The organism is Providencia vermicola, from assembly GCF_020381325.1.
Taxonomy (GTDB): domain Bacteria; phylum Pseudomonadota; class Gammaproteobacteria; order Enterobacterales; family Enterobacteriaceae; genus Providencia; species Providencia vermicola.
In genome coordinates this window covers 1-47774 of the sequence record NZ_JAGSPI010000012.1, presented here as the reverse complement: position 1 = coordinate 47774, position 47774 = coordinate 1, and the positions used below count along the sequence as shown (strand labels likewise).

Sequence of the window (47774 nt, the reverse complement as noted above, 5' to 3'; positions counted from 1 at the left end):
TGGGTGAGTGCAGCCAACAACGCGACAGCGCGAAGTATAACGGGGAAATTCCCCTAAATAATTCGGACTATAGGTAGGCGGCAAGTGAGGATATCTTGGGGAGCATACATCAGTATGTGACTAGGGTTGGTGAGTGCAGCCAACAACGCGACAGCGCGAAGTATAACGGGGAAATTCCCCTAAATAATTCGGACTATAGGTAGGCGGCAAGTGAGGATATCTTGGGGAGCATACACAAGTATGTGACCCAAGTAGCCGAAAGCAGCTAACACCCCTATAGTTCGAAGTATGACGGGGAATCGAGGAACAATTAGATACTCTCGCCTATGAGTAAAGAAAACCCCACGTCAAAATGCGTTCCCGCGAGCTTCTTCCCCGTCATCCGCGCCAAGAGAACCTCTGCCGCTTTGCGCCCCATTTGGTCTCTTGGCGTAAGAATACTGGCCAATTTCGGTGTCATAACTTGCCCCACGTCATGCCCATGGAAACCTGAAATAGCTAGCTCAGTTGGAATTTGAATACCTAAACGCTGACATTCAAAAATGGCACCAATCGCCAAGTCATCATTGGTACAAAACAACCCATCTGTCTCGGGGTACTTCTCTAAACAATCATGCAATAACTTCGCCCCTAGCGAATAAGATGAGCTCTCTTGTGTCATCACATTACGCGGTTCAAGGTTAGCATCTAACATCGCTTGCTCGTAGCCTTTTAAGCGGATAAACGTTCGCTCATCATGCCTCGCCCCGATATACACCACTTTGTGACAGCCTCGTTCTATCATCGCATGTGTCATTTGGCGAGAAGCTTCAAAGTTATCAATCCCCACGGCAACATCTAAGCAAGGTGAAACACTGTCCATAATCTCAACAACAGGGATGCCTGCGGTTTTTAGCATGCGTAAAGTACGCTCAGTATGCGTCCTTTCTGCCAAAATCACGCCATCAATGTTATAAGAGAGCAATGAGGTTAGCCTTTCTTCTTCTTTTTCAGGTAAATAACCGTAGTGAGCTAACATGGTTTGATAGCCATGACAATCAGTGACCGCTTCTATCCCTCGGATCACTTCCGCAAAGACTTGGTTAGTTAATGAAGGAAGCAAAACACCAATCGCGTGGCTAGTCGAATTTGACAAAATATCAGGGGCTTTATTGGGAATATAGCCCAAACTTTCGAGCGCTTCGGCAATTTTCTCGCGCAAAGGCTCTGAAACTTGCTCTGGATTACGTAAAAAACGGCTCACCGTCATTTTCGTGATGCCGACTTGATCTGCTACATCCTGCAGTGAGGGTCTTTTCTTCTTCATAAGTCCAAAGTGATATTCATTAAATTAACGTTCTCTATGTTCAGCTATCTTTTTATTGATAGCAATGTTTGTTACTGATTTACATCACACAAATGTCGAGTTTTTCTAACAACTCGACTTTTCAGGTTGACTCTCTACTATGACTCCGCTAATTTTCGCGCTATATAACTATTATCATAACGAGCGTATTCATATTTATTATGGCAATCAATCGTAGACAATTTCTTCAATCCAGTGCCTTACTTGCGGCTTTCTACAGTTTGCCTAGTTTCGCTAAAGGCCAGCGCTTTGTCGAAGAAGCACTCTTTGGCGAACTTCCTCTTGCAAGCCATATTCAGCGCGTTATCAGCTCGGGGCCACCCTCTGACTTACTGATGTTTGCTCTTGCCCCAGAAAAAATGGTGGGGTTTTCTTCGATTTCATTAAACAAAGGCCATAGTGGGCTTTTCGCACAACAATGGCGCAATTTGCCCGTTTACGGCCGCTTAGCGGGTCGAGGCAGTACGCTATCATTAGAACAACTTTTGTCCTATAACCCTGACTTAATTATAGACACTGGCAATATTGATGATACTTATCGCTCACAAGCAGAGAAAGTGGCGAAACAGACCAATATTCCCTATTTATTGATTGCAGGTGGATTAAAAGACTCCCCCCAACAACTCACTCAGCTTGGTGAAACTCTCGGTGTTGAACCCCAAGCACAAAAACTCAGCCAACTCGCCCTGCGTTATCTGAATGATGCGGTTGCCTTTGCCAATAACCCCCAACAAAAACCATTAAGTTTTTACCTGGCTCGTGGGGCAAAAGGGCTAGAAACAGGCGCTAAAGGCTCGATTCATACCGAAGCCATAGAAATGCTCGGTTTACGTAACGTTGTGGATATTCCTAATTTTCGCGGGCTCACCACCATTTCCATGGAGCAACTTTATCAATGGAACCCTGATATTATTATAACGCAATATGATGAAGCCATTGAATTTATGACGTCCTCACCACTGTGGAAAGGGCTAGGTGCTATCGCCAATCAGCAGTTGCTTGTCTTTACGGGCATGCCATTTGGCTGGTTAGATGGCCCTCCTGGCGTTAACCGCCTTCTTGGCATGCGCCGTTTACAAAGCCACTTTGATGGCCATGTTGCCGCGACGATAAAGCAAGATATCGCTGAATTCTTTGATCTTTTCTATCATTCACCATTAACCTCTGAGCAGGTTGATCTACTGATGGAAAAATCATGAGTGGAATGACGAACAAAGGGGTTAAACCCTTATTATTAATTCTTATTTTATTCGCTAGCTTAGTGATTGCTTTAACGAGTGGTAAGTATTCACTTACCCTCGATGAACTGTATCGGCTATTTGCCAGTTTATTTTCTTCTCAAGTTGATGTTAGTGACCCACGTAATGAAACCGTCTTTTGGCAAATACGTTTCCCTCGCACATTAGCTGCAATTATTATTGGCGGAGCACTATCCATTGCAGGTGCGGCTTACCAAGGTATGTTTCGCAATCCACTGGTTTCCCCCGATATTTTAGGGGTCTCAGCAGGTGCTGGCGTTGGCGCTGTTGTTGGCATTTTCTTTGGGCAATCATTGATTTATATTCAGTTAGCCGCCTTTATTGGGGGCTTAATCACCGTGGCCGTCGTGTGTTTTATTGCACGCCTTGCACGCCAACATGACCCAATTTTATCGCTAGTCCTTGTCGGTGTCGCCATCAGCGCCATTTGTGGCTCTGCCATTTCTTTGATGAAAATTTTGGCAGACCCTTACACCCAATTACCGTCGATTACATTTTGGTTACTCGGCGGGTTATCATCCATTACGCAAGAAGACCTTTTGTCCGTCTTGCCATTAATGATAATCGGCACCATTCCCCTGCTATTATTACGATGGCGAATGAATTTACTGAGCTTATCCGATGAAGAAGCCAAAAGCCTTGGTATTAATGTGAGTTTAATGCGTGCTATCTTTATCGTCTGCGCCACGTTACTCACGGCGAGTGCCGTATCCATTGCGGGGATTATTGGTTGGGTAGGGTTGATTATACCCCATATCACTCGGATGATAGTGGGTGCTAACTTTCGTTACCAGCTCCCTGCATCACTGGCGATTGGGGCAATTATGCTGCTGATCACGGATACCCTCGCTCGTACAATTGCCGCCATTGAACTCCCGTTAGGGATCCTCACTTCTGCGGTGGGTGCACCGTTCTTTTTGGCTATTTTATTGCAAACAAGGCGAGCCAAATGACGATAATGACCCTTAATAACGTTGCTATTGGCTACCACAACACCGCAATCATTGATGGCATCAATCTTTCCTTACCTGAAAAGGAAATTACTTGCCTGCTAGGTGCAAATGGTTGCGGAAAAACCACCTTAATGAAAACGTTATTAGGTTTGTTACCCGCAATCCATGGCGAAATTTCGCTCAACAATCAGTCCATAAAAACGCTAAAACAGCGGGATATCGCAAGAGTGATTGCTTACGTACCACAAGCCCACGATACGCCTTTTACCTTTACTGTGTTAGATATGGTAATGATGGGCTTAACCCCTCATATTTCTTTATTTTCTGTCCCTGGTGATAGCGAAAAAAACCAAGCACTTCAACAACTCGAACGGCTGAACATCCCTCACCTTGCGACTCGCCTTTACAGCACACTCAGTGGCGGCGAAAAACAATTAGTCCTAATCGCCCGCGCGTTAATACAAAAACCCTTGCTACTGATTATGGATGAACCTGCCGCTAGCCTCGATTTTGGTAACCAAATTCGCCTACTTGAGCAAATTGAGAAATTGAAAGCTCATGGCATGACCGTGTTGATGTCGACCCACCACCCACAACACGCTGCCGCCATCGCTGACAACGTCATTTTGCTAGACAAACACCAAAAAGCGCGACAAGGTTTATCAAAAAGTATGTTAACACTTACTAACTTGGCAGCACTTTATAATGTGGATGAGCGCAGTATTCAAGCCCACTTCCAGCTTCCATCAACGTTTTCTTATTAAGGTCAGGGATCATGTTAATCAACCAAATTGATTTTTCTAAAATGTACCAAGAACATATGCAGCAAGCGCATAGAACCCGCAAAGAACCCGAACATTGGGATAAAAAAGCCCAGCAAATGGCACAAAATTGTGCCAATCCTAATGACCCCTATTTAGTGCGCTTTCGTGAACTGATGGATTTTACAGGCGCACATACTTTACTGGATGTGGGCTGTGGCCCAGGTTCGATTAGCCTGTGTCTGGCCAATGAATTTAAAGAGGTTATTGGTATTGATTACAGCGGTGGCATGCTAGAAATGGCACGGCTTCGCGCTAAAGAACTGGGTATTCCCAATGCCCACTTTGAGCAACTCGCATGGGAAGACAGTTGGGCAACTCTGCCTAAAGTGGATATATCCGTCGCTTCCCGCTCAACGTTAGTCGATGATTTAAAAACGGCGCTACTTAAGCTCAATCGCCAAACAAAACTGCGCGTTTACACCACGCATACCATCAACCCAGCCTTTATTGATGAAAATATTATTCGAGAGATTGGCCGTGAAGTCATTCGGTTACCAACCTATATTTATGCGGTGAACATCCTGCATCAAATGGGTATCAATGCCCGTGTCGATTTCATTAAAAGCCCAAATAAAGGTGGCTTTGATAGCTTTGAAGCCTTTGTGGATAGCGTCAATTGGTCACTCAAAAATATCACACCAGAAGAAACGGATATTCTTCGCCGCTATTACGATGTTCAAACGGCATCAGGAAAGAAAATATCTTATCCATCAAGGGACTGGGCAATGGTCTCGTGGGATGTCGTGGATGAATCGGAACTGACATTATGATTTATCTACCTGATGCATTCATTGACCAGCTGCTGTTAGACGACATTCAATATGGCGACTTAACCACCCGCGCCTTGGGGCTGCACTCACAACTTGGCGTAATCACATTTGCCTCCAAGCAAGGGGGCTGCGTCAGTGGTATTCACATTGCAAAACGCATGCTAGAGAAGCTCGGGGTTACCTGTGAATGCCATTTTCATGATGGGCAGATTGTCGAACCTCAAAGCATTTTAATTCGTGCCACAGGGCCGATTGAAGCGTTACATCAAGGCTGGAAAGCGGTGCAAAACGTCCTTGAATGGTGCGGGGGAGTTAGCCACTACACCCAGCAAATGGTCTCTATTTTGCGCCAGTATCAGCCTAATGGGCAACTCGCTTGTACGCGAAAAACCATCCCAAACACTAAGCCTCTTGCCTTAACTGCGATTTTGGCAGGGGGCGCCATTATTCACCGAACAGGCAGCGCAGAAAGTATTTTGCTGTTTACTAACCATCGCCAGTGCCTTGAAAATCCAGATGATTGGAATGCGCATGTGCAAGCTTTACGCCAAAATGCACCCGAAAAGCTAATCATTGTAGAAGCCGACGATTATCAACAAGCTGAACTTGCCATCAAAGCCCAAGCAGATATTGTGCAACTCGATAAATTACCAACGAACCAAATTCAGCAATTACAGCAGCTGGCTAGCGTACAAAAGCGACCTTGCCAGTTATCGTTGGCAGGTGGAATCAATTTAAAAACCATTGAAGAATTCGCCCAAACAGGCGTGCCATTGTTAGTGACTTCCGCACCATATTATGCGGCTCCTCGAGATATAAAAGTGAAGATTTTTAAGCAGTAACCTAAGAAGTCTGCGTTAAAAAGCCATTCGCTAAAACAGCCTACTCCCGTAGGCTGTACTGACTTATGGTTAATGACGCACATCGTTATATAAAAAAAAATATATCGTAATTAATGAAACTGGAAAGACATAATGAAAATAAAACAAATAACCTATTTAGTTGGGATGGCTTTATTCGCAGCACAAGGGCACGCCGCATCTGCCCCTAAAGCAGAGAACAATGCTGACGTGATGTCTGTTTGGAGTACACCACTCGCAGCGGATGCCAATGTCATCACTGAAGAACAAATGAAGCAATTGAATAAAACCAACGTAGCGCAAGCATTGAGCACCCTACCGGGGGTTTCTATTCAAAAATCAGGTAACCGTAATGAAACACAGGTGAATGTGCGTGGTTTTGATAGCCGCCAAGTACCTATCTTCTTTGACGGTATCCCAACCTACGTGCCCTATGATGGTACGTTAGACTTAGGCCGCTTTATGACCAGCGAATTGGCAAGTGTTGAGCTGTCTACTGGCTATACCTCGTTACTGCAAGGGCCAAACTTAATGGGCGGTGCGATTAACTTAACTACCGCAACCCCAAAAAAGCCGTTTGAAGCTAATATCAGCTTAAACCAAGGTTTTGCCCGTGGCGCAGATAATGCCCACAATATTAGCGCACGATTAGGTGGCCGCAATGACTTAGGGTTTATTCAAGTCAGTGGTAGCCAGTATAAACAGCGTTTTATGGGGATCCCTAATTCCGAGAACGACAACCCATTAGCGGGAAGCAATGGACGCCGCCCTAACTCTGCGACAGATGACAAACGGATGATGGTCAAGGTGGGTTGGACACCGCGCGAAGCCGATGAATATGTTGTGACCTATCTTAAACAAGATGGTGACAAAAACAGCGCACCGAGTGTCACGAATAAGAAACAACAATACTGGCAATGGCCCGCTTACGATAAAGAAAGCATCTATTTTAATGGAACAACCCAAGTCACTGATGGCATAGCCCTACAGAGTCGTTTCTACCACGACACCTTTAAAAATACCCTACACCAATACAAATCTGTCAAAGATTACGAAAAAGGGATTTATAACTACAGCCGTTACGATGACTACAGCAATGGTGCCGATATGCGTGTTGATTTCACTGTGCGTGAACTCGATATGTTGTCATTCGCTGCACACTGGAAAGAAGACGTACACCGTGCCCGTGCAAGAAAAGATGTGCCCTTCGACCGCTATAAAGACAATACCTATTCTATTGCCACAGAATATCAATGGGTTGCCTCTGATAACTTAGATATTATCGGTGGTATTGGTTATGACTGGCGCAAAAGTGCCGATGGTAAACGTTATAATTACGATACAGCAAACTTCGAAAAATACGATGGTAATAGTCAGCATGCCTTCAATTGGGAAGCCATGGCGCGTTACCACTTAGCAAATGAAGATACAGTACAATTCTCTATTTCTGAAAGAAGCCGTTTCCCAACGCAAAAAGAGCGTTATACCAAAGAAAAAATGAAAACACCTGTCACTTTTGTTATTAACCCACATCTAGATGCAGAACGTGCGCTAACTTACGATTTAACTTACAAAGGCCATGTTTCACCTCTTTGGTCATATACCTCCAGTATTTATTACAACCATGTCTCGGATGCTATTATGGCACATCATGTCGGCACTGATAAAAATGGAAATCCTTTATTAGAAAACCGCAATAGTGGAAAAGTCGACTACTTTGGTATTGATTTAGGCACGACTGGCCAAATTACCGATTGGATGGAAGCAGGTTTAAGCTACGGATATATTCATGCCGATCCAAAACACTACAGCGTCAAACACGTGGCTGAATTGCCAACCCATAAAGCCTTTGCTTGGGTGAAATTTACCCCTTATGAGCCGTTTAGCATTACAGTGACAGAGGAAGCCAGAAGCTGGGCATTTAACTATGTGGATGATGAAAGTAAAGTGCGCGGATTTGCTAAAACTGACCTACGTTTAGATTATGACTTAGGCCAAGGCATTTCCGCCAATACCTCAGTGAATAACTTATTTGATAAGTCTTATGAATACACTAATGGCTATATTGAAGAAGGTCGTAACTATTGGTTAGGTATCGAATATAAATACTAACCCATAATATATTAGGCAGAGATTTAATTCTTTGCCTAATATTTACTATTGCATCCATAAAATGCCAGTATTTATTATTAATAAATAAAAAAACAATTGTACGTAAGTGCACCTAGGAATTATCCTATAGAATAGGATTACTCCTATGAATGACAAGTTCATAGTTTTTTATATTTTTTTAACAATGAATAAGATTACCAGATAATATAAAAATCTAAAATTATTAATAATGCAGTTTTAAATAACACCAAGGCTATCAAATCAATAATTTTGCTAATTAATAACAAAATTGCTCACCCCACAATACTTGCAGTTAATTGATTCACTAATTAGACTATAACAATAATAAAAATAAAGTTTATCTAAAATTAATTTTATTTAGCTGCATTCTTTTGCGGCTTTGCTATTTTCATTTAATTTAGAGAGAGCAAACAGCATTCTATGAATGAATTACATGACTATATCATTGATGAAAGATATATTTTCGAGCAAAAAACAAGTTTAATTTACTTAAAACTTGATCACAGTCAAAATATTGAGTTATCCAAACCTGCTACTAGATTATTTAATGAAATCATATCATTGAATCTAAAAAAAGGTATCGCTACACGAGATGAACTTCTTACTAACGTTTGGGAGGAGTATGGTCTTGTGGGCTCAAATAATAATTTAAACACCTATATTAGTGAAATAAGAAAAAAGCTTGAGTTAATCGGAATTGACCCGCAATCTATTGTTACCATACCCAAAAAGGGCTTTCGCCTTGAGACCCCAACATCCATTCATAAACTTGAAGATTTAACGCAAAAAAATCAATATGACGAAAATATTTATTATCATCATAAAAAGCATGATGATGTTGAAAATATTAAACAAAATTTGAAAATACCAGAAAATCCAAATCCAGATAATAACGCTATAATATTAATCACAGAGCCACCTTCAAACATTATCATTGAAAACAACAAAAATAATACCTTAAAAAACAACTTAATAGCAATAGAAAGCAAAAATGAAAAAGCAAAAACCATTGCGAGAAAAAAAACAAAGCTAATATTATTAGCAATTTCAACACTAGCTGTTTGTTATTTAATTTATTTATTGGTGTACAACTTCTCACCAAGTAAAAATGATACGAGTAATTACCTTACCATTAGTACACGAGATAGTTGCGTTATACAGACCCCTATTGAGATGGTAGGTAAAATCTCAAATGATAATATTACCTTTATAAACACTAAGTTAGATAGATATAATATCTCTTGTGATACACCAAAGAGAGTTTTTGTCTTATCTGATTTAAACAAAACCTATTCACTTGATAAAAATGTGGCTATTAGTATCTGCAAAGAAAGAAATAAAAAATATGATTGTGTTTCAATTAACGATCAGAGAATTTAAATGAAAAAGTATATTATCACCTCATTAGTTTTAGTGACATTAGTTACCATTACATCTTATGCTGTTAAAAAAGAAAATAACGATATGAAGGTTTGCTATTCAGAGAATATCTGGATTAAAGACAATGGAACACAAGATGGATTGAATTTAAGATCTAAAGTGACTATTCAGCTTGCTGACGATAACCATGGTAGAATGAATATGTTTGGCTATATCAAGAGCAATGAATTAACTTACCGATTAGATAGAGCCATCTATTTTGATTACCAATCCATTGACTACAAAGGCAATTATGTTATTAATTTCACATCATTTTCTATTACATCATCCGATAATATCCCCGAAGAAATTTTTTCTAACTTTATTCAATTAGAGCAAGATAAAATTAAATACTATGTCAACATTATTAAAATAGATGACAATATTTATCTATTAAAAGATGAAAGCTATTCTTCCTTTACCTGTAACGTTAAATAAAAAAAAAGCCTACTAAATAGTAGGCAAAACCGTCAACATGGGAAAATGACGAATACAAAACATAGTTTAATTCATGGAATAGTCAAAACTAAAGTAATACGACCACTAAACTTACCTGGCTCAACAGTACCATTTGTTTTTAAAGTTGATTCAACGCGTACTGGCCATACTTGATTTTCTCTCACTGATTGTACAATGCCGACCGCGGCAGAATGGTTATTTAATGTAACGTGTGATTTTAATGAGCCATCTGGCCTTAAATTTACATCATCATTTTGCAAGTTTGATGAAACTTTGACACTCATATCTTGGTTACAAATTATATAAAACAAACTTGTTTGCATATCGCCATTTAATTCATTGGCATTTAATGCACCATGATTAAGTTCAAGTGTACTTCCATTGCCGTCAGGAGAGGTAAAGTAGCATTTTCCTGCTGGTGGCGGAGCAATACCACAGATCCCCCCAGGTAAAATTGTTGCATAGCTTTTTTTCGCAGTTTCCCCCACAAAAATCCCAACACACTCGTCTGTTGTGATCCCACCACTATGTCGACTTTCTCCCTTACGAGGGAATGTTAATCCACATTGCGATTGTGAAGCTTCAATAATCGAAGCCATCGTAGGATAATTAGCAAAATTAATCCCACATGACCAATCCGCACGAGAAGCAATTCCCCCCGTAGATTTTCCTGAATGTAAATGGTTTATGCTGAAATAACAGTTTTTTGCCCCTTTACTCCCTAATACAGCAACACAAGGATTTGGCTCCATCGGCGAGCTAGCTTTCCAATAATCCATTTGATAGTAATAGGTATACCCGCTTCCTTTAACAATATCTTCTACATATGAAAAGTAGGTTGAGCTATAGCATACAGATGCAATAAAAAAGAGTGGTATCATTAATAACTGTTGTATTCGTTTTCCCATTTTAATTCTCTTTATATTTAATTTAGACTTTACCTATATCAAAGTAGATACCTGAAAATAAAGTTACTCATACTCGAATAAAAACGTCGCGATTGCTGAAATATGCCCAGTTTTAATTTGCTGATCTGCAATAGAATCTGGGGTCACTTTTAGAAAAGTCTCAAACTTCAGCTCATTGGTTCCTGCTTGAGTAATAGGCATTAAAGATGAAACCTGATTTATTTTAATTTCCTCGCCACTGGAAAGCTCAAAGCCGATACCTAAACCAGGGTTAGATTCTGCTCCACTCAAGGCTAAAAAGCCTGGCATTTGCCCATGTTCAGCGCCAGAAATTTTGACTTTCATTCTTTTTGCAATACTGAGATCGCAATTAGACAAAGCTAGTGTCATTTCTCGCCGTGGTAACTGATATGTTGGATCATAAATATCCAACAAACGAATATCACCAAAATCGACTTCAACATTCTTATTTTCAGGCAAAACAACACAAGGTGAGTTGACCAATGTTCCCTTTATTTTGACATTGTTTGTTGCGGCTTCAGTAGTATAACTTCCCATAAGACTCAAAAAACCGATTAATAATATCTGGTTGATTTTTTTCATCATTCGTACTCCACAACCATCGTTGCGTTGGCAACAAAATCACCTGTATTTATTTCATTACTTCCATTACGCACTAAGACTGCCCATAAAATTCCAGGGTTATTCGGGTCAATTAAATATTTTTTCCCAAGTTCTAAATCTTGCTCTGCAAGTTGAAATTTAACCGCTAGGTTATCTACTCCAGTACTTAATCCATTAAGATCAAAAGCGCTTTTGGGGCCGTTTAACTTTAAATACATCGCCCAGTTGTTTTTATTTTCTCCACATTGAATTTGGTAATTAACCTGCTTTTTCTGGTCATTACCTTGTATCGATTTAACCGATACATTCTCGAAATCTACCTCTATCTCTTTACCATCATCAATGTGGCATGGTGGTGGTGTAATTAAATTGCCTTTAATACTAATTTCAGTCTCATAGTCTTTCGCACTTGAAGTAAAGGGCAACATAAGCATCAATAAGACTACACTCGTAATTGTTTTTACATTCAACATGTTTCAACCCTTATTGATATTCAACTTTCAATGTTGCTGTCGCTGTAAAACTCTTTGCGGGGAGATCTGAGCCGCTTTTTTTAACTAATACTGCATCGAGCTTTGCAGGATTGGCAAAATTAAAAGAACGTTTACTTCTGAGTGGAAATTCAGTTGAATCAGCCTTAAAAAGCACTGCTAAATTATCGATACTTGTTTTTAATAATCGCTGATCAAATGAAGATGAGATCCCATCAATGAATATATTTAATTTAGGCTTAACTCCATCCTTACAACTTACCGTATACTCGATTGGCTCTTTATAAACTTCGTCTTGAACACGCGTCGTCATGACATCGCCAAAATCTATTTCGATGGTTTGTCCATTATTAATTGTACAAGGCTTGGATAACACCTCCCCTTTAATATCAATATATAAAAATCCCGAGAACCCATACATACTTGGTATATTAAAGGCAATTAAAAAAGCAAATATCCTCATTACTTTTTTGGGAGATATCATAGAATTAATGGACATAATCATCAGCCTTATTTTCTTGGTACTACAGAGCATTCAGTTGTTTGGCAGCTAAATTTCAAATCAACCGTACCCCCAAAATCATTCAGATAAACTAAGGTTGGCATAGCCCCTAAACTCCCAGAAATTTTTCCTAAACTGGACTCACTAAAAGGAGCGATCATGACAGGTTCAAAGTTCGAAACTTCTGTATTTCCTTTTTTTGTTTTAGTAATAGACAAAAAATAAGGAGATGGATTTTTTACTAAATAATCAGTACCACGCTTAACTATTTTTATATTATTTTCTTGTGGAATAAATTCCATACGCTCTTTGATCATAATCGCCGCTGGGCGATAAAAAAGCTTAATTTTTGTTTGTAATGCTATCTGTAAAACATTCGCTTTGTCACTACGTGGTGGAATTTCTCTTACATTCAAATAATAGATACTTTCTCTGTCCTTTGGCAATTGAGCAATTGCAGGCACTGATTGAATTTTAATCTGACTTTTAGAGTTTGCCTCTATTCGATGGACAGGCGGAGTCACAATAAAAGGTGATGTAACTTTCTCATCTCTATCATTTTCTATCCAAGCCTGAGCCAAATATGGACTTGTTAAGTGCTCATTTGTAAGTCCCATACTCACTGATTTATCATTTTCATTATAAATAACACGAGTTCTATCGAGTGCAATAGCTGCATAAGCTGATTGCATTAATAAAAATAGACTCATCGCTGTCGCTATTTTAGCATTTATACTAATATTCATACTTTCACCGTTGACGTTAATGCATATTTATAATTATTTGCATGGAAGTAATATTGTTTTTTCCATGCCACCTTCTATTTTTTCAGGTATTTGAATATGGCATGAAGATTTATCTCCCCACTTCACTTCAAGAATATCTGATGGATTAATACCCGCTAAATAAATAAACCCATTATCTGATACAATACCAACTTCAATATGTTTAGCATTGATAACGGATGCCCCAAATGGAGGATAGCTATTATTTTCTAAGCTAATAGTTCCCAGAATTTTTTCACCTTTAATCACATTGAACTTACGATAACCAATTGCACCTTCCGTGAGTGTTGCAAATTGGTTTGAATCCAACGCCTCGACATTATCTGGTATACTATTTATATCAATTCGCAGATTATTACGGTTAAAATCCATAACACTCGTAATAACAGCCTTACCATAACGATTTGTTTTAATTGGCGTTATCCCAGTACGAACTGGAATACCTTCAATACCATTCGTATCGATTAAGACTCTTGAGCCTCCATTGATTGAGGTATTACGATGCAGTGCGCCACCTTCTTGGGTGAGTGTTACCCCACCCTTTAATTGCATAGATAATGCAGTTTGATTGTCTTGAATATACGTTCCATTAATATTAAGTTGTGCAGCATCCCCATCATAATTATACATACCTGATGTTGTTACTTTATCTTTATCCCACGTTCCCGCAGAAACGGAATAGGTACTTCGCTCATCAATACGGTCATAATAATTCGCACTATGGCTATTATTATGACGGGAAAATGAGCCTGAATAACTGACGCTTGCCTGATTATCATTTAAAGGCACATTTAGATTTAAATATACACCATTATCATCACTTTGGTGCGACTTAGTTTTATATGCTGTTAAGCTAAGACTTAAATTTTTTATTTTACCTAAATCAAAATAATTAGAAACCGTCAAATTATATTGGTCAGTTGAAGAACGATTCCAATAAGTTTGATGCGAGTAATTTAAATACATATTTGTATTATATTCAGGGAATGCCGTACCAAATATAATGGTATATAATTCTTTACCGCTATCCATCGTACTGTCATTGTAACGTCGGTCAATAAATTGACTCATATTCATATAGTTTCTTTCTGAGAATCGATAGCCCGCAAAAGTAATTTGGCTGTTGATATCATCAAACTGCTTTGAATACGTTAGATTATAGGAATTCCCTGTCAGAGTTTGATTATTATCCGCTCTTCCCATTTCCGCTCTTGATATACTAATATTACCTGACAGTACCCCAAATGGAGCGAAGTCACGCCCTAAACCCAGCGCGATATTTTGATATTCGGAAGAACCTAAAACGCCACCATAAATAGTTGTGTTATTTGTTGCTCCCCATGATAAAGAGCCTAAACTAAACACAGGGCCCTGAGTACTATGCTCATTTTTACTTGGTTTACCCAAAACAAATTTATAAACAAGCTGACCTGGGCGCGTCAATGTACCGAGTCTGGAAGTTTCAACTTTATAATTTGTTACACTACCATCTTGCTCTTGGACAGAAACATCTAACGTCCCTCCGCCAAAAGAGTTAACATCTTGAATTCTAAATGGACCTGGACTCACTTCCGTTTGGTAAATAATTCGTCCATCTTGTTTAACAATCACCGTTGCATTCGATTTTGCGACCCCTGCAATTTCAGGTGCATACCCTTGTAAACGAGGTGGGAGCATCGATTCATTAGTTTCTAAGCTCGTCCCTATATAACGTATACTGTCGAATAATTCAGAAGATAAATATTGCTCACCAAAGGTTAAACGTGAATTTAACGCACGAATTGCTCGATACAGATACAGTTGATTCCAAGACCATGATTGCCCACCTTTATTTAGCTCACCTTTTTGGGTTTGCCAGTCTGCTCTCATACGCCAGGCACCGATATTTGTTCCCATGGTTCCAGTCGCAGTAATGCCAGACTCTGTACCTTTATCACCTGTGCGTTTGTTAACAATACGCCCTGTTGCATTGTAATCGATGAAAGCACCTAAAATACCATCATCCCAGCGAGAAGGTGGATCCCAGTTAGGATCTTGGTACTCCATAAATGCTTGTGGAATATTTATTTCAACGTTGTTTTTTGCTAAATCCCCTTGAATACTCATATCGGGAATAGAACGGATATCTAAACATTGATCATTTAATAACCACGTTACTTTTTTACTCCAATCCCTTTGCAATCCAAGTTGCTCATAAAGCTCAGGTGTAATACATGCTAGGGAGGATTTATCGTCGTAGTCAGGTGTGAAAAAAACAATGGGTTGTTCCATAGAAATTTTAACTCTATTAACTGATACCGTTAATAAGTAATTTCCAGGAGGAATATAGTTTGCATGAGAGAACTTGCTGAAATCGACATTTTCAGTACTATCTGCTTCAAGAAATTCAGTATTAAAATCAATTGCTTCTTCAGAAAATGCAAGCATTGGCGTTAATATTAAAAGCATTAATTTTGTAATTAAATTTAGTTTCATGCTTTTCATTTAATTATGCGCCTATCAAACAAAGTAAAAAGGTAAAGGTGTAGAAACATATGGCGTTCACACGCCACATGTTTTTACTTATCTAACTCAAATAAGTCTTATTGGTAGATGATTTTGAAGTTAGCAACAGTGTTAAAGCTACCGGTTGTTGCTTTAGCAGTTGCATCTTCGTTACCTTTAACATATGCAGCAAAGTGCAGAGTTGTTTCTTTACCATCACCTGAATTTAACGCATAGCCATCACCAGTACCTGGGAACGCTTTACCAAACTCAACAACTTTGTCCGCACCGTTAGTGATCACGATACCTGCATTTTTAACTTTTCCACCTAAACCAAGTAATTCACCAGTGAAACCTTGGAATCCTGAAATTGTTGGGCCAGTAAAAGTGATTTTTGCGTTTTTGTAAGTTTCAGTTGAACAGTTTTTCAATACGATATCGAAATCTTTGCTGTCTGAACGATATTGGTTAGATGTCAGTTCGTGTAATGCAATTTCACCAAACTCAACCAGTTGTTTCAGGTTATTAGCATCAATTGAACATGGAACATCATTAATGAAACCAGTAAAACGAATTTCACCTTGTGAGCTTTCTACTGTTTTTACTGGATCATCAGCTAATGCCACACCAGAAAAACCAACACCTAAACCAAGAGCTAGAGTTAATGCTAATTTATTCAGTTTCATAAACATTTCCTTAAATGAGTAGGAAGGGTCCCTCTTTCTAATTTTTATTGATAACTAGCCAACTTTATTTGGTATTTATCAGTGAAGTTTTTCAGCACTCCAGCTTTATTAGCTTCGTTCAGATTAGAGGGTTATATATAAATAAGATCCTTCTCATTTATCATTTTTTTAAAAACAAAAACTCATTAAGCTAACTTTCCTGCTTTCAAATTAACTATTCAGTTTCCCTCATAATTTTTTGAAAATTGATATAGAAGACTAAATGAGTTTTTTATGCACCGCTTTGATACTTTCTGATGTCAATTCTACAATCACAACATTTGTTGTCAAAAAATACTCACCCAATGTGTTTGTATAGATTTTTATTTCATTTAAATTGGAAAATTAGAACTAAAAAACCAAAAAAGTTAAAAAATACATAAATCAAATATGCTATTTAGAAAAACTTATATAAACCTTTCATCTTTCATTGGTAATAATTTCAATATATTTCAAAAAAACACCGCACACCCGTTGAAATATAAATCTATACGCAGTGATTTATTTGATATTTTAACTCTTAAAATTTAATTTAATTATATTTAAAACTAAAAAAACAACTTTTCTTATTCACTTAAAGGGAAAGAAGGATCTAAGATAAGATTAATCTCAATTAAAAATTACATCAAAAAGTAACAGTTTATTTCTTACAATTGTTCAAATTTAGTTATATCTTCAAGCTCTTAACGTTTTATTTTTGTTACGCATTCATTAACAAGAGATAAATAAAATATATTCATTGTTTTCTCCATTTATTATTTCTTTTATTCTTCATTTTTATCTAACAAAACTCAGTTGAGTACATGCCCTTCTACTTTCTCTTTTCAAGCTATTTCAGTCAGAAAACTATGATAAACTTGTTCCTATAGTCGATACTTAGTTTCCGAAGTTGGAGTCAAAAATGAAAAAAATGAGTGAAGATAAGATACTTGTGATGGCAGAGCGTATCTGCCAATCAAGAGGCGTTAGATTGACTCCACAGCGAGAAACCGTGTTACGTCTTATTGCACAACAACACGGTGCTATCAGTGCCTACGATTTATTGGATTTACTGCGTGAAGTTGAACCACAAGCAAAACCCCCCACTGTTTACCGTGGGCTTGAGTTTTTAATGGAGCAAGGCTTTATTCATAAAATAGAGTCAACCAACAGCTACGTTGTTTGCCATCACTTTGATAACCCAAGTCATATCTCAGTGATGCTCATTTGTGATCATTGCGGTAGTGTGACTGAAAGTGATTGCGCAACAATAGAAGCCGCCATCATTAGCTTAGCGGAAACTAATCAGTTCCGTTTACGCCATACTGTGGTTGAAAACCATGGTTTATGTAAAAACTGTGATGAAATCGATAGCTGCCAAGACCACGCACACTGTAGCCATGACCATGAACAACCGATCACTGCAAAGAAAAGTAGCAAATAACGTTGTAGAATTCACGACACTACTTATATAAGAAAAGAATACGAGAAGTAATATAAAGAAGGGATATAAAAGAAAGGAAGTAAAGCAGGCAGATCTCTATACATCAATGTGAAATCTGCCAGCAATAATGGAAAAATCAAACAAGCAGCACGCCGCTACATACCTGATAATCTAAGAATTAATACCAATCACTATTACGGATCACTCCAACTGCTAAACCTTCAATAGTGAAGCTTTGCTCGCGTAAATCGACAACAATCGGTGCAAACTCAGGATTTTCAGCGATTAATTCAACACGGTTACCTTGTTGTTTAAAACGTTTAACAGTCACTTCATCATCAATGCGCGCAACAATCACTTGGCCATTATGCGCATTTTGTGTTTTATGAACGGCTAATAAGTCACCGTCCATAATACCGATGTCTTTCATCGACATACCATTCACGCGTAATAGGAAATCTGCGTGAGGTTTGAAGAGTTCAGGATCAACCTGATAATGACTTTCAATATGTTCTTGTGCCAATAAAGGTTCGCCAGCGGCAACGCGCCCAATCAAAGGTAACCCTTGATCTTCAGCCTCTTCTTCAAGAAGTAGGCGGATGCCTCGTGATGCCCCAGAAACAATTTCAATTACACCCTTGCGAGCCAAGGCTTTTAAATGTTCTTCTGCCGCATTAGGCGAACGAAAACCAAGACTTGCTGCTATTTCAGCACGTGTAGGAGGCATACCTGTTTGCGAAATGTGGTCACGCACCAGATCATAAACCTGCTGTTGTCGAGCCGTCAGTGCTTTCATTCCGTTCCCCTGTTTGTTTATACAGTCAGACTGTGAGTATATACAGGTAAATGAAGATTTGAAACAGTTAAATTGCTGAATTTAGGCATTTGTTATCGATTGGCACTCTTTTCTCGACTCTAAACAACTTTTATTAGCTAGGCAGAAAAATAACGCTGCCATAAAATCAGTGCCCATATAAATAATGCTAAACCAATACTGATAAATACAGCCGCTGACCCAATATCTTTAGCGCGCCCTGAAAGTTCATGATATTCACTACCAATACGGTCAACAACAGCTTCTATTGCACTATTTAGTAACTCGACGATAGCCACCAGCACAACGGAACTGATCAGCAATATTCTATCCACATAACTGATATCTAAGCAAAAGGCGATAATAATCGCAATGACTGCGGCAACAGACTCCTGCCTAAATGCTGCTTCATTTATCCAAGCCGCTTTTAACCCCTTAAGGGAGTACCCTGCTGCTTTAATCACGCGGGTAAAACCCTTAGTTTGACTTGCCATATTTATTCCTTAAAAAATTCAAACAATAATCGATTTTTACAGTCAAAGTGAATCGTCAGTAACAGATCTACCAGTGGATTTCTGGTATGATTGCGCAGCATTGTTAACAAGAGGCTATAATCATTTATGTCACTATGGCGTAAAATATATTACAACACGTTGAATTTACCACTTAAATTATTGGTAAAAAGTAAACTAATTCCATCGGACCCAATTACAGAGCTGCAGCTTGATACCAACAGGCCAACGCTGTATGTATTGCCTTATCACTCTAAGTCCGACCTCCTAACGCTACGGCATCAATGCTTGGCTATCGGTCTGCCTGACCCTTTGGTTGATAACGACATCAATGGAACAAAGCTTCCTGCTTATGTATTTATCGATGATGGCCCACGCGTATTTCGTTATTACTCACCAGATCCGCGTAAAGATTCCGTCAAAACATTCCATGCGTATTTAGATTTGCATAAAAATAATCCGAATCTGGATATTCAAATGCTCCCCGCATCGGTTATGTTTGGGCGCTCTCCAGGTCGTGAAGGACATACCCCTGCACCACCACTGAAGCTATTAAACGGGGTGCAAAAATTCTTTGCTGTCCTGTGGTTAGGTCGTGATAGCTTTGTTCGCCTATCGCCCCCTGTTTCTATCGGGAAAATGGCGCAAGACCACGGCACAGATACCATTATTGCGAATAAATTAGCCCGTGTCGCCCGTATTCACTATTCCCGCCAACGCCTTGCGGCTGTCGGCCCGAAATTGCCTGCACGCTATGAACTATTCAATAAGCTTTTGACCTCAAAAGCGATTGAAAAAGCAGTCGAGGATGAAGCACGCAGTAAAAAAATTCCACTGAAAAAAGCACAGCAAAATGCGGTGAACATGATGGAAGAAATTGCAGCGAACTTCTCCTATGAAGCCGTGCGTTTAACTGACCGTGTACTGAGCTGGACATGGAACCGCCTCTATCAAGGCATTAATGTGCAGCATGCTGAGCGCGTTCGCCAATTAGCGCAAGATGGCCATGAAATTGTGTATGTGCCTTCCCACCGAAGCCACATGGACTACCTATTGCTGTCTTATGTTCTTTATCATCAAGGCTTAGTCCCGCCGCATATCGCCGCAGGGATCAACTTGAACTTTTGGCCTGCTGGCCCAATTTTCCGTCGCCTTGGTGCCTTCTTTATCCGCCGCACCTTTAAAGGAAACAAGCTCTATTCCACGGTTTTCCGTGAGTATTTAAGTGAGTTATTTGCTCGCGGTTACTCTATTGAGTATTTTGTTGAAGGTGGACGTTCCCGAACTGGCCGTTTATTACAGCCAAAAACGGGGACGCTATCAATGACACTGCAAGCTATGCTACGTGGTGATTCACGCCCTATCACTATCGTACCTATCTATATTGGTTATGAACATGTGATGGAAGTAGGCACTTACGCAAAAGAGCTGCGCGGTGCAGAAAAAGAGAAAGAAGGTTTATTTTCAATGATCCGCGGCTTGCGCAAGCTGCGTAACTTAGGTCAAGGGTATGTGAACTTTGGCCAGCCAATTTCCCTTTCTCATTACCTTAACCAACGCGTGCCAGATTGGCGTGATTCGATTGACCCTATTGAGCCACAGCGCCCAACTTGGTTAAACCCAACGGTTAGCTCATTAGCAGATAGCATCATGGTGAATATCAATAACGCTGCCGCAGCTAACGCTATCAACTTGTGCGCAACGGCTTTACTGGCCTCACGTCAACGTTCATTAACCCGTGAGCAGTTAATTGAGCAAGTGGAATGTTATCTACAATTATTACGCAATGTGCCATACACCGCCGATGCAACTACGCCAAATAAAACGGCTGAACAACTGCTCGAACACGCGTTGCAAATGGATAAATTCGAGGTAGAAAAAGACAGCATGGGGGATATTATTATCCTTCCCCGTGAAAATGCTGTATTAATGACCTACTACCGTAATAATATCCACCACTTACTGGTGTTACCATCACTGATCACCAGTATTGTGTTGCACCATGAGCGTATCAGTCGTCAAGAAATTCACCATCAAGTCAGCCAAATCTATCCGTTCTTAAAAGCTGAACTGTTTATGCGTTATAATGACGAACAGCTGCGTGAAACCGTCGATACTCTGATTGATGAGCTAAATAATCAAAAACTTATCTGTCTAAGAGACGACGAAATGGTGGTATTGAACCCACGCCGTATTCGTCCATTACAACTCTTAGCCGCTGGTGTCCGTGAAACATTACAACGCTACGCAATCACGCTGTCATTACTCAATGCCAGCCCTGAAATAAGCCGTAATACGTTGGAAAAAGAAAGCCGTATTCTTGCACAACGTCTCTCTGTACTTCACGGTATTAATGCCCCTGAGTTCTTTGATAAAGCAGTATTCTCAACGCTCGTTGATACACTTAGAGAAGAAGGCTATATCGATAACAATGAAAATGATATCTTCACCACTAACGCTAAAAAACTGTATGCGGTTCTTGCGCGGTTAATGTCCCCAGAAATTCGTTTAACCATTGAAAGTGTTAGCCAAGACGATGAATTTTCAGAAGAGAAAAAAGTGGCTAAGCCTGACGAGTCCGCTCAAATCACAGAGCCAGAAAAAGACTAATCTGGTTTTGTAAACCGATAAAAAACAAAAAGGTAATGTTGAAAAACATTACCTTTTTTGTTGGTCTATTGAACATCATTCACTTACTAAAAATAGCTCACCATGATGCCAATAAACAAAATCAAGCCAACGAAGTTATTATTCATAAAGGCTTTAAAGCAGGGAGCTCGTTCGCGGTTCATCATCAATCGTTGTTGATAAACAAATAACCCCACAACTAGCGCCAGAGAAAAATAGTAAATGCTCCCCAGAGCAGCCAATGACCCCACAGCCACCAACAAGCCAACCATCAGTAATTGCAGTAACCCAATAATTAATTTGTCATACTGACCAAATAAAATGGCTGTTGATTTCACGCCGATTTTTAAATCATCGTCACGGTCAACCATGGCATATTGCGTGTCGTAAATCACTGACCAAATAATATTTATGAAAAACAATACCCAGCATACTAATGGAAGTGTTTCACCCACCGCAGAGAAAGCCATTGGAATCGACCAGCCAAATGCTGCGCCCAGTACAACCTGCGGTAAATGACTGACTCTTTTAACAAAAGGATAAATCCATGCCAAAGCAAGCCCCGCAATGGACAACCAAATTGTCATTGAATTTAAAGTTAAAACCAGCAAGAAGGACACACCCACTAAACTTGCAAACAAAATTTTAGCTTCTTTTTCCGTCACATCCCCACTGGGTAATGGGCGATGTTTGGTGCGTTCCACATGACCATCAAAATGTCGGTCTGCGAAATCATTAATCACACAACCTGCGGCGCGCATGAAAAACACCCCCGCAGTAAACACAATCAAAATGTGCAAATTGGGCGTGCTTTGAGCAGCTATCCAGAGTGCCCAATACGTCGGCCAGAGTAATAACAGTGAACCGATGGGTCTATCAATACGCATTAAACGGCTGTATGCATGCCATTTACTTAGCGTCATACTTCCCTCCACTTTGTCGTGCTCCTTTTCTCTCTCCATCATACTTCAAAATAGGTAGGTGTTCACACCACTCAGTTGAGCAAATCACGGATTTTTGTGTATTAGTGTCGTATTTTGCCAAAATCTATAATTTGAAATAGTTTGGATAATTAACGATATGCAGGTGATTCTGGTAAAAATATCTCAGTTAACAATAAAGGTTTATCGGATAATCTTAATCGAGAGCGGCGAACCCAACGTTCTGCGGAACAACCAATATGAATGTAATCACGTGTTAGGTTATCTCGACTAAATAAATAGCGCCCTAATGGCATTCGACCAATATCCACTAATTGCTGGTCATCATCGGTGAGTGTTTCTTCCGGAATGACCGTACGACCAAGCAACCACGGAATACCATCTCCATACATAACCACTTCGCGTACCCAGTAACGATGACTTGTAGGTAAATTTTGAGCTTCTTCCGTACTCAGCATCGCTTGCGATACATAGCATTCTAAATACGGAATAACAGTCACTTGCTGGCTATGTTGTTCAAAACGTTTTGTCATGGAGCCAAGTTCAAGTAACCAATCGAGTGTGTTAGCGGGAACTTTTTCATCATCCTGCGCAATCCATTCAATTGGCTGCGAGGTAAATAGCGTTTCATCCATTACGTAAATTCCACCATGAATAACATGGTTATGATTTCTGTATTTCTTACCAAGTAGGATATCACGTTGTTTTGCTACAAGGTTAAAGTTAGCTAACAATTTATATAAAAAGTCACAAACTCAACACAAATTGTAAAAAAATAGTGAAAAGTTTTCTAATTAATAACAAGTTGTGAACAATAATAAAATTCATTAATGCTTTAACAATCTAGCTTAAATCAAACTGTTTTGTCGTTTTTTAACAAAAAGAAAACGGGAAGCTGACAGCACTTCCCGCTTGATTTCACGACGTTATTTCAATGAGTCATTAACGCCAAGCTTTATAGTTGTTAATTAGGCCATTGGTTGAACTGTCATGGCTGCTCACTTTTTCACTGTTTTCTAATTCAGGCAGAATGCGGCTCGCTAATTGCTTACCTAATTCTACGCCCCATTGGTCAAACGTGAAGATGTTCAAAATCGCCCCTTGGGTAAAGATTTTGTGCTCATACATCGCGATTAATGCACCCAATGAATATGGTGTGATTTCTTTGAGTAAAATAGAGTTAGTTGGGCGGTTACCTTCAAATACTTTATATGGTGCCACATATTCCATATCGGCCACTGATTTGCCTTGTGCAGCAAATTCAGCATCGACCACTTCACGCGTTTTCCCAAATGCTAGCGCTTCTGTTTGCGCAAAGAAGTTAGAAAGCAGCTTCTCATGGTGATCACCCAGTGGGTTATGAGTGACGGCTGGCGCAATAAAGTCACAAGGGATCATTTTTGTCCCTTGGTGGATCAATTGATAAAACGCATGTTGCCCGTTCGTCCCTGGCTCACCCCAAATAATTGGGCCAGTTTGGTATGAAACGGGTTTTCCATCACGGCCGATATACTTACCGTTGGATTCCATATTGCCTTGTTGGAAGTATGCCGCAAAACGATGCATGTATTGGTCGTATGGCAGAATCGCTTCAGTTTCTGATTCAAAAAAATTGTTATACCAAATGCCAATCAACCCTAACAATACGGGGATATTTTTCTCCAATGGTGTTTGGGTGAAGTGTTTATCCATTGCATGAGCGCCATCCAATAATTGAACGAAGTTATCAAAGCCGACGGATAAAATAATGGATAAACCAATCGCTGACCATAATGAATAGCGACCACCAACCCAATCCCAGAACTCAAACATATTGTTGGTATCAATACCAAACTTAGCGACTTCTTCACCATTGGTGGAAAGCGCCACAAAGTGCTTAGCAACTTGGCTTCCATCTTTTGCAGATGCTAAGAACCAATCACGAGCTGAATGCGCGTTAGTCATCGTCTCTTGCGTAGTAAATGTTTTAGACGCAATCAAGAACAATGTCGTTTCTGGGTTCAGTTTTTTCAGCGTTTCAGCGATTTGTGTGCCATCCACATTAGAAACAAAGTGCATATTCAGGTGGTTTTTATAAGGGCGTAATGCTTCAGTCACCATAAATGGGCCAAGGTCAGAACCGCCAATCCCGATATTCACCACATCGGTGATCGCCTTCCCTGTGAAGCCTTTCCACTCACCGCTAATAATGCGTTGGCTAAATTGCTGCATTTTTTCCAGCACGGCATTGACGTCTGGCATGACATCTTTGCCATCCACGTAAATTGGCGTATTTTCGCGATTACGTAAAGCTGTGTGCAGCACCGCGCGGTCTTCCGTACGGTTGATTTTCTCACCTTTGAACATGCTGTTAATGGCATTTTCTAGCTCAGTTTCTTTTGCCAAAGCCAATAAATTGTCTAAGGTTTCTTGCGTTATTCTATTTTTGGAGAAATCCACTAAGATTTGACCATCGAACGTAGCCGAAAATTTGGTAAAGCGGTCTTTATCTTGCTCGAACAAATCACGCATATGCACATCTTTTATTTGCGCAAAATGTTGTTCTAGCGCCCGCCATGCAGCCGTCTGGCTTGGATTAATACTTCTCATGGATAACACTCTCCAAACAATTTTCAATAGAAATAGATTGTAACCCGTCAAGAAAACAGGGCTTATCGGTTTTCTGCGTTATGTTGATATTCCCCAATTCTGCCGTACTTTTCCAGACTTAATTATCCCTTTTATATGAAATACGCACTTTCAATGCCATTTAGCTTAAAAATGGCGACAAGTGAAGATAGACCGATGAGCATACACAAGTATGTGATTCGGCTATCTGAATACAGTCAACACCCATGCAGCTTGGAAAGGCGACTAACCTACATACGCTAAATCATTCGAGTTGCATGTAGGCGACAAGTGAAGATAGACCGATGAGCATACACAAGTATATGATTCGGCTATCTGAACGCAGTCAACACCCATGCAGCTTGGAAAGGCGACTAACCTACATACGCTAAATCATTCGAGTTGCATGTAGGCGACAAGTGAAGATAGACCGATGAGCATACACAAGTATGTGATTCGGCTATCTGAACGCAGTCAACACCCATGCAGCTTGAAGGATGACGCGTATGACGAAAACCGATAATAAATCCCCCATCATTAGAATTACTGATTTGCCTCGATTCTTGATTGACGCGCTTCTATTTACCCGATAAATCTATATAAAGTTTAGGTTTAACCAAAGGGATTGACACCATGAATACCGTAGCGTCTTCGTCAGACAACAATCAGTTTGTTATTGCAAAATTTGGTGGCACCAGTGTCGCGAACTTTGAGGCAATGAACAACAGCGCAAATATTGTTCTTTCCAACCCCAACGTGCGCGTTGTGGTACTTTCCGCCTCCGCAGGCATTACTAACTTATTGATTGAATTGGCTGAAGGTTGTGACGTTGATAAACGCAATGCGTTACTGCAAAAGGTTAAAGATATTCAATATGCAATTATTGATAACTTACAGACTGCAGAGGTTATTCGTGAAGAAATCAATCGCTTACTTGATAACATTGCCCATTTAGCAGATTCTGCATCTCTCGCCACTTCAGATGCATTGACAGATGAAATGGTAAGCCATGGGGAATTGATGTCGACTCTGCTTTTTGTTGAAGTTTTACGCCAGCGCAATGCCAACTCACAATGGTTTGATGTGCGTAAAGTCATGAGAACCAACGACAGTTTTGGACGTGCTGAGCCTGACCTCAACCAGTTAAAAGCCCTTGCAGAACAACATTTACAAACTCGCTTAGGCGAGTCAGTCGTGATTACGCAAGGCTTTATTGGCCGCGATGAAAAAGGCCGTACAACCACATTGGGACGTGGTGGCAGTGACTATACGGCAGCTCTGTTGGCTGAAGTATTGAATTTATCTCGTGTTGATATTTGGACAGATGTGCCTGGTATTTACAGTACTGATCCGCGCGTAGTACCAAATGCACAGCGTATTGATGAAATCGCCTTCGATGAAGCGGCAGAAATGGCAACTTTTGGGGCAAAAATTCTGCATCCTGCCACATTACTACCCGCGGTACGCTCAGGTATCCCTGTGTTCGTAGGCTCCAGCAAAGCCCCTGAAGCGGGTGGGACAATTGTCAGTGACAAAACCACGAATCCACCGCAATTTAGAGCATTGGCACTACGTCGCAAACAAACATTATTAACATTGCACAGTCTAAAAATGCTGCATGCACGTGGGTTCTTAGCAGAAATTTTCACTATCTTATTGCGCCACAATATTTCCGTGGACTTAATTACCACTTCAGAGGTGAGCGTTGCATTGACGCTAGATACCACAGGTTCAACAGGGACAAATGGCAGCTTACTCACCAACGCTCTCATGACAGAGCTTTCTGCACTATGCCGCGTTGAAGTGGAAGAAAACTTAGCGTTAGTGGCGATTATCGGTAATGAATTGTCGCAAGTGAATGGTCTTGGAAAACAAATTTTCGGTGCATTGGAGTCTTTCAATATTCGAATGATAAGCTATGGCGCAAGCAGCCATAATATTTGCCTGCTGGTTCCAGGTAATGATGCCGAAGATATCGTTCGTACATTACACAGTAACTTATTCGAATAATTCACACGATCCGATCAAAAAATGATAAGGCGATCTTCATGATCGCCCTTTAATTGGAAACTTAACGCTTTTTCAAGTTTTCCATCGATTGATTGATATTATCGGTATAGCGCAGCATCGAGGCCTTAACCTCTTTATTATTCTGCAAGAGCGCTAAATTACGTTTCGCCGTTTCATTCCCTAATTCTGCCGCTCGCTCAAACCACATCACAGAACGAAAAATGTTTTTCTCTCCGCCTTCACCTCGGGCGTACATCACCGCAAGGTTATTTTGCGCATCACTATTTTTCTTAAAAGCCACTTTTTCCAATAGTTGGCGTGCTTTCTGTGTATTTTGCGCAACACCCGTTCCCGTTAAATAGAAAATCGCTAATTGGTTTTTGGCTTCAAGGCTATCGTCTTCCGCCAGCTGCAACCAATTGACGATATCCTTGATATTCACATCATTTAATTCACCAGCAACATACATCTTAGCTAATTTAATTTGCGCATCATCAGCTTCATTCTTGGCTAACGCTTTGTATAGCTCAATGGCTTTCGCTGGGTTTTTCTCAATACCACCTAATCCTTTTTCATAAAATTCAGCCACTTTCATACCCGCATCCAGTGACTCATTTTGTGCAGCTCGCTCGTACCAAACAAATGCTTCGGCTAAATCTTTCCCGACGCCATCTCCAGATTCATAGGCACTTGCGATAGCCAATTGCGCATCAACGTTATTTTGCTGAGCGGCTCGTTTATACCAGTACATTGCTTGATAGCCATTTTTTTCGATGAGCAAATGGCCTTGCTGATAAAAGTCACCCATATTGTTTTGCGCAATCGCAGAACCCATATTGGCCGCTTGGCGATAGAGATAAATAGCGGTTTCATCATCTTTTTCAACACCCTCACCATTTTCATACATCACGGCAAGGTTGTTAACGGCGGCGGCGATATTATTGACGGCACTTCGCTCATACCATTCACGAGCTTTTTGGTAATCCACATTCCCACCAAGACCATCATGGTAAAAAAGCCCCATAGCAAATTGTGCATTGGCATGTTCTTGCTCTGCGGCTTCCGAATACCACGCTTTGGCTTGCTTAAAGTTTTGCGTAACACCTAAACCATGCTCATAAAAGTAGCCCAGCGCATACTGGCAATATGCATCCCCTTTTTCTGCACCACGGCGATACCAACGCTCAGCTTGTTTATATTTTTCCTGATTTTGCAATAACATACCGAGATAATAATCCCCATCGGTATTACCCAAATCAGACACTTTTTTAAACCAACGATAAGCTTCTTTATCATCAATGTTTAAAAAATCAGTCCCTTCCATATAGGCAAGCCCAATATCCACCATCGCATCAACATCCCCTGCTTTAGCCGATTTTAACTGAGCTTTAAATTCATCAGGAAGCACGACATCACGGCTCTGTGCTGTCGTTTCTGCTGGTTTATTTTTTGTGGAAGGCGCTTCAGAAGTCGCCTGAGCAAGAGAGGTTACCCCCAAACAAACTGCTAAAAATAGATACCGTAATTTCATCACCACAACCCATTCATTGGCGTTATATTGCTAACATAACACTCCAATAAAAAATTCATAAGGGATTCAAGCTGAAAAAACACGATTAGAAAGGAATTTCGTCGAAAAGCTTAGGTGATGTTCATTCATGACTAAAATGACCACCACCTAAATCCGAGATTAAACTATTAAGGGCTTAATTAACGCGATAACCACCATGCTTGCTGGCAAATAAGTTGAACTTACCCCATTCAATCAGTAAATGCTCCAATTTTTGATGGCTAATTTTGCATAACTCAGAAATTTGTGACACAACAAAGTGGTTTTCACTCACCAACTCGGGGGCGAATACCTCTGCTATCCATTCGCACTCTTTCGTCGTCACTAACCAACCATCATTAGTGGAGAACTTATGGACGGGGATCATGCCCTCTTTACTACTTTCTTGCGATAGTAGCTTGTTTTCATCCACTTGTGCCTGATGAAATGCCGCAATCTCTTCTTGCGAAGGTACGGGTTCTACCGCTAAACGTTCTTCCAGAAACAAATAAATTTCTTCTGCACGCGCAGGGGTTAACTCACTTTTTAACCAAATTTGGTTAAAACAGTGCTCATCAAGGGACTCATCCGTATCGAGCTTATCCATAATTTGTAAGATGCTCATCATGGCACTAACCGCATCTTCACTCATCAGAAAAGTGCCAGGCACCGCACTGTTTTGGATCTGATAAGGAAATGCCACAGATTGTGGCAGTTCATTTTCAATAATAAATTCATAGCTCATCATTGGACCCCTTTAATGTCTTTATCCATAAGATGGTGCCAAACACCTGAAAAATCAATACACTGTTTTATCAATCTTCAGGGTCATAGCCTAAGTTAGGGGCTAACCAGCGCTCCAGCTCCGTCACCGACATCCCTTTACGCTGTGAATAGTCCATTATTTGGTCTTTTTGCAATTGCGCCACCGCAAAGTATTTACTGTCTGGGTGACTAAAATACCAGCCCGATACCGACGCCCCTGGCCACATTGCATAGGAGCTTGTCAGTTTCATCCCCACTTGCTTTTCAACGCCTAATAACTGCCAAATTTTCTCTTTTTCTGTGTGCTCAGGGCAAGCAGGATATCCAGGTGCAGGGCGAATACCTTGGTAATTTTCACGAATTAGCTCTTCATTACTCAAGTTTTCATCAGCTGCATAGCCCCAATATTGGGTACGCACCTGCTGATGTAAATATTCTGCAAATGCTTCTGCAAGCCTATCCGCCAGCGCTTTGACCATGATTTTATTATAGTCATCATGCTGTTTTTCGTATTCATCCGCCAGCGCATCCTCTTCAAGGCCACCTGTAACAGCAAATGCCCCAATATAATCGGCTTTACCGCTATCTTTTGGTGCCACAAAATCTGATAAGCAATAATTCGGAAAATCCGTTTTTAACGTTTGCTGACGTAGATTCAAGCTCCGCGCTTGAACGTTGGCACGAGTTTCATCCGTATAAATTTCAACATCGTCACCAACACGGTTGGCAGGGAATAGGCCAAAAATACCTTTGGGGATCAGTAAATGCTCTTTTTCGAGCCTGTCTAACATCTCATTGGCATCATTCAACAACTTACGAGCTTCAGACCCGACGACTTCGTCTTCTAAAATACGCGGGTATTTGCCTGCCAATGACCATGTCATAAAAAATGGTGTCCAGTCGATATACTCTCGCAAGGTCGCTATTGAGGCGCTAACTTCTTGAACGCCTAGCGATTTTGGTACAGGAGGTTGATAAGCTTGCCAGTCAATATTCACGGCATTAGCTCGTGCGATATCCAGCGTAACGGGTGGGGTCTTCGGCCTTCTTCGCCCATGTTGTATACGCACAGTGTCATACTCACGACGCGTGCGCGCAACAAAATCCTCTTTTTGTGTTTCAGATAAGAGTGCAGCGACAACCCCAACAGTGCGTGATGCATTCTGTACATAAGTGGTTGGCCCTGTGTAATTTGGCTCAATTTTTACCGCAGTATGTGCTTTCGAGGTCGTTGCGCCACCAATCAATAATGGCAATGTGAACCCTTGTCTTTCCATCTCTTTTGCGACGTGCACCATTTCATCAAGAGATGGGGTGATCAAACCAGACAACCCAATAATATCGACATTTTGCTCACGCGCCGTTTTTAAAATTGTTTCGCATGGTACCATTACACCTAAATCGATGATTTCATAGTTATTACACTGAAGTACTACCCCAACAATATTTTTGCCAATATCGTGGACATCGCCTTTTACGGTGGCGAGTAATACCTTCCCAGCACTACTACCTGACTGCTTAAGTTCTTGAATGTACGGTTCTAAATAAGCCACAGCTTGTTTCATGACACGAGCCGATTTTACCACTTGAGGCAAAAACATTTTCCCTTCACCAAACAGGTCTCCGACCACGTTCATGCCGTTCATTAATGGCCCTTCAATAACTTCAATTGGGCTTGATGCACGCTGGCGCGTTTCTTCTGTATCTTGAATAATAAATTCGGTAATCCCTTTCACTAAAGCATATTCTAAGCGCTTTTCCACATCCCAACTGCGCCATTCCGCCTGTTGAACTTGCTGCTCAACCGAGCCTGAACCGCGATATTTTTCAGCCAGTTCCAACAAACGCTCCGTACTATCATCACAGCGGTTTAAAATCACATCTTCGACGGCATTTTTTAGCTCCGTAGGCAGGTCGTCATAAATGGCTAATTGCCCCGCATTGACGATCCCCATATCCATGCCATTACGGATCGCATAATACAGAAACACAGCGTGGATCGCCTCTCGAACAGGATCATTTCCCCTAAATGAAAAAGAAACGTTGGAAACACCACCAGAAATCATCGCATGGGGAAGCTGTTCTTTGATATCTTTACAGACCTCAATAAAATCAACCGCATAGTTATTATGTTCTTCGATACCTGTCGCGACAGCAAAAATATTAGGGTCAAAAATGATATCTTCAGGGGGAAAGCCCACCTCTTCCGTCAAAATCTGGTAGGCACGGCGGCAAATTTCAATTTTTCGTTCACGTGTATCAGCCTGGCCTACCTCATCAAATGCCATAACGACAACAGCAGCACCGTATTTGCGCAATAATTTGGCGTGTTCAACAAAGGCCTCAACCCCCTCTTTCATTGAAATGGAATTCACAATACCTTTGCCTTGTATGCACTTAAGGCCTGCCTCGATAACGTCCCATTTCGAGGAGTCAATCATAATTGGCACTCGGGCAATATCGGGCTCTCCCGCGATCAAATTTAAAAAACGCACCATAGCCGCATGGGAATCCAACATGCCCTCGTCCATATTAATATCAATAATTTGGGCACCACTTTCCACCTGCTGACGAGCCACATCTAAGGCTTCTTGGTAGTTTTCTTCTTTAATCAATCGCTTGAATTTTGCTGATCCTGTGACGTTGGTTCTTTCACCCACATTCACAAATAACGATTTTGCCCCAATGTTTAACGGTTCTAACCCTGAAAGACGGCATTCAACAGGTAAACTGGGTAATTGACGAGGGGCTATCCCCTTTACTGCTTCCGCCATTTTACGAATATGCAACGGAGTTGTTCCACAGCACCCACCAACAATATTCAAGAAACCTGCTTTTGCCCATTCTTGGATCTGCTGCGCCATGTTTTGCGCATCAAGGTCATATTCACCAAAAGCATTTGGTAACCCCGCATTAGGGTGAGCACTCACATAACATTCAGCAATTCGTGACAATTCTGCAATATATTGGCGTAACTCATCTGGCCCTAATGCGCAATTCAGCCCAAATGATATCGGCTGCGCATGACGCAATGAATTATAAAAAGCTTCTGTCGTTTGCCCTGAAAGTGTTCTGCCTGAAGCGTCAGTTATTGTCCCTGAAATCATGATAGGTAATGACACACCCAATGCTTCAAGCTCAGTTTCTACTGCAAAAATAGCCGCTTTGGCGTTCAACGTATCAAAAATAGTTTCGATCATGATCAGATCAACGCCACCTTTTACAAGTGAGCGAGTTGATTCTCTATATGCCTCAACTAATTGATCAAAGGTGATATTACGAAAAGCAGGATCGTTCACATCTGGAGAAATCGATGCAGTTCGGTTGGTTGGCCCTAATACCCCAGCAACATAACGTGGCTTTTCAGGGGTTTTTTGTGTCCACTCATCTGCACATTCACGAGCAATACGTGCAGCGACTTCATTAATTTCTGCGGAAATTGCTTCCATTTTATAATCCGCCATCGCAATAGATGTGGAGTTAAATGTATTGGTTTCAACAATATCTGCGCCCGCTTCAAAATATTGACTATGAATTTCTCGAATAATTTCAGGCTGAGTGAGAACTAAAAGATCATTGTTGCCTTTTAAATCACTTGGCCAATCCGCAAAACGCTCACCACGAAATTGTTCTTCTGTTAGCTTGTGCTGCTGGATCATCGTTCCCATCGCACCATCGAGTACCAATATACGTTTTTTTAATTCTTGTTCTAATTGATTCACTTTTTCGGACACTGCACTGCCCTCCTGATCGGAAACACTGAGAAATAAGTCAAATTTTTACACTTAACATCCTACCATAACTTTTGTGTTTGAAATTCACTGTTATGATGAGAGTTTCTCAGGTTATGTTACGATCACTTTCTCACTGATCCGATGAGTATTTTCAGCTTAGTTAGTTCATAATAGAATCAAATTTCATTACAGTCAGGAGAGGCTTAATGGCAACGGCACCAATTACAAAAAAACTTAAAAAAGCAAAAGGGCCAGCAAGTGGTGCAACCGCAGCAGGGCAAGTTCAATCATTAAGCCGTGGACTCACACTGTTGGAATATATTTCTGAATCTACTGGGGGTATTGCGTTAACTGATCTCGCATTACAAGCGGGCTTACCAAACTCAACAACACACCGGCTATTAATGACCTTAGAACAGCATGGTTTTGTACGCCAAACCGGTGACTTAGGTTTGTGGGTTATCGCCTCCAATGCCTTTATTATTGGCAGTAGTTTTTTAGAAAGCCGTAATTTATTAGCACTGGTTCACCCCATCTTACGTCGTTTAATGGACGAATCAGGAGAAACCGTCAATTTAGCGATTCTTGACCACACTGAGTACGATGCCGTTATTGTCGACCAAGTGCAATGTACAGCCTTAATGCGCATGTCCGCCCCCATTGGAGGCAAACTCCCTTTGCATGCTTCTGGTGCAGGTAAAGCCTTTATTGCCAATTTACCTGAAGACAAGCTGATTCCCCTATTAAGCCGTAAAGGGTTACACGCCTATACCCCTTTTACATTAACCAATCCTTCCGCATTAAAAGAAAATTTACAGCAAGCCAAGAAACAAGGGTTTTCTTATGATGATGAAGAGCATGCTTTAGGTTTAAGGTGCATTGGTGCCTGTATTTATGATGAGCACAAAGAGGCTTTTGCCGCGATATCTATCTCTGGGCCGTTATCTCGAATCACAGATGACCGCATTACAGAGTTAGGTGCGATGGTTATCAAAGCGGCAAAAGAAATTAGCCGTGAGTATGGGGCAAATCGCTAGTTTCAGTATTTCAGAGGCATAAAATGCGGGGAAACCCGCACTTTTATTGGTAACTCACTGTAAAACCAAGGGAGTTTAAAAAACTAATCCCCTTGCTGTGTAGCTGGAGCATGTTCTAACTGCTTAGTACGCTCAAAAGCCTTAAATTTTGTTATATCGCGATATTTTTCAATCAATGCAAGGGCGATAGCTTCTGTTTCTACATCCGCTAAACCCTCAATATCCCGCGGCCTGAAATGTAATTGAAATGCACGTAAGGTTTTTTTCGTTTGTACATCCAACTGACCTGATAACGGAATACCTGAATACCCGTAAAACTTCAGCGCTTTCTGGAGACGAAGTATATTCGCAGGCTCATTCACATTTCGTTGTGCAAGGTACTTACTCACTGTTTTAGGATCAGGCCAAGCCCCGATACCTTGTTGTGAAAGGCGTTGCCATGGAAAGGCCCTACCAGGGTCTTGTTTACGTAACGGTGCAATATCACTATGACCAATGATATTCTCGGGAGGAATATTATACCGCTGCATAATATCTTTTAATAACGGAATTAAGGCTGCAATCTGTGACTCATTAAAAGGAGGCCAGCTTTTGTCCCCTTTTTTATCTCCCTGAAAGCCAGCATTCACAATTTCAATCCCTATTGAAGAATCATTCAGGCTCGTATGATAAAGCCAACGGCTATCACCTGCATGCCAAGCCTTTAACTCTTCAGGAACGAGTTGTAATACAATAGGTTTACCCTCTTTAGAATCTGGGTGGCTTGGAATTAGATAGTGAGAACTAACCTTACCTTTAGTCAATATTTTAATAGAATGATTATCATCAGACACCGTATAGTGCAAAATAATATACTGGATGCGTTCACTGGTATTTTGAGAAGGGTAGCGTTTATCAACGTAATAACCATTATTTGACGTGGGAGCTGTACACCCAACAAGTAAGAAAATGAAAAATATCCCTATATATTTCAACATCAAACTTTAACCTTATCCTACCTGTAGTGAGTTACATATTTAAACACAAGGTTATCAATAACACTATAGAAACTGTACAGCTTTTCTATAGTAGAACCTAATAGAAAAATTGTAGGTAGAATAAATAGCACAGATGCATTTTTTTAAAGCTTACCTACTCTCTCCTACCTCTTATAGAAAAAATAAGTAAGCTTGTTTTTCATACTACAATATATTTTTTAGTTCAGAGTGAAACAAGAAAACTTTTATCAATCACCTTTTTTACTAATAGGCGCCTGTTGCTACCCACTTAGAAAATGAAATAAAAAAACAAAAAATTATTAAGAAGATATTAATCGTTTTAATTTGAAAAAATATTAATTCAATTAATTACAGTTGTGCAAAATAGACTTAAATATTTTTCACCCTTAAGAATTTATCATCATAACGATACTTATAACAGTAAGTACAATCCATTAATTTATTTTTATTAGCCTATGTAATAAATGAAAAATCAGTTCCTTGTTGGCCGAATCACTTTTTAATACAGCAGATTAACCATGAAATTTATTGAAATACCATAAAAAGTTTTTAACTGGGTATCAGCTCATTTTTTTCATACTCAACCTGCTTTATGATCAATTTAGTAATTTCATTAATATCGATATCTAGAAAAATGACTATTTCAATTAATTTATCTAAACTTAACTTGTTAATTCCTAACTCATAACGAGACACTTGTTGCTGGCTTAACTGAATAACTGAACCTAGCTCATTCCCAGATAATCCCTTGCTCACTCTAGCTTTTCGTAAATGATTTCCCAATAATGCATAAATATTTTTCTTGTTAACGATATGCATAACCATCTCCTAAATAAGAAAATAAAATTTAGCTAGTATTAATCATTATAAAATTAATCGAATACATTTAAAATAGTTATGAACAATCAAAACAACAAAAATTGATAGGTAAACCTGTTTCTTATATGTAAAAAAAAGAGACTTTCGTATTATTTATAAAGCAATCTATTGCTTTATAAATACTTTTTAAAATTTAATGCATTTAAAATATATTGTGATATTTTATTGATCAAATCGATAATTTAATATCCTTTTACACTTTCAATGTGACTGGTAATAATTAGTAACTAATAAAAATACGACACTAATTCATATTATTAAGTTAATTTCATTTTTTAAAAAAAAGTGAAATTAACTGCTTAATTGACTATCCAAATGAAACTTCCTTTTATTTATGACAAATAATCAGAGAAAATGATTAAATAGCTATTATTTTAATCCTTATGATTTGATAATTAATCTATTTTGCCCTAAAAATAATAACGCCCTGTTTTCCTGCTAAATAATGCTTTAACTCAGTATCACTGACTTTTAAGTTTCCTTTAAGTGACGATGCATTTCTAAATAAAGTATGATCTCCTTGTTTAATAATGATACCGACATGTGAGACATCCAACCCACTGTTTTTAGAATAAATACCAATGTAATCTCCTGTTTTTAAATGGTTAATGACATTATCATCAACAAATCTTACCGGTATATAGTGGATTAGCCTGTCTTTTACAGACACCCCTGCAATAAAAAAACCACCTTGATTATTCAAATTAAGTCTTTTATTTACCGTTACCGCATGTGGACTGACTTGTTGAGTAATATCCCAAGCGATTGGGTTAGGTTCTTGTGCCCAATCCGAAAAAAAATGACGCCGATTAGTAAAGCCAACCTTCTTATCAACATAACGAATATCCGCTAAGTTTGTTATGAATTGCTCATAACTTTCAGAGCGTTTGAATGCCTCCGTATATTCAATAAACGTCATGCAATCCATCGCTTTTAAGTTCACAACGAGTGTTTCTATGGAGGATCGAGACTGATTTAACGTATATTTATTATACGGTGTACCTATTAAAGACTGAGTAATCATTTCAACTTTTTCTGCTTGCTGATGATGTTGACTTAATTCACGTTGCTGGCTGAGTATATTCATCAAAACCGTATACGACCCCGCGGATAGCTCTACCTGTGCATCCACAATTGATGCATATAACCACACTACAACAATAACAACGTGTTTTAGCATTCGAAGACTCTTGTATTTTTATCCGCTACATTTAACTCAATCATCGTATAAATAGCATTAATCAGCCATTAACACCTTTATTTTTATCACTATAGCATGCGATTTGCTCTTTTTCTGCACAGAACTGTTGGTTGGCTAATTTTGATTAAAGTCACAGTTAGTGCTTAATTTTCACTTTGATGATTGCTATTTAAACTTTTTAGCTAAACAATGTTACCGGTAACAATGTTTAATTTTGAAGAAATAACGGCTGCTGAATGAACAAGACACAATCTAAAACCAAGTAAAAATCATTATTTTTTATCCGCCTTATGGAGCAATTATCATGAGCAAAAGTATCTCTGAAACCATGACATTAACCACTATCCGTGATGAACTGGCACATATCACTCAACGCATTATTTGTCGTTCAGCACAAACACGTGCCGCTTATCTGAGCAAAATTGAACAGGCTCGCACCACAACTGTTCATCGCGCTTCGTTAGCTTGTGGTAACCTCGCTCACGGTTTTGCTGCCTGTCAGACAGAAGAAAAACAAATACTCAAAAGTATGACTCGGGCGGATATTGCCATTATTAATTCTTATAACGACATGTTGTCTGCACATCGTCCATACGATCACTACCCTGAACAATTAAAAAAAGCATTACTTGATGCAGGCTCTATCGGACAAGTCTCCGCTGGCGTTCCTGCCATGTGTGATGGCGTGACTCAAGGGCAAGATGGTATGGAGCTATCTATGCTCAGTCGTGATGTCATCGCAATGTCAACAGCAATTGGCTTATCTCACAATATGTTTGATGGTGCACTATATTTAGGCATTTGTGACAAAATTGTGCCTGGTTTAATGCTTGGTGCTTTATCATTTGGCCACCTTCCCGCGATTTTTGTTCCCGCAGGTCCCATGTCTACAGGGTTACCCAACAAAGAGAAAGTGCGTATTCGCCAGCTATATGTTGAAGGGAAAGTTGGCCGAAGCGAATTATTAGAAGCCGAAGCCGCATCCTATCATGGCATTGGTACTTGTACCTTTTATGGAACCGCTAACTCAAACCAAATGGTTATGGAAGTCATGGGCTTACATCTACCAGGCGCATCTTTTGTTCCCCCCGAAACGCCCCTACGTGATGCATTAACAAACGCAGCCGCACAGCAAATCACTCGTTTAACTGAACAATCAGGCCAATATTTACCTATCGGGCATTTAGTTGATGAAAAAGTGATCGTCAATGGTATTGTTGCCCTACTTGCAACGGGAGGTTCAACCAACCTCACCATGCACCTCGTTGCCATTGCTCGTGCCGCAGGTATTATCATTAATTGGGATGATTTCTCTGATCTCTCTGAAATTGTCCCGCTAATTTGCCGTATTTATCCAAATGGGCAGGCAGATATCAATCAATTTCAAGCCGCAGGGGGTGTTGCATTATTAATTCATCAATTACTACAAAAAGGGTTATTGCATGAGAACGTTAACACGGTTGCAGGTTTTGGTCTTTCCCGTTATACACAAGAACCTTGGCTAAATAACGGTCATTTGGAATGGCGTGAAGGCCCTAAAGATTCATTCAATCCCGAAGTCATTGCACAAATTGATAAGCCTTTTTCCCATCATGGCGGAACAAAATTACTTTCTGGTAATTTAGGCCGTGCAATGATGAAAACATCTGCAGTTCCTGAAGAAAATCAGATTATTGAGGCCCCTGCGGTTGTCTTTAATAATCAAAATGATATTGCCGCTCAATTTGAGTCAGGAGCTTTAAATCGGGATTGTATCATCGTCGTTCGTTTTCAAGGCCCATCCGCTAATGGCATGCCAGAGCTTCATAAATTGATGCCACCTCTTGGTGTGCTAATGGATAGGGGCTATAAAGTTGCCCTAGTGACTGACGGACGACTTTCAGGCGCATCAGGTAAAGTGCCTTCTGCCATTCATGTGACACCTGAAGCATACACTGGTGGGCTCCTATCAAAAGTCAAAGATGGAGATATGATCAGAGTGAATGCACTAACGGGGGAGCTACAACTCCTTATTGATGAACAAGCAATCGCGGAACGCCCCGTATATAAACATGGCTTGAGTGATAAGCATATAGGTTGTGGCAGAGAGCTTTTCGGTGCATTAAGACGCAATTTATCTGATGCCGAAAAAGGCGCCTGCAGTATTGATTTTTAATCTATTTTTACCAATAGGAATAAAATATGAATAATTGGAAAATATCAGCAGAGGCTATTCTTAAACAAGGTCCTGTCGTCCCAGTCATTGTTATCAAAAAACTAGAACAAGCCGTACCTCTCGCAAAAGCCCTTGTTGATGGTGGTATCAACGTGTTAGAGGTGACTCTAAGAACTGAGTGTGCCATTGATGCAATTCGTTTAATCGCCCAAGAAGTACCAGAGGCCATTGTCGGGGCTGGTACTGTCATTAATGCAAAACAACTCATGGATGTTTCCCAAGCAGGTGCTCAATTTGCTATCAGCCCAGGTTTAACCGAGGAACTATTAGCCGCCGCAGTTCAAGGAAATATCCCCTTAATTCCAGGTATTTCTACCGTTTCAGAACTGATGCTTGGTATGAATTATGGCTTGAAAGAATTCAAATTTTTCCCCGCTGAAGCAAATGGTGGCGTTAAAGCACTCAAAGCTATTACAGGCCCCTTTTCGCAAGTAAAATTCTGCCCAACAGGTGGGATATCATTAGCTAATTATCGTGACTATCTAGCTCTAGATAACGTGCTTTGTATTGGTGGGTCATGGTTAGTCCCTGAAGATGCATTAAACTCGGGGAACTATGAAAAAATCAAACAGTTAGCTCAAGATGCAATTCAAGGTATACAAGCCTAAATTTTTCAACGACTCGGCTATCACCGAGTCTCTATCTAACTAGCCTTACAAGGGACAATACGATCACTCAGCAAGGTAGCAATTCGTTAAATTGATAGCAAAAACGTAATTCTTCACGGTATGCATAAACATCCTCTACATGGCCATTTAAAATGCGTTTTTGTCGTTTTTGCCAATAATCCGCTGAAAACAAATCGGCATGATGTTGCTGCAAATAATCACGAATTTGCCTATTTTGGCAAATAAATGAAGCAAACTCCTCTGGGAAAACATCATGCTCTCCGATGCTATACCACGGCTCCCCAGATAATTCCTGCTCAGGGTATTGGGCTTCGGGTATATGGCGAAAATTGACCTCCGTCATATAACAAATTTCGTCATAGTCATAAAACACAACTCTGCCATGCCGTGTAACACCAAAGTTTTTAAAAAGCATATCACCTGGGAAAATATTTGCAGCAGCCAGCTGTTTAATTGCCCATGCGTACTCATTCAATGCGTTATTTAACTGCTCACTATTTGCGTTATCCATGTAAATATTCAGCGGCACCATTTTTCTTTCCATATATAAATGGCGGATTAATATCTTATCCCCCAGATCTTCAATCTGTGATGGCGCTTCATCTAATAGTTCTCTCATTAATTCGTGACTAATAGCACTTTTACTTATCACAAAATTTTCAAATTCTTGGGTATCCGCCATTCGCCCGACTCGGTCATGTTCTTTGACGATCCGATAACATTCTTGCACCCTTTCTTTTGTCACATTTTTTTGTGGTGCAAATGTATCTTTAATAATTTTAAATACCCGATCAAAAGCAGGTGCAGTGAACACCAACATCACCATTCCTTTAACCCCGGGCGCAATAGTAAATTGCTCTTTAGCAAAGTTAATGTACGCTAAATACTCTCGATAATATTCTGTTTTCCCATGTTTTTGGCACCCAATCGCCATATAAAGCTCAGCAATTGACTTACTTGGCAGGATTTCCCTTAACCAAAACACCAGTGCTGCAGGAAAAGGGGCGTATACCATAAAATAAGAACGCGCAAAACCAAATACGATACTCACCTCATCAAAAGTGACTAAACAAGTATCAATATATATTTTGCCATGTTCATCTTGATGAATTGGTAATAAAAATGGATGCACTTTGTCATTAATATAAATTTTGCCTACCAACCAAGCTGCCTTATTGCGGTAAAACAGCTCATTTGCAATATGCAGGCTACATTTTTGCAAATTAACATTCAAAAACTGATGTTGAAGAGATTTTATAATACATTGAATATCAAAACTTAAATTTCGCCAAGGTAACCTTAAAGGCAACCCACTCAAAATTGAAAACAGCAAAGAAGCTAAATTGTCATCCGCATGGTATTCCCTCGCAAGAGGCCGCGGAGAAGAAGAAAAACGCCTCGCTGGCTGAGAAGTAAAGATAAATAAGTTATCCTGGGTCAGTTCTCTATGCTGAAATAATCGGCAGTATACTGAGTTAAAAAAACTTTCTGCAATTTCAAAGCGTGGATAATCAGGTAACAATGTTTTATAAACATTTTTGATTAACGCCAATTTATCAGGTGTTAATGATTGTACTAACCCCATAAATTGTAACTGAGCAACAACTAATCCAACATGATGATCATATAGTTGAATACGTTGTTTCATCGCAGATTGCACAGCATGCCAGTCTGCCCGCTCAAACCGTTCTTGAGCCCCCGATGTTATTTCAAGGAAACGCCCATATTGCGCATCAAATCCCTGCAAGATTGTTTGGGCAATGATCTGCTCAGTTGTCAGGATCATATTGACCCCCCATTTATTTCTTTAAAGAAAAAACAGGCACTTAACGTGCCTGAAAGTTAACCGATACATCAAATAAACAGAAACACCGAATAAAGAAAATACTGACTAGAATTGCTCTTCTTCTGTTGACCCCGTTAAAGCCGTCACTGAAGAAGTTCCACCTTGAATAACAGTTGTCACCTTATCAAAATAGCCTGTCCCCACTTCTTGTTGGTGCGAAGAGAAGGTATATCCCTTATTCATTGCCGCAAATTCGCATTCCTGAACTTTTTCTACATAATGGCGCATTCCTTCTCCTTGCGCATAAGAATGTGCAAGGTCGAACATGTTAAACCACATACTGTGGATACCTGCTAATGTAATAAACTGGAAGCGATAACCCATAGCTGCGAGTTCATCTTGGAAGCGGGCAATCGTGGCATCATCTAAGTTCTTCTTCCAGTTAAACGATGGAGAGCAATTGTAAGCCAGTAGCTTTCCAGGGTATTTCGCATGAATAGCATCCGCAAATTGCCTTGCAGCTTCTAAGTCAGGTTTTGATGTTTCACACCAAACAAGGTCAGCATATGGTGCATAAGCTAAACCACGACTGATCGCTTGCTCAATACCCGCATTAGTACGGAAAAAGCCTTCTGATGTACGTTCTCCCGTCACAAAACCTGCATCATACTCATCACAATCGGAAGTCAAAAGGTCAGCAGCATCCGCATCTGTACGAGCAATTAAAATAGTAGGAACACCAGACACATCCGCAGCTAGCCTTGCAGCAACCAATTTTTGGATAGCTTCTTGGGTCGGCACTAAAACTTTTCCACCCATATGACCACATTTTTTCACTGCCGCAAGTTGGTCTTCAAAATGTACAGCCGCCGCCCCCGCTTCTATCATATTCTTCATTAATTCAAAGGCGTTTAGTACTCCACCAAAACCCGCTTCGGCATCCGCAACAATAGGCAAAAAGAAATCAATATATTCTTTGTTATCTGGCCCAATACCATTAGCCCATTGAATTTGGTCAGCTCGGCGAAAACTATTGTTAATCTTCTGAACCACTGAAGGTACAGAATCAACAGGGTAAAGTGACTGATCTGGATACATACTCGAAGCAGTATTTGCATCAGCAGCGACCTGCCAACCTGACAAATAAATCGCTTCAATGCCTGCTTTTGCTTGTTGCAAAGCTTGTCCGCCCGTTAATGCACCAAGTGCATTAACATAGCCTTTTTTAGATTTTCCGTGCAGCTGTTCCCAAAAACGTTCAGCGCCTTTACGTGCTAATGTATATTCCAAATTAACTGAACCACGTAACTTAATAACGTCTTCAGCCGAATACGGGCGCGTAATACCTTTCCAACGTGGCTTTTTCCATTCATTTTCTAATTGGGCTATTTGCTCTAAGCGCGATGTCGTCATGATCCACTTCCTTTATAAAATATGTAGGGTTTATCGAATGTTATGTTTGCAATTATTAGTCTAATAATTGGTATCCAGGGATAGTCAAAAACTCAATGAGCTCATCTTGCGTTGTAATGCGCCTCATTAAATCTGCTGCCTCTCTGAAACGCCCACTTTGAAAGCGCTTATCTCCCAGCTCTTTTTGGATAACCTGAAGCTCTTCATCCAACATCTCTTCAAAAAGAACCTTGGTCACTTTTTCACCATTTGACAAAGATTTACCATGCCTTATCCATTGCCAAATAGAGGTTCTTGAAATTTCAGCTGTTGCCGCATCCTCCATTAGCCCATAAATAGGGACACAGCCATTACCCGATATCCAAGCTTCGATATATTGCACTGCAACGCGGATATTCGCTCTCATTCCAGCATCAGTTCTTTCACCAGAACAAGGTGTTAAAAGCTGCTCAGCGGTGATTTCTGGGTCGGAATCACGAGACACATCAAGTTGGTTAGCCCGTCCACCAAGTGTCTTATCAAAAACCGCCATAACAACATCAGCTAAGCCTGGATGCGCTACCCAGGAGCCATCATGACCATTTATTGCTTCTAACTCTTTATCAGCTCTTACCTTGGCTAGAATCGTCTGGTTTTCTTCTTCATCTTTACTTGGAATAAATGCAGACATCCCTCCCATGGCAAACGCACCGCGACGATGGCACGTCTTAATTAATAAACGAGAATATGCACTTAAAAAGTCTTGGGTCATTGTGACGACTTGGCGATCGGGCAATACCCTATCAGGGTGCTCTTTTAATGTTTTGATATAACTGAAAATATAATCCCAGCGTCCACAATTTAATCCAACAATATGATGGCGCATGTGATAAAGGATCTCATCCATTTGAAATACAGCAGGTAATGTTTCAATCAAAACCGTTGCTTTAATTGTTCCCCGAGGTAATCCTACAAAGTCTTCGGCAGCGCTAAATACATCACTCCACCATTTAGCTTCCTGCCAAGATTCTAGTTTTGGAATATAAAAATAAGGACCACTGCCTTTTTTTAACAATGCTTGATAGTTATTGAAGAAATACAGTGCAAAATCAAATAACCCACCAGGAATTGGCGTGTTACCAAATAACACGTGCTTTTCATCGAGATGCAAACCTCTGACGCGGGCAATTAATACAGCAGGGTCTGATTTAAGCTGATAAACCTTACCATTCTCATTGGTGTAGGAAATATCACCATTAATAGCATCACTTAAGTTGATCTGCCCATCAATTAACTTTTCCCAGGAAGGTGAAAGAGAATCTTCAAAATCTGCCATAAAAACTTTAACGTTAGCATTCAAGGCATTAATAACCATTTTGCGTTCCACAGGGCCTGTAATTTCAACACGACGATCACGTAAGTCTTCTGGAATATTTTGTATTTTCCAATTTCCATTTTTTATGGAATTCGATTCCGAAATAAAACCAGGCAATTCACCTGCATCAATTTTTGCCTGTCTTTCCAGCCTTTCCTTCAGTAATTGGTTTCTGCGAGGTAAAAAAGCCTCAACTAAATGAACAAGAAATTCAATAGAATCATTATGTAATACTCGATTATCTCGATCAGCTATTCCTTTAGTAAATGTTAAATCTGATGCTAATAATTGGTGTTCCATTGAGCAACCCTCATTCATATTTGTTTATGAATTAAGCTTAATCTCAAAATACAAATAAATCAAAAACGATTTCCATTTTAATTAAAAATACCAGCAAAGTGATGATAAATATTGGTTTTTTAATAAATCATTTTAGGTTTTAATTTTCGTTATTAAAATAAAACATGTTAACCATCTGTTAAATAAGCAATTATCAAACGATTTATAATTAGAATAGTTTGTCCGAAAAACAAAAAAGCAGCTACAAAGTAGCTGCTTTTATACTGTAAATGATTTTTTAACTGAAATTTAATTCTATAAAAATTAATAAAGGCCAATATTTCTAATGATTATTAAAAAACCAGCAAAATAATGATTCTTTTTTAATCTAAAGTCGGCTCCATGTGACTAAGATCGAAAGGTGTGATCTGGTACACATAATAATTCAACCAATTAGAAAAAAGTAAGTGCCCATGACTCCGCCAACTGATCAATGGCGGGTTGTTTGGATCATTATTCTTAAAATAATTACATGGGATCTCTGGCGATATCCCTGCATCAAAATCACGCCAATACTCCTGAGCAAGTGTATCTTTATCGTATTCAGGGTGCCCTGTAACAAAAGCAAGGCGTTTATCTTTAGACGCAAATAAGTAAGCCCCAGCTTCTTCAGAACTCGCTAATATTTCCAAGTCCGTATGTTCTCGGATAAGCTCCTCAGGAAAATCAGCATACCGTGAGTGAGGCGCATAAAATGAGGCGTCAAATCCCCGAGTTAGTAATGCATGTGGCTCTAATGTATCATGTTGATAAACACCCGAAAGTTTCTCTGTACGCGTCCATTTTGGCAAATCATAAAGCACTTTTAACGCCGCTTGTACCGCCCAGCAAACAAAAAGTGTTGAAGTCACATGATCTTTAGCCCATGTAATCACTTTTTCAATTTGGCTCCAATAACACACATCATCAAATTCCACTAACCCTAAAGGAGCTCCAGTGACAATTAAACCATCAAAATTTTGCCCTTTAATATCTTCAAAATCACAATAAAAATTATTCAAATGCTCTATTGGTGTATTTTTTGACTCTCTTTGGTCAATTCTCAATAGTTGAATATCAACCTGTAAAGGTGTATTCGACAATAACCTTAAGAACTGGTTTTCAGTTTCTATTTTTTTGGGCATTAAATTTAATATTAATACTTTCAAGGGACGGATCTCCTGAAGGCTAGCTCTTGTCGTTGTCATGACAAAAACATTTTCTTCGCGCAAGAAATTCACAGCAGGTAACTCGTCTGGTAAACGAATCGGCATCATTCATCCCCTTTTTATACTTTTATACGTTTAGACTTCTAGAATGCTAAATAATCTAACCAATGTTAAGCTCCTTGTCGAGTATTTCAAGGGTGATTGAAATAATTTCATGCCAAGTGACTTGCCTTGATTTCTTTTCAAATATAGCAGAGATGTAACTAGCTGATTTTATATATTTTTTATCTACTCGTGATAATTTATAGATACTGATTTAACTTATACACTTTTGATATTAATTAGAGCTATTTTAATCTTCTTCCCTTAACCAAAAGGGTCTACCAATTCAAATTAATTAATAAAAAATAATAAGTTCAATTCATTAACTAGAAAAATCGAAAGATTGTCATCTACTTCACTATGGTCTAATAAGAAGTAAAAAACACAGAACAGTGATAACACAACAGTGAGTTGCTAAAGTGGTCATTAATCACAGGAAGTAACTGGCAGCGTAAAAAGAAGATACTTTCCCGCAATTAAGTTCATCTAAACGACAAACCGTGTCATAACCATATAAGTTAATTACCAAGTTAACAACAGATTGGCTTCTCACCTCTATCAATATCGACCCTTCATCCTCTTTTCTTGTATAAACGTCACTTTATCAGCACCAGCGATGAAGACTGATGCATGCTCACAAGTAATAAGGAGATAAAAATCGCACAGGATAAGAAAAGTAATAATCTTCAATTAGTTAATGACGACATCAACAACGGATTAGCCTAGGAGGTCACATCATCATAAGCCAGAACAATGACAATCAGTACCATCAACACAGAGGGGGACGATTTAGGAAGGTGAAATGAGGAGATCTATTCAGGTGAAAAATGAAGTAACAACAGTCAGTTACTGAGGGGATTATTGATAAGCTTATGAGGATTTCTACACTTTAGCCACAAGCCATAACGGCGTAAGTATAAAAACACAGAACATTGATGACACAACGGTGAGTTGCTGAGGAGATTACCAATTCGCTTAGCTCGCACTATTTATTCCGTCATCCTTGCCTTTTCTTATCCCCATTCCCCAAACGCAAAAAAGCCACCCAATGGGTGGCTTTTTCACTAATTTAATGTCTGGCAGTTCCCTACTCTCACATGGGGAGACCCCACACTACCATCGGCGCTACGGCGTTTCACTGCTGAGTTC

37 protein-coding genes and 1 rRNA gene are annotated in these 47774 nt (G+C 39.8%); 14 read left to right on the top strand and 24 right to left on the bottom strand.

Annotation, left to right across the window (positions count from 1 at the left end; genetic code table 11):
• Positions 1 to 310: 310 nt before the first annotated feature.
• The gene (gene gntR, locus KDJ85_RS17010; protein WP_225820658.1) at positions 311 to 1306 is read right to left on the bottom strand and encodes a gluconate operon transcriptional repressor GntR; all 996 of its coding nucleotides are present in this window, start codon (positions 1304 to 1306) and stop codon (positions 311 to 313) included.
• Positions 1307 to 1506: 200 nt separating this feature from the next.
• Between gntR and KDJ85_RS17005 the strand changes: the two genes are divergently transcribed.
• The 8 genes from KDJ85_RS17005 to KDJ85_RS16970 all read left to right on the top strand — a co-directional run bounded on the left by KDJ85_RS17005 (position 1507) and on the right by KDJ85_RS16970 (position 10001).
• Positions 1507 to 2544 (top strand): ABC transporter substrate-binding protein, encoded by a 1038-nt coding sequence (locus tag KDJ85_RS17005; RefSeq protein ID WP_225820657.1) that lies wholly within the window; start codon positions 1507 to 1509, stop codon positions 2542 to 2544.
• 5 nt (positions 2545 to 2549) lie between these two features.
• On the top strand, positions 2550 to 3557 hold the full coding sequence (locus KDJ85_RS17000) for a FecCD family ABC transporter permease (protein WP_225820762.1): 1008 nt from the start codon (positions 2550 to 2552) through the stop codon (positions 3555 to 3557).
• Positions 3554 to 4321, top strand: a complete 768-nt coding sequence (locus KDJ85_RS16995; RefSeq protein ID WP_225820656.1) for an ABC transporter ATP-binding protein — start codon at positions 3554 to 3556, stop codon at positions 4319 to 4321. The genes KDJ85_RS17000 and KDJ85_RS16995 overlap by 4 nt, the downstream gene beginning before the upstream one ends.
• Positions 4322 to 4332: 11 nt before the next feature.
• Positions 4333 to 5151, top strand: coding sequence for a class I SAM-dependent methyltransferase (locus KDJ85_RS16990; protein WP_225820655.1), 819 nt, complete (start codon positions 4333 to 4335; stop codon positions 5149 to 5151).
• Positions 5148 to 5993, top strand: a complete 846-nt coding sequence (gene modD, locus KDJ85_RS16985; protein WP_225820654.1) for a ModD protein — start codon at positions 5148 to 5150, stop codon at positions 5991 to 5993. Before KDJ85_RS16990 ends, modD begins: the two co-directional genes overlap by 4 nt.
• Before the next feature lie 132 nt (positions 5994 to 6125).
• The gene (locus KDJ85_RS16980) at positions 6126 to 8123 is read left to right on the top strand and encodes a TonB-dependent receptor plug domain-containing protein (protein WP_225820653.1); all 1998 of its coding nucleotides are present in this window, start codon (positions 6126 to 6128) and stop codon (positions 8121 to 8123) included.
• 441 nt (positions 8124 to 8564) lie between these two features.
• Entirely contained in the window at positions 8565 to 9524 is a 960-nt protein-coding gene (locus tag KDJ85_RS16975) for a transcriptional regulator (RefSeq protein WP_225820652.1), read from the top strand.
• A complete protein-coding gene (locus KDJ85_RS16970; RefSeq protein WP_225820651.1) occupies positions 9525 to 10001 on the top strand; it encodes a FidL-like protein in 477 nt (158 codons plus the stop codon).
• 71 nt (positions 10002 to 10072) lie between these two features.
• On the opposite strand, the gene KDJ85_RS16965 is transcribed toward KDJ85_RS16970, so the two are convergent.
• The 7 genes from KDJ85_RS16965 to KDJ85_RS16935 form a co-directional block, all read right to left on the bottom strand.
• Positions 10073 to 10930, bottom strand: coding sequence for an MrpH family fimbial adhesin (locus KDJ85_RS16965; protein WP_225820650.1), 858 nt, complete (start codon positions 10928 to 10930; stop codon positions 10073 to 10075).
• 63 nt (positions 10931 to 10993) lie between these two features.
• Positions 10994 to 11536: a fimbrial protein gene (locus KDJ85_RS16960; protein ID WP_225820649.1), complete on the bottom strand. Its 543-nt coding sequence runs from the start codon at positions 11534 to 11536 to the stop codon at positions 10994 to 10996.
• The gene (locus KDJ85_RS16955; RefSeq protein ID WP_225820648.1) at positions 11533 to 12027 is read right to left on the bottom strand and encodes a fimbrial protein; all 495 of its coding nucleotides are present in this window, start codon (positions 12025 to 12027) and stop codon (positions 11533 to 11535) included. Before KDJ85_RS16955 ends, KDJ85_RS16960 begins: the two co-directional genes overlap by 4 nt.
• 10 nt (positions 12028 to 12037) lie before the next feature.
• Complete coding sequence (locus KDJ85_RS16950) at positions 12038 to 12544, bottom strand: fimbrial protein (protein WP_225820647.1); 507 nt, start codon at positions 12542 to 12544, stop codon at positions 12038 to 12040.
• 11 nt (positions 12545 to 12555) lie between these two features.
• A complete protein-coding gene (locus KDJ85_RS16945) occupies positions 12556 to 13293 on the bottom strand; it encodes a fimbria/pilus periplasmic chaperone (protein ID WP_225820646.1) in 738 nt (245 codons plus the stop codon).
• Positions 13294 to 13326: 33 nt separating this feature from the next.
• Entirely contained in the window at positions 13327 to 15816 is a 2490-nt protein-coding gene (locus KDJ85_RS16940; protein ID WP_225820645.1) for a fimbria/pilus outer membrane usher protein, read from the bottom strand.
• A gap of 98 nt (positions 15817 to 15914) precedes the next feature.
• Positions 15915 to 16502: a fimbrial protein gene (locus tag KDJ85_RS16935; RefSeq protein ID WP_225820644.1), complete on the bottom strand. Its 588-nt coding sequence runs from the start codon at positions 16500 to 16502 to the stop codon at positions 15915 to 15917.
• Between the two features lie 940 nt (positions 16503 to 17442).
• Here KDJ85_RS16935 and zur point away from each other — a divergent pair.
• Positions 17443 to 17964, top strand: a complete 522-nt coding sequence (gene zur, locus KDJ85_RS16930; protein ID WP_225820643.1) for a zinc uptake transcriptional repressor Zur — start codon at positions 17443 to 17445, stop codon at positions 17962 to 17964.
• Between the two features lie 178 nt (positions 17965 to 18142).
• On the opposite strand, the gene lexA is transcribed toward zur, so the two are convergent.
• Entirely contained in the window at positions 18143 to 18760 is a 618-nt protein-coding gene (gene lexA / locus KDJ85_RS16925) for a transcriptional repressor LexA (RefSeq protein ID WP_206086229.1), read from the bottom strand.
• A gap of 137 nt (positions 18761 to 18897) precedes the next feature.
• Entirely contained in the window at positions 18898 to 19272 is a 375-nt protein-coding gene (locus tag KDJ85_RS16920; protein WP_206086228.1) for a diacylglycerol kinase, read from the bottom strand.
• A 126-nt stretch (positions 19273 to 19398) separates the two neighbouring features.
• Here KDJ85_RS16920 and plsB point away from each other — a divergent pair, with 126 nt between their 5' ends.
• The gene (gene plsB, locus KDJ85_RS16915) at positions 19399 to 21900 is read left to right on the top strand and encodes a glycerol-3-phosphate 1-O-acyltransferase PlsB (RefSeq protein ID WP_225820642.1); all 2502 of its coding nucleotides are present in this window, start codon (positions 19399 to 19401) and stop codon (positions 21898 to 21900) included.
• A gap of 86 nt (positions 21901 to 21986) precedes the next feature.
• Here plsB and ubiA read toward each other — a convergent pair whose 3' ends face one another.
• From ubiA to pgi, 3 genes are all read right to left on the bottom strand, one after another.
• Entirely contained in the window at positions 21987 to 22841 is an 855-nt protein-coding gene (gene ubiA, locus KDJ85_RS16910) for a 4-hydroxybenzoate octaprenyltransferase (protein ID WP_225820641.1), read from the bottom strand.
• Positions 22842 to 22990: 149 nt separating this feature from the next.
• A complete protein-coding gene (ubiC, locus tag KDJ85_RS16905) occupies positions 22991 to 23503 on the bottom strand; it encodes a chorismate lyase (RefSeq protein WP_225820761.1) in 513 nt (170 codons plus the stop codon).
• 298 nt (positions 23504 to 23801) lie between these two features.
• Entirely contained in the window at positions 23802 to 25448 is a 1647-nt protein-coding gene (gene pgi / locus KDJ85_RS16900; protein ID WP_225820640.1) for a glucose-6-phosphate isomerase, read from the bottom strand.
• Positions 25449 to 26099: 651 nt separating this feature from the next.
• Here pgi and lysC point away from each other — a divergent pair.
• Positions 26100 to 27476 carry a lysine-sensitive aspartokinase 3 gene (gene lysC, locus KDJ85_RS16895; protein ID WP_225820639.1) on the top strand — a complete coding sequence of 459 codons (1377 nt, stop codon included), beginning with the start codon at positions 26100 to 26102 and terminating at the stop codon, positions 27474 to 27476.
• A 61-nt stretch (positions 27477 to 27537) separates the two neighbouring features.
• Here lysC and KDJ85_RS16890 read toward each other — a convergent pair whose 3' ends face one another.
• From KDJ85_RS16890 to metH, 3 genes are all read right to left on the bottom strand, one after another.
• Positions 27538 to 29007 carry a tetratricopeptide repeat protein gene (locus tag KDJ85_RS16890; protein ID WP_225820638.1) on the bottom strand — a complete coding sequence of 490 codons (1470 nt, stop codon included), beginning with the start codon at positions 29005 to 29007 and terminating at the stop codon, positions 27538 to 27540.
• A gap of 175 nt (positions 29008 to 29182) precedes the next feature.
• A complete protein-coding gene (locus tag KDJ85_RS16885; RefSeq protein WP_225820637.1) occupies positions 29183 to 29773 on the bottom strand; it encodes a hypothetical protein in 591 nt (196 codons plus the stop codon).
• A gap of 67 nt (positions 29774 to 29840) precedes the next feature.
• Positions 29841 to 33524 carry a methionine synthase gene (metH, locus tag KDJ85_RS16880; RefSeq protein ID WP_225820636.1) on the bottom strand — a complete coding sequence of 1228 codons (3684 nt, stop codon included), beginning with the start codon at positions 33522 to 33524 and terminating at the stop codon, positions 29841 to 29843.
• Positions 33525 to 33730: 206 nt separating this feature from the next.
• Here metH and iclR point away from each other — a divergent pair, with 206 nt between their 5' ends.
• Positions 33731 to 34561 (top strand): glyoxylate bypass operon transcriptional repressor IclR, encoded by an 831-nt coding sequence (gene iclR, locus KDJ85_RS16875; protein ID WP_225820635.1) that lies wholly within the window; start codon positions 33731 to 33733, stop codon positions 34559 to 34561.
• Positions 34562 to 34644: 83 nt separating this feature from the next.
• Here iclR and KDJ85_RS16870 read toward each other — a convergent pair whose 3' ends face one another.
• The 3 genes from KDJ85_RS16870 to KDJ85_RS16860 all read right to left on the bottom strand — a co-directional run bounded on the left by KDJ85_RS16870 (position 34645) and on the right by KDJ85_RS16860 (position 37618).
• Entirely contained in the window at positions 34645 to 35538 is an 894-nt protein-coding gene (locus tag KDJ85_RS16870) for an N-acetylmuramoyl-L-alanine amidase (RefSeq protein WP_225820634.1), read from the bottom strand.
• A 570-nt stretch (positions 35539 to 36108) separates the two neighbouring features.
• Positions 36109 to 36378, bottom strand: a complete 270-nt coding sequence (locus KDJ85_RS16865; protein WP_225820633.1) for a helix-turn-helix domain-containing protein — start codon at positions 36376 to 36378, stop codon at positions 36109 to 36111.
• A gap of 460 nt (positions 36379 to 36838) precedes the next feature.
• The gene (locus tag KDJ85_RS16860) at positions 36839 to 37618 is read right to left on the bottom strand and encodes an N-acetylmuramoyl-L-alanine amidase-like domain-containing protein (RefSeq protein ID WP_225820632.1); all 780 of its coding nucleotides are present in this window, start codon (positions 37616 to 37618) and stop codon (positions 36839 to 36841) included.
• A gap of 349 nt (positions 37619 to 37967) precedes the next feature.
• Here KDJ85_RS16860 and edd point away from each other — a divergent pair, with 349 nt between their 5' ends.
• Both edd and KDJ85_RS16850 read left to right on the top strand, forming a co-directional pair.
• Positions 37968 to 39794 carry a phosphogluconate dehydratase gene (gene edd / locus KDJ85_RS16855; protein ID WP_377210631.1) on the top strand — a complete coding sequence of 609 codons (1827 nt, stop codon included), beginning with the start codon at positions 37968 to 37970 and terminating at the stop codon, positions 39792 to 39794.
• Positions 39795 to 39820: 26 nt separating this feature from the next.
• Entirely contained in the window at positions 39821 to 40462 is a 642-nt protein-coding gene (locus KDJ85_RS16850; RefSeq protein WP_225820630.1) for a bifunctional 4-hydroxy-2-oxoglutarate aldolase/2-dehydro-3-deoxy-phosphogluconate aldolase, read from the top strand.
• Positions 40463 to 40529: 67 nt separating this feature from the next.
• On the opposite strand, the gene aceK is transcribed toward KDJ85_RS16850, so the two are convergent.
• The 5 genes from aceK to rrf all read right to left on the bottom strand — a co-directional run.
• Positions 40530 to 42269: a bifunctional isocitrate dehydrogenase kinase/phosphatase gene (gene aceK, locus KDJ85_RS16845; RefSeq protein WP_225820629.1), complete on the bottom strand. Its 1740-nt coding sequence runs from the start codon at positions 42267 to 42269 to the stop codon at positions 40530 to 40532.
• Positions 42270 to 42374: 105 nt separating this feature from the next.
• Positions 42375 to 43682 (bottom strand): isocitrate lyase, encoded by a 1308-nt coding sequence (aceA, locus tag KDJ85_RS16840; RefSeq protein WP_225820628.1) that lies wholly within the window; start codon positions 43680 to 43682, stop codon positions 42375 to 42377.
• A 55-nt stretch (positions 43683 to 43737) separates the two neighbouring features.
• Positions 43738 to 45336, bottom strand: a complete 1599-nt coding sequence (aceB, locus tag KDJ85_RS16835) for a malate synthase A (protein WP_225820627.1) — start codon at positions 45334 to 45336, stop codon at positions 43738 to 43740.
• 362 nt (positions 45337 to 45698) lie between these two features.
• Positions 45699 to 46628 carry a homoserine O-acetyltransferase MetA gene (gene metA / locus KDJ85_RS16830; RefSeq protein ID WP_225820760.1) on the bottom strand — a complete coding sequence of 310 codons (930 nt, stop codon included), beginning with the start codon at positions 46626 to 46628 and terminating at the stop codon, positions 45699 to 45701.
• A 1071-nt stretch (positions 46629 to 47699) separates the two neighbouring features.
• Positions 47700 to 47774 (bottom strand): 5S ribosomal RNA (gene rrf, locus KDJ85_RS19300); the annotation flags it as partial.

What these genes read in the sequence shown, in the direction of transcription:
- gntR (WP_225820658.1), bottom strand. Translation starts at nt 1,306, where the DNA reads ATGAAGAAGAAAAGACCCTCACTGCAGGATGTAGCAGATCAAGTCGGC.
- KDJ85_RS17005 (WP_225820657.1), top strand. Translation starts at nt 1,507, where the DNA reads ATGGCAATCAATCGTAGACAATTTCTTCAATCCAGTGCCTTACTTGCG.
- KDJ85_RS17000 (WP_225820762.1), top strand. Translation starts at nt 2,550, where the DNA reads ATGACGAACAAAGGGGTTAAACCCTTATTATTAATTCTTATTTTATTC.
- KDJ85_RS16995 (WP_225820656.1), top strand. Translation starts at nt 3,554, where the DNA reads ATGACGATAATGACCCTTAATAACGTTGCTATTGGCTACCACAACACC.
- KDJ85_RS16990 (WP_225820655.1), top strand. Translation starts at nt 4,333, where the DNA reads ATGTTAATCAACCAAATTGATTTTTCTAAAATGTACCAAGAACATATG.
- modD (WP_225820654.1), top strand. Translation starts at nt 5,148, where the DNA reads ATGATTTATCTACCTGATGCATTCATTGACCAGCTGCTGTTAGACGAC.
- KDJ85_RS16980 (WP_225820653.1), top strand. Translation starts at nt 6,126, where the DNA reads ATGAAAATAAAACAAATAACCTATTTAGTTGGGATGGCTTTATTCGCA.
- KDJ85_RS16975 (WP_225820652.1), top strand. Translation starts at nt 8,565, where the DNA reads ATGAATGAATTACATGACTATATCATTGATGAAAGATATATTTTCGAG.
- KDJ85_RS16970 (WP_225820651.1), top strand. Translation starts at nt 9,525, where the DNA reads ATGAAAAAGTATATTATCACCTCATTAGTTTTAGTGACATTAGTTACC.
- KDJ85_RS16965 (WP_225820650.1), bottom strand. Translation starts at nt 10,930, where the DNA reads ATGGGAAAACGAATACAACAGTTATTAATGATACCACTCTTTTTTATT.
- KDJ85_RS16960 (WP_225820649.1), bottom strand. Translation starts at nt 11,536, where the DNA reads ATGATGAAAAAAATCAACCAGATATTATTAATCGGTTTTTTGAGTCTT.
- KDJ85_RS16955 (WP_225820648.1), bottom strand. Translation starts at nt 12,027, where the DNA reads ATGTTGAATGTAAAAACAATTACGAGTGTAGTCTTATTGATGCTTATG.
- KDJ85_RS16950 (WP_225820647.1), bottom strand. Translation starts at nt 12,544, where the DNA reads ATGTCCATTAATTCTATGATATCTCCCAAAAAAGTAATGAGGATATTT.
- KDJ85_RS16945 (WP_225820646.1), bottom strand. Translation starts at nt 13,293, where the DNA reads ATGAATATTAGTATAAATGCTAAAATAGCGACAGCGATGAGTCTATTT.
- KDJ85_RS16940 (WP_225820645.1), bottom strand. Translation starts at nt 15,816, where the DNA reads ATGAAAAGCATGAAACTAAATTTAATTACAAAATTAATGCTTTTAATA.
- KDJ85_RS16935 (WP_225820644.1), bottom strand. Translation starts at nt 16,502, where the DNA reads ATGAAACTGAATAAATTAGCATTAACTCTAGCTCTTGGTTTAGGTGTT.
- zur (WP_225820643.1), top strand. Translation starts at nt 17,443, where the DNA reads ATGAAAAAAATGAGTGAAGATAAGATACTTGTGATGGCAGAGCGTATC.
- lexA (WP_206086229.1), bottom strand. Translation starts at nt 18,760, where the DNA reads ATGAAAGCACTGACGGCTCGACAACAGCAGGTTTATGATCTGGTGCGT.
- KDJ85_RS16920 (WP_206086228.1), bottom strand. Translation starts at nt 19,272, where the DNA reads ATGGCAAGTCAAACTAAGGGTTTTACCCGCGTGATTAAAGCAGCAGGG.
- plsB (WP_225820642.1), top strand. Translation starts at nt 19,399, where the DNA reads ATGTCACTATGGCGTAAAATATATTACAACACGTTGAATTTACCACTT.
- ubiA (WP_225820641.1), bottom strand. Translation starts at nt 22,841, where the DNA reads ATGACGCTAAGTAAATGGCATGCATACAGCCGTTTAATGCGTATTGAT.
- pgi (WP_225820640.1), bottom strand. Translation starts at nt 25,448, where the DNA reads ATGAGAAGTATTAATCCAAGCCAGACGGCTGCATGGCGGGCGCTAGAA.
- lysC (WP_225820639.1), top strand. Translation starts at nt 26,100, where the DNA reads ATGAATACCGTAGCGTCTTCGTCAGACAACAATCAGTTTGTTATTGCA.
- KDJ85_RS16890 (WP_225820638.1), bottom strand. Translation starts at nt 29,007, where the DNA reads ATGAAATTACGGTATCTATTTTTAGCAGTTTGTTTGGGGGTAACCTCT.
- KDJ85_RS16885 (WP_225820637.1), bottom strand. Translation starts at nt 29,773, where the DNA reads ATGATGAGCTATGAATTTATTATTGAAAATGAACTGCCACAATCTGTG.
- iclR (WP_225820635.1), top strand. Translation starts at nt 33,731, where the DNA reads ATGGCAACGGCACCAATTACAAAAAAACTTAAAAAAGCAAAAGGGCCA.
- KDJ85_RS16870 (WP_225820634.1), bottom strand. Translation starts at nt 35,538, where the DNA reads ATGTTGAAATATATAGGGATATTTTTCATTTTCTTACTTGTTGGGTGT.
- KDJ85_RS16865 (WP_225820633.1), bottom strand. Translation starts at nt 36,378, where the DNA reads ATGCATATCGTTAACAAGAAAAATATTTATGCATTATTGGGAAATCAT.
- KDJ85_RS16860 (WP_225820632.1), bottom strand. Translation starts at nt 37,618, where the DNA reads ATGCTAAAACACGTTGTTATTGTTGTAGTGTGGTTATATGCATCAATT.
- edd (WP_377210631.1), top strand. Translation starts at nt 37,968, where the DNA reads ATGACATTAACCACTATCCGTGATGAACTGGCACATATCACTCAACGC.
- KDJ85_RS16850 (WP_225820630.1), top strand. Translation starts at nt 39,821, where the DNA reads ATGAATAATTGGAAAATATCAGCAGAGGCTATTCTTAAACAAGGTCCT.
- aceK (WP_225820629.1), bottom strand. Translation starts at nt 42,269, where the DNA reads ATGATCCTGACAACTGAGCAGATCATTGCCCAAACAATCTTGCAGGGA.
- aceA (WP_225820628.1), bottom strand. Translation starts at nt 43,682, where the DNA reads ATGACGACATCGCGCTTAGAGCAAATAGCCCAATTAGAAAATGAATGG.
- aceB (WP_225820627.1), bottom strand. Translation starts at nt 45,336, where the DNA reads ATGGAACACCAATTATTAGCATCAGATTTAACATTTACTAAAGGAATA.
- metA (WP_225820760.1), bottom strand. Translation starts at nt 46,628, where the DNA reads ATGCCGATTCGTTTACCAGACGAGTTACCTGCTGTGAATTTCTTGCGC.